54 protein-coding genes, 1 tRNA gene and 2 pseudogenes (1 of these 57 cut by a window edge) are annotated in these 56827 nt (G+C 67.6%); 27 read left to right on the plus strand and 30 right to left on the minus strand.

The genetic code is table 11. The features are described 5' to 3' along the window. The first annotated feature begins 259 nt into the window (after positions 1–259). Positions 260–682 carry a very short patch repair endonuclease gene (locus AB0I81_RS58070; RefSeq protein WP_360678119.1) on the plus strand — a complete coding sequence of 141 codons (423 nt, stop codon included), beginning with the start codon at positions 260–262 and terminating at the stop codon, positions 680–682. 13 nt (positions 683–695) lie between these two features. Here AB0I81_RS58070 and AB0I81_RS58075 read toward each other — a convergent pair whose 3' ends face one another. Then, positions 696–1592: an O-methyltransferase gene (locus AB0I81_RS58075; RefSeq protein WP_360677936.1), complete on the minus strand. Its 897-nt coding sequence runs from the start codon at positions 1590–1592 to the stop codon at positions 696–698. After that, complete coding sequence (locus AB0I81_RS58080; protein ID WP_360677938.1) at positions 1592–2974, minus strand: ATP-binding protein; 1383 nt, start codon at positions 2972–2974, stop codon at positions 1592–1594. Before AB0I81_RS58080 ends, AB0I81_RS58075 begins: the two co-directional genes overlap by 1 nt. A 168-nt stretch (positions 2975–3142) precedes the next feature. Here AB0I81_RS58080 and AB0I81_RS58085 point away from each other — a divergent pair, with 168 nt between their 5' ends. Together AB0I81_RS58085 and AB0I81_RS58090 are read left to right on the plus strand one after the other, a co-directional pair. After that, entirely contained in the window at positions 3143–4510 is a 1368-nt protein-coding gene (locus AB0I81_RS58085) for a DNA cytosine methyltransferase (RefSeq protein WP_360677940.1), read from the plus strand. A gap of 175 nt (positions 4511–4685) precedes the next feature. Beyond that, positions 4686–5249 (plus strand): NUDIX hydrolase, encoded by a 564-nt coding sequence (locus tag AB0I81_RS58090; RefSeq protein ID WP_360677942.1) that lies wholly within the window; start codon positions 4686–4688, stop codon positions 5247–5249. On the opposite strand, the gene AB0I81_RS58095 is transcribed toward AB0I81_RS58090, so the two are convergent. Further along, complete coding sequence (locus tag AB0I81_RS58095) at positions 5227–6444, minus strand: XRE family transcriptional regulator (protein WP_360677944.1); 1218 nt, start codon at positions 6442–6444, stop codon at positions 5227–5229. The two genes, AB0I81_RS58090 and AB0I81_RS58095, sit on opposite strands and share 23 nt — an antisense overlap. 121 nt (positions 6445–6565) lie before the next feature. Here AB0I81_RS58095 and AB0I81_RS58100 point away from each other — a divergent pair, with 121 nt between their 5' ends. From AB0I81_RS58100 to AB0I81_RS58155, 12 genes are all read left to right on the plus strand, one after another. Further along, complete coding sequence (locus AB0I81_RS58100) at positions 6566–6979, plus strand: hypothetical protein (protein WP_360677946.1); 414 nt, start codon at positions 6566–6568, stop codon at positions 6977–6979. Next, on the plus strand, positions 6976–7281 hold the full coding sequence (locus AB0I81_RS58105) for a hypothetical protein (protein ID WP_360677948.1): 306 nt from the start codon (positions 6976–6978) through the stop codon (positions 7279–7281). Before AB0I81_RS58100 ends, AB0I81_RS58105 begins: the two co-directional genes overlap by 4 nt. 38 nt (positions 7282–7319) lie before the next feature. Beyond that, positions 7320–7718 carry a hypothetical protein gene (locus tag AB0I81_RS58110; RefSeq protein ID WP_360677950.1) on the plus strand — a complete coding sequence of 133 codons (399 nt, stop codon included), beginning with the start codon at positions 7320–7322 and terminating at the stop codon, positions 7716–7718. Positions 7719–7822: 104 nt separating this feature from the next. Further along, complete coding sequence (locus AB0I81_RS58115; RefSeq protein ID WP_360677952.1) at positions 7823–8539, plus strand: GntR family transcriptional regulator; 717 nt, start codon at positions 7823–7825, stop codon at positions 8537–8539. A 122-nt stretch (positions 8540–8661) separates the two neighbouring features. Then, on the plus strand, positions 8662–9087 hold the full coding sequence (locus AB0I81_RS58120) for a plasmid replication, integration and excision activator (RefSeq protein ID WP_360677954.1): 426 nt from the start codon (positions 8662–8664) through the stop codon (positions 9085–9087). After that, entirely contained in the window at positions 9087–9353 is a 267-nt protein-coding gene (locus tag AB0I81_RS58125; protein ID WP_360677956.1) for a hypothetical protein, read from the plus strand. Before AB0I81_RS58120 ends, AB0I81_RS58125 begins: the two co-directional genes overlap by 1 nt. Next, positions 9350–9661, plus strand: a complete 312-nt coding sequence (locus tag AB0I81_RS58130) for a hypothetical protein (RefSeq protein ID WP_360677958.1) — start codon at positions 9350–9352, stop codon at positions 9659–9661. Before AB0I81_RS58125 ends, AB0I81_RS58130 begins: the two co-directional genes overlap by 4 nt. Positions 9662–9746: 85 nt before the next feature. Further along, on the plus strand, positions 9747–11165 hold the full coding sequence (locus AB0I81_RS58135; RefSeq protein ID WP_360677960.1) for an FtsK/SpoIIIE domain-containing protein: 1419 nt from the start codon (positions 9747–9749) through the stop codon (positions 11163–11165). Continuing rightward, on the plus strand, positions 11162–11311 hold the full coding sequence (locus AB0I81_RS58140) for a hypothetical protein (RefSeq protein WP_360677962.1): 150 nt from the start codon (positions 11162–11164) through the stop codon (positions 11309–11311). Before AB0I81_RS58135 ends, AB0I81_RS58140 begins: the two co-directional genes overlap by 4 nt. After that, positions 11308–12921, plus strand: coding sequence for a replication initiator (locus tag AB0I81_RS58145; RefSeq protein ID WP_360677964.1), 1614 nt, complete (start codon positions 11308–11310; stop codon positions 12919–12921). The genes AB0I81_RS58140 and AB0I81_RS58145 overlap by 4 nt, the downstream gene beginning before the upstream one ends. Continuing rightward, positions 12918–13109: a helix-turn-helix domain-containing protein gene (locus AB0I81_RS58150; RefSeq protein ID WP_360677966.1), complete on the plus strand. Its 192-nt coding sequence runs from the start codon at positions 12918–12920 to the stop codon at positions 13107–13109. Before AB0I81_RS58145 ends, AB0I81_RS58150 begins: the two co-directional genes overlap by 4 nt. After that, a complete protein-coding gene (locus AB0I81_RS58155; RefSeq protein WP_360677968.1) occupies positions 13106–14470 on the plus strand; it encodes a tyrosine-type recombinase/integrase in 1365 nt (454 codons plus the stop codon). The genes AB0I81_RS58150 and AB0I81_RS58155 overlap by 4 nt, the downstream gene beginning before the upstream one ends. 219 nt (positions 14471–14689) lie before the next feature. Here AB0I81_RS58155 and AB0I81_RS58160 read toward each other — a convergent pair. Further along, a tRNA-Tyr gene (locus AB0I81_RS58160) sits at positions 14690–14771 on the minus strand. Between the two features lie 894 nt (positions 14772–15665). Between AB0I81_RS58160 and AB0I81_RS58165 the strand changes: the two genes are divergently transcribed. From AB0I81_RS58165 to AB0I81_RS58175, 3 genes are all read left to right on the plus strand, one after another. After that, the gene (locus tag AB0I81_RS58165) at positions 15666–16070 is read left to right on the plus strand and encodes a hypothetical protein (RefSeq protein ID WP_360677969.1); all 405 of its coding nucleotides are present in this window, start codon (positions 15666–15668) and stop codon (positions 16068–16070) included. Positions 16071–16191: 121 nt separating this feature from the next. Next, complete coding sequence (locus tag AB0I81_RS58170; RefSeq protein ID WP_360677971.1) at positions 16192–16692, plus strand: YajQ family cyclic di-GMP-binding protein; 501 nt, start codon at positions 16192–16194, stop codon at positions 16690–16692. Between the two features lie 171 nt (positions 16693–16863). Beyond that, positions 16864–17340, plus strand: coding sequence for an NUDIX domain-containing protein (locus tag AB0I81_RS58175; protein WP_360677973.1), 477 nt, complete (start codon positions 16864–16866; stop codon positions 17338–17340). Between the two features lie 94 nt (positions 17341–17434). Here AB0I81_RS58175 and htpX read toward each other — a convergent pair whose 3' ends face one another. The 7 genes and pseudogenes from htpX to AB0I81_RS58210 form a co-directional block, all read right to left on the minus strand. Then, positions 17435–18286 carry a zinc metalloprotease HtpX gene (htpX, locus tag AB0I81_RS58180; protein WP_360677975.1) on the minus strand — a complete coding sequence of 284 codons (852 nt, stop codon included), beginning with the start codon at positions 18284–18286 and terminating at the stop codon, positions 17435–17437. A gap of 189 nt (positions 18287–18475) precedes the next feature. Next, positions 18476–20017 carry an NADH-quinone oxidoreductase subunit N gene (locus AB0I81_RS58185; RefSeq protein ID WP_360677977.1) on the minus strand — a complete coding sequence of 514 codons (1542 nt, stop codon included), beginning with the start codon at positions 20015–20017 and terminating at the stop codon, positions 18476–18478. Further along, positions 20014–21822: an NADH-quinone oxidoreductase subunit M gene (locus tag AB0I81_RS58190; protein WP_360677979.1), complete on the minus strand. Its 1809-nt coding sequence runs from the start codon at positions 21820–21822 to the stop codon at positions 20014–20016. Before AB0I81_RS58190 ends, AB0I81_RS58185 begins: the two co-directional genes overlap by 4 nt. 226 nt (positions 21823–22048) lie before the next feature. Next, positions 22049–24223 carry an NADH-quinone oxidoreductase subunit L gene (locus AB0I81_RS58195; RefSeq protein ID WP_360677981.1) on the minus strand — a complete coding sequence of 725 codons (2175 nt, stop codon included), beginning with the start codon at positions 24221–24223 and terminating at the stop codon, positions 22049–22051. Positions 24224–24459: 236 nt separating this feature from the next. Further along, a pseudogene (gene nuoK, locus AB0I81_RS58200) lies at positions 24460–24762 on the minus strand (NADH-quinone oxidoreductase subunit NuoK); the annotation flags it as partial. Then, complete coding sequence (locus tag AB0I81_RS58205; protein WP_360677983.1) at positions 24762–25757, minus strand: NADH-quinone oxidoreductase subunit J; 996 nt, start codon at positions 25755–25757, stop codon at positions 24762–24764. The pseudogene nuoK and the gene AB0I81_RS58205, both read right to left, overlap by 1 nt. Next, positions 25754–27442 (minus strand): 4Fe-4S binding protein, encoded by a 1689-nt coding sequence (locus AB0I81_RS58210; protein WP_360677985.1) that lies wholly within the window; start codon positions 27440–27442, stop codon positions 25754–25756. The genes AB0I81_RS58205 and AB0I81_RS58210 overlap by 4 nt, the downstream gene beginning before the upstream one ends. Before the next feature lie 152 nt (positions 27443–27594). Between AB0I81_RS58210 and AB0I81_RS58215 the strand changes: the two genes are divergently transcribed. Further along, a complete protein-coding gene (locus AB0I81_RS58215) occupies positions 27595–28809 on the plus strand; it encodes a protein kinase (protein ID WP_360677987.1) in 1215 nt (404 codons plus the stop codon). Between the two features lie 461 nt (positions 28810–29270). Further along, positions 29271–29792, plus strand: coding sequence for a hypothetical protein (locus AB0I81_RS58220; RefSeq protein WP_360677989.1), 522 nt, complete (start codon positions 29271–29273; stop codon positions 29790–29792). A 521-nt stretch (positions 29793–30313) separates the two neighbouring features. On the opposite strand, the gene AB0I81_RS58225 is transcribed toward AB0I81_RS58220, so the two are convergent. The 6 genes and pseudogenes from AB0I81_RS58225 to ndhC all read right to left on the minus strand — a co-directional run bounded on the left by AB0I81_RS58225 (position 30314) and on the right by ndhC (position 34733). Beyond that, complete coding sequence (locus tag AB0I81_RS58225; RefSeq protein ID WP_360677991.1) at positions 30314–31264, minus strand: hypothetical protein; 951 nt, start codon at positions 31262–31264, stop codon at positions 30314–30316. 64 nt (positions 31265–31328) lie between these two features. Beyond that, complete coding sequence (gene nuoH / locus AB0I81_RS58230) at positions 31329–32270, minus strand: NADH-quinone oxidoreductase subunit NuoH (RefSeq protein WP_360677992.1); 942 nt, start codon at positions 32268–32270, stop codon at positions 31329–31331. Beyond that, positions 32263–32850 (minus strand): NADH-quinone oxidoreductase subunit C, encoded by a 588-nt coding sequence (locus tag AB0I81_RS58235; RefSeq protein WP_360677994.1) that lies wholly within the window; start codon positions 32848–32850, stop codon positions 32263–32265. Before AB0I81_RS58235 ends, nuoH begins: the two co-directional genes overlap by 8 nt. 224 nt (positions 32851–33074) lie before the next feature. Further along, positions 33075–33509 (minus strand): annotated as a pseudogene (locus AB0I81_RS58240) (NADH-quinone oxidoreductase subunit B family protein); the annotation flags it as partial. Between the two features lie 102 nt (positions 33510–33611). Continuing rightward, positions 33612–33806, minus strand: coding sequence for a hypothetical protein (locus AB0I81_RS58245; protein WP_360677996.1), 195 nt, complete (start codon positions 33804–33806; stop codon positions 33612–33614). A 555-nt stretch (positions 33807–34361) separates the two neighbouring features. Next, positions 34362–34733: an NADH-quinone oxidoreductase subunit A gene (gene ndhC, locus AB0I81_RS58250; protein ID WP_360677998.1), complete on the minus strand. Its 372-nt coding sequence runs from the start codon at positions 34731–34733 to the stop codon at positions 34362–34364. A 109-nt stretch (positions 34734–34842) separates the two neighbouring features. Between ndhC and AB0I81_RS58255 the strand changes: the two genes are divergently transcribed. The 5 genes from AB0I81_RS58255 (at position 34843) to AB0I81_RS58275 (ending at position 40520) form a co-directional block, all read left to right on the plus strand. Further along, on the plus strand, positions 34843–36303 hold the full coding sequence (locus AB0I81_RS58255; protein WP_360678000.1) for a polysaccharide deacetylase family protein: 1461 nt from the start codon (positions 34843–34845) through the stop codon (positions 36301–36303). Positions 36304–36336: 33 nt separating this feature from the next. Then, a complete protein-coding gene (locus AB0I81_RS58260) occupies positions 36337–36426 on the plus strand; it encodes a putative leader peptide (protein ID WP_360678002.1) in 90 nt (29 codons plus the stop codon). Positions 36427–36551: 125 nt separating this feature from the next. After that, positions 36552–38396: a 2-oxoacid:acceptor oxidoreductase subunit alpha gene (locus tag AB0I81_RS58265; protein ID WP_360678004.1), complete on the plus strand. Its 1845-nt coding sequence runs from the start codon at positions 36552–36554 to the stop codon at positions 38394–38396. Next, a complete protein-coding gene (locus tag AB0I81_RS58270) occupies positions 38389–39435 on the plus strand; it encodes a 2-oxoacid:ferredoxin oxidoreductase subunit beta (RefSeq protein WP_360678006.1) in 1047 nt (348 codons plus the stop codon). Before AB0I81_RS58265 ends, AB0I81_RS58270 begins: the two co-directional genes overlap by 8 nt. 188 nt (positions 39436–39623) lie before the next feature. Then, on the plus strand, positions 39624–40520 hold the full coding sequence (locus AB0I81_RS58275) for an NAD-dependent epimerase/dehydratase family protein (protein ID WP_360678008.1): 897 nt from the start codon (positions 39624–39626) through the stop codon (positions 40518–40520). Here the strand turns inward: AB0I81_RS58275 and AB0I81_RS58280 are convergent. Genes AB0I81_RS58280 through AB0I81_RS58295 form a run of 4 tightly spaced genes read right to left on the minus strand, consistent with a single transcriptional unit; the run spans position 40510 to position 45999 of the window. Continuing rightward, on the minus strand, positions 40510–41793 hold the full coding sequence (locus AB0I81_RS58280) for a hypothetical protein (protein WP_360678010.1): 1284 nt from the start codon (positions 41791–41793) through the stop codon (positions 40510–40512). The genes AB0I81_RS58275 and AB0I81_RS58280 overlap by 11 nt on opposite strands. A 17-nt stretch (positions 41794–41810) precedes the next feature. Continuing rightward, entirely contained in the window at positions 41811–43094 is a 1284-nt protein-coding gene (locus AB0I81_RS58285; RefSeq protein ID WP_360678012.1) for a hypothetical protein, read from the minus strand. A 16-nt stretch (positions 43095–43110) separates the two neighbouring features. Continuing rightward, a complete protein-coding gene (locus AB0I81_RS58290) occupies positions 43111–45180 on the minus strand; it encodes a glycosyltransferase (RefSeq protein WP_360678014.1) in 2070 nt (689 codons plus the stop codon). Between the two features lie 24 nt (positions 45181–45204). Continuing rightward, positions 45205–45999 carry a WecB/TagA/CpsF family glycosyltransferase gene (locus AB0I81_RS58295; RefSeq protein ID WP_360678016.1) on the minus strand — a complete coding sequence of 265 codons (795 nt, stop codon included), beginning with the start codon at positions 45997–45999 and terminating at the stop codon, positions 45205–45207. A gap of 117 nt (positions 46000–46116) precedes the next feature. Here AB0I81_RS58295 and rfbC point away from each other — a divergent pair, with 117 nt between their 5' ends. After that, positions 46117–46662, plus strand: coding sequence for a dTDP-4-dehydrorhamnose 3,5-epimerase (rfbC, locus tag AB0I81_RS58300; protein ID WP_360678018.1), 546 nt, complete (start codon positions 46117–46119; stop codon positions 46660–46662). Here the strand turns inward: rfbC and AB0I81_RS58305 are convergent. Both AB0I81_RS58305 and AB0I81_RS58310 read right to left on the minus strand, forming a co-directional pair. After that, positions 46601–47953 carry an O-antigen ligase family protein gene (locus AB0I81_RS58305; RefSeq protein ID WP_360678020.1) on the minus strand — a complete coding sequence of 451 codons (1353 nt, stop codon included), beginning with the start codon at positions 47951–47953 and terminating at the stop codon, positions 46601–46603. The genes rfbC and AB0I81_RS58305 overlap by 62 nt on opposite strands. Beyond that, complete coding sequence (locus AB0I81_RS58310) at positions 47950–48663, minus strand: hypothetical protein (protein ID WP_360678022.1); 714 nt, start codon at positions 48661–48663, stop codon at positions 47950–47952. The genes AB0I81_RS58305 and AB0I81_RS58310 overlap by 4 nt, the downstream gene beginning before the upstream one ends. Positions 48664–48792: 129 nt before the next feature. Here AB0I81_RS58310 and AB0I81_RS58315 point away from each other — a divergent pair, with 129 nt between their 5' ends. Further along, positions 48793–49716: a DUF6492 family protein gene (locus AB0I81_RS58315; RefSeq protein ID WP_360678024.1), complete on the plus strand. Its 924-nt coding sequence runs from the start codon at positions 48793–48795 to the stop codon at positions 49714–49716. On the opposite strand, the gene AB0I81_RS58320 is transcribed toward AB0I81_RS58315, so the two are convergent. From AB0I81_RS58320 to AB0I81_RS58350, 7 genes are all read right to left on the minus strand, one after another. Beyond that, the gene (locus AB0I81_RS58320; RefSeq protein WP_360678026.1) at positions 49717–50478 is read right to left on the minus strand and encodes a hypothetical protein; all 762 of its coding nucleotides are present in this window, start codon (positions 50476–50478) and stop codon (positions 49717–49719) included. It abuts the gene before it with no gap. A gap of 231 nt (positions 50479–50709) precedes the next feature. Continuing rightward, positions 50710–51792, minus strand: a complete 1083-nt coding sequence (locus tag AB0I81_RS58325) for a hypothetical protein (RefSeq protein WP_360678028.1) — start codon at positions 51790–51792, stop codon at positions 50710–50712. An 8-nt stretch (positions 51793–51800) separates the two neighbouring features. Then, the gene (locus AB0I81_RS58330; RefSeq protein WP_360678030.1) at positions 51801–52676 is read right to left on the minus strand and encodes a glycosyltransferase family 2 protein; all 876 of its coding nucleotides are present in this window, start codon (positions 52674–52676) and stop codon (positions 51801–51803) included. Further along, complete coding sequence (locus tag AB0I81_RS58335; RefSeq protein WP_360678032.1) at positions 52663–54120, minus strand: oligosaccharide flippase family protein; 1458 nt, start codon at positions 54118–54120, stop codon at positions 52663–52665. Before AB0I81_RS58335 ends, AB0I81_RS58330 begins: the two co-directional genes overlap by 14 nt. Positions 54121–54127: 7 nt before the next feature. Then, entirely contained in the window at positions 54128–55081 is a 954-nt protein-coding gene (locus tag AB0I81_RS58340; protein ID WP_360678034.1) for a hypothetical protein, read from the minus strand. Further along, a complete protein-coding gene (locus AB0I81_RS58345; RefSeq protein WP_360678036.1) occupies positions 55081–56343 on the minus strand; it encodes a DUF4910 domain-containing protein in 1263 nt (420 codons plus the stop codon). The genes AB0I81_RS58340 and AB0I81_RS58345 overlap by 1 nt, the downstream gene beginning before the upstream one ends. Then, positions 56340–56827, minus strand: the final stretch of a protein-coding gene (locus AB0I81_RS58350; RefSeq protein WP_360678038.1) for an SDR family oxidoreductase. Its footprint extends 532 nt past the window's final position; only the last 488 of its 1020 coding nucleotides appear in the window; its start codon lies off the right edge, out of view — the gene reads right to left on this strand; it ends in the stop codon at positions 56340–56342. Before AB0I81_RS58350 ends, AB0I81_RS58345 begins: the two co-directional genes overlap by 4 nt.

Genomic DNA, 56827 nt, shown 5'->3' on the forward strand with positions numbered 1-56827 from the left:
CCGCCGCCGTCCGGGACCGGCCCCCAGGCCGCACGCCCGGACGGCGGGCGGGCGGAGGGCCGGGGGTACGGCGGCGCGCCGCGCCGCCGCTTGATCTCTATAGGACCAATTCGGCAACACACAGCACCCACGTAAGCCTCTCCTCGCATGAAACTGCGGGAGGATGCGTAAGCGCGCGTGTGGGTACGGCTTGCAGAACTACTGCGATGTGGTTGCGTATCACAGCATAGGCGAGTCGATGCGTAGGCTGTGAGTCATGATGGCGAAGGTACCGGAAGCATCTACTCCCCGGAGCAGAGCAAGCATGCGTGGAAATCGATCCAGAGATACGAAACCTGAGTTAGCGCTACGATCCGCCGTACATGCGCTCGGCCTGCGCTTCCGCGTGGCCGATAAGCCGCTTCCCAATCTCCGCCGAACCGCAGACATGGTATTCAAGAGCAGCCGCGTCGCGGTGTTTCTAGACGGTTGCTATTGGCATGGTTGCCCACAGCACTATGTGCCGTCTCGCACAAGCATCGACTACTGGGGAGCTAAGATTTCACGCAATAAAGAACGAGATGCGGAAACCAATCGGCTACTAACAGAGTCCGGATGGAGAGTGATTCGTGTATGGGAACACGAATCGCCTACCGATGCTGCGAGAAGGGTCTATAGCCTTCTCAAGGGCGTCTCCATCTGAGGCTCGCTGACATCTAAGGCGTTGCGCAATATCGGTATACCTGCATATAAGCCGAACGGTCCGCCTCAGACAGCCAGTCGGCCTTCAGTTCCTGTCCGGATGCGAGGGGAAGCTGCTCCTCTAAAGCTCGTCGCTCCTTGGCTGTCAACAACGGAACACGAACCTTCAGTGGAGCACCACGCTGCAACCTAACAAAATCGAGTTCTTCGAATCGGCATGTTTCAAACTTCTCCTGGTCCTCTCGACTGACAACGATTCCACCCAGAGTCTGCATTTTCGCATTGTCCGCATAGTAAATGTCGAGCACCTGAGCCCAACGGGCTGGCGTGGTTCGTTCACGAAGCCCGGCTGTTATCAGGTCGGACATTACGCGCCCTTGCACTTCGGCCAACCCCCAAACTGCGAGCGAATCATTCGATACGCCAGGCGGCACGCGATCCTCTCCGATCATACGTGCGAGATCCTCCAATCTATCTTGTAGTAGATTCAGGGGATGACAGTTCACCGTTACGAAAAGCGCGCTTCCACTCATGAGGCGACCGCAGAGCAGCCGAATGTCAGAAATAACCTCCTCGTTCAATCTGCTTACGTAGTCGAGCCAGACGATACTGGGACGGTCCCAGTCTAAGGACGGAAGCTGGTCACACGCTCGCCCCGGTAGCACAGTGATCGCCTTGAAAGGCGCATTGAAGCGGTACCGGTCTATCGAGCGATCTGATTCGATAGAGGTCATAGTAGTGATGCCTAGCCCTCTGTGTACCATCTCAAAGTCGATGAACTCGATCCCACCGAATCCGACGTACTGATAACTCTTCAACTGATTGAACGCAATCAGTCGCCGACATACGTCAACTACCATGTGGCGCTGAACAGCTTTCGACGGTCGAGCACTGTACGCAAACGCCGCCATCAGCCCTCATCCCCCACCTGATAGCGATAGAAGAAGTCGAAAGTCTTCCGCCCAACCTCAGCGACCGAGCTGGTTCCGAGAACCGCCGTAACTTGCTCGAAACGGTCGAGTTCTACTGAGTATTGAATTTTTCGCACAGCGGGCTTGGCGGCTGGTTTGGGAGGTTGAGGATAAGAAAGCTTGTCTGACGCTCTTATCTCCGCAAGTGGCGCTGCCGTTGCCTTGGATAGCGCGACGCTGATCGGCCGTTCGCCATCTGATTCAGACACCTGTCGCTCAGCCTTGATCTTGTTCAGCATAGTTACAACTTCTTGGCCAGCCTGAAGCATTTCGGAGAAAACGCGACGCCAGATTCTTGAATCCTGGTCTATTCCAGTCTTAGTGGTGTTCCATGGAAGCAATTCTGATGCAACAGCATCGAGAAAAACATAGCCCCGGAACTGCCTGTATTGAGGATGATAGACAGGTTGTCCGTTCCCCCACCCAGTCAAGCTGCTACGATCAGCCGCGATCAGCAGGCGGTTATTGCAGAACACATACCATCCCGCATCTCGTTCAGTACGGAACAGTTCCGCCTGGTCGTCGTCTACCGTTGCTGCTTCGCGCTCCGTGAGACGCACACCAGCATAGAGACGAACGTTTACTACCTCTTCTCCTTGCATAATGTGGAAGGAGCGGAAGATTGGTACAACTCCGTACCCAGTCATGAGCTGAGGGGTGAACGGAATGATAGGGTCGTCGTTCAAGGTAATGCGTAGACCTTGAGACATAGCCTCTCGATGGCGCAAGCGAAGCTGATACTTGAGACTGGCGAGCGTTTGCGAAGAGGAGAAATCCTCCGTCACGCTTTCGTGAAGCGGGCCCACAAGTATATCTGTACCCACTCCATCGCGACCTTCCGGATGATAATCCTCGTCAATCTCAGAAAGGGTAAAGGACCAATCTGATCCGGGTTCTCTTGCCCATTCATCCACGTTCACGTCTAGCACGAAGCGAGTACTCTGACCTCTGGAGTCGATTACGAATCCTTTGCCGAGCTTGAAAAGTGCCCGCTTCATGCCCACCCCGAACTCTCCGACCGAACCGGCGGTGCCTACGAATTCTTGGGGACGCCCGAAGCGAAAAGCATAATTTCGAGCTGTATCCAGGTCGATCCCTCCGCAATTGTCGGATATGCGGAACTCATGCTCGCTGACCTTGAGATCTACGTGCAGATCGTCGTAAGGGCCCTTGCCCCGCAGGCGTCGTGCACCATCGACGCTGTTGTCTACGAGGTCGAGGATGGCGGGCAGCAGTTCGATGTCCTTCACCAGCATGTTGATGAAGAAGCGCTTCTCCGGGTTGGCATGCACCCTGTAGCGCAGGTCCTGTACCTCGGACATCCAGACTCCTTGTCGTCAACCGCATGATCCCTAGACGCGCGAGGTTCGGCAAGGGTTGATCACTAAACCATCACGATCCAGATGCATGGCGCGTTCGCTGGCATACATAGCCGATGATGTGCGATCGTCACTCTGTAGTCGAGACGCTGGAGGGACGGGGTGTCGAGGGTGAGCCCGACGAAGTTCACGCGCCGGCGACTGGTAGCTATTGACCTCTTCGCTGGCGTCGGCGGGTTGTCCTTGGGGTTTGAGCAGGCCGGCTTTGACGTACTGGCCGCTCTAGAGTATGACCCGATTCATGCAACAACGCACCATTTCAACTTTCCCCTCACCGAGGTTCTGTGCCGAGATGCCCGCCAGGTGGGCGCCCATGATCTTCTGGAGGCAGCGCGTCGTGGATGGCGGCGGCATCATCCTACGGGCCCTGCTTGGGACGGAGTAGTTGACGCGGTGATTGGAGGACCATCCTGCCAAGGCTTCTCCGTCGGAGGCAGGCGTCAGCTTGACGACGAGAGAAACCAATTGCTGCTTGAGTTCGTACGTTTGGTTGTCGAGATAAGACCCCAAGTTTTCTGTCTCGAAAATGTTCCAGGCCTGCTAGAACCGCGGCACGACGAAGTCAGAGAGCAAGCCCTCGCCTCCCTCGCTGAGGCTGGCTATTGCATAACAGGTTCAGATGGACCCTTAAATGCTGCAGATTTCGGCGTTCCTCAAAATCGCAGGCGACTGCTGGTGGTTGGCTCTCTTGTCTCACCGATCACCATATCTAGAGCGAGTAAGCTAGCGACCGTAACAGTCGAACAGGCCTTCGACGGCCTTCCCGATCCATCGCGATACGAGGGACTATGGGTGGGCGACAGCGTTGAACTATCTACTTCAGACATAGCTTCTCTAGACGCAGCAACTTCGAACTACGCTCGCTACATGTCAGGTGTCGAGCGAGATCCTTTGGATCGCGCCCGTCCACGCCAGTGGAACAGGCTTCGGCTTACCAACTCGTTGCTGACGAGACATAGCACCACGTCTATAGAGCGTTTCGACGCGACTCCTCAAGGAAAAGAGGAGCCAGTCAGTAGGTGTTATCGGCTCGATCCTTGTAAGCAAGCTAGGACGCTTAGAGCGGGAACTGGCAGAGAGCGAGGCGCCTTCACTTCGCCTCGACCTGTGCACCCTTATTTCCCGCGCGCTATCACTGTACGTGAAGCCGCACGACTCCACTCGTTCCCCGACTGGTTCCGTTTCAATGTGACCAATTGGCATGGCCACCGCCAGATAGGCAATTCGGTGCCGCCTCTACTAGCGCGGGGAGTGGGCATAGAGATCGCGCGAAGTCTTGGATCGATTCCGTCGCGCGGCCGCGTTGCTCTCCCATTCGGAAAAGAAACCCTGCTACGAATGTCACCGCAAGAGGCACTAATAGCGGTCGCAGGAAACCCCAATGAGGCCCCCCCTCCACGGAAACGTAAACCGCGCGTACGGGCCAGCACGTCTTCGACATCCCGTGCGGCCGTGATTCACCCGGTATCGGTGATTTAGGCGGTTGTGGTCCTGTTGCACAGGATGTGCAGCCGTTGCCAACAGAGTGGCCCATACGAGCAAGGTCCGGAAACCAAGTTGACAGGCTCTCCAGTTCCTCGTCCGCGCCCCATCTCCCCTGGCTTCCGATCAGAAGCCCATGTACTGGATATCAGCCAGGCGGTAGTTTCGCAGTGTGGGCGAAGACACTGAACTTACCCGGTGGGTTGTGCACGGGGAGCGGCTGGTCTATGACAACCGGTGGATCCGGTTGGGGCTGGCTGATGTGGAGATCCCAGGCGGGGAACGGTTCGAGCATCACGTGGTGCATCTTGATCGGGCCGCGATCGCCGTCGTGCTGGATGAGCAGAATCGTGTCTTGCTGATGTGGCGTCACCGGTTTGTGTTCGATCGGTGGGGGTGGGAGCTTCCCGGTGGGTTGATCGAGGCGGGTGAAGATCCGATGGTCACGGCTCTGCGGGAGGTGGAGGAGGAGACCGGATATCGGCTGGCGGGCCTTGAGCGTCTGGTCTCGTATCAGCCGATGGCGGGGATGGTCGACTCCGAGCACATCTTGTTCGTGGCCTATGGGGCCGAGCTGGTGGGCAAGCCTGAGGGTGAGGTGGAGGCCGACCGGCTCGAATGGGTCCCCATGAGCGAGATCCCGGACATGATTGCCCGCGGGGACATCTGGACCTCCGGGACGTTGATCGGGTTGCTTCAGGCTCAGGTGTGGCTCAACGGCCGAGGACGTGGTTGACCGCTCTCGCCAGTTCGTCGATGCGGCGACGCTGCCGGCGGCTGCCGGTCATGGTGGCCAGATGCTGAGCGCGTTGGATGTGGGGTTGGGCGGCTTCGGGGTCCCCGAGGGCCAGGAGGGCGTGGCCGAGGTCGCAGCGGACGCCGGATTCGGCTCTGTTGTAGGTGCCATCCATGCCGGCGAGGGCTGAGCGTAGGTCTTCGGCGGTGTCGGGGTCGCCGAAGCGGACGAGGCAGTTGCCGCGCCAGCGGGCGATGTGGTGGGCGTTGATGGACAGGTAGGGCATGTCCGGGTCTCCGTCCCCTTCGGGCATTAGGGCGGTGGCCTGGTGAAGAGCTGCGCGGCAGGTGGTCTCGTCGCCGAGGATGGCGGCGGCTTCTGCTTCGGCGGCTGAGAGCCAGGTGCGGAGTCGGGCCGGTACGTGGGCGTGGTGCTGCTGGTGGACGTGCTGGAGGAGTTCGGTGGCTTCGGCGGGGCGGCCGAGTTCCATGAGGACGTATGCCTGCTCACCGGAGACATAAGCGAGGAGGGCCGGGTCGTCCGCCTCGTACCCGGCGGCCTTGGCGCGCTCGTAGTGGGTCCAGGCGTCGTTGAGTGCCAGGGTGTTGATGGCCTGCCAGCCGGCCAGTGATGCGGTCTCGGCGAGCAGGTGCGCCAATTGGGCGCGGATGGCGGGGCGGATGGCGTGGCGGTGGGCGCGCTGGATCTGGGCTATCTGGGCGTGCATCTTATCGGCGATGGCGGGGCCTCCGAGGCGGCGGTCCAGCAGGCGCAGGTTGTTGGTGTCGGTGCGGAGGATCATGACCGTGGTGGGGTCTACTGCTGAGGCGGCGTCGAGACGGGCGATGAGGTCGGTGGTTTGTTCCTGGTGTTCGTCGTTGTGGTCGCCGGTGGGTGAGGCGGTGTCGAGCGGGGCCAGGCCGAGGAGCATGCGGGCGTGGTCGGGCAGGCGTAGGCCGGAGGCGATGCGCTCGATGACGGCGAGTTCTTTGATCGTTCCGTTGCCGTGCAGGATGGCGTTGACGCGGGGCTGGCCGAGGCCGGTGGCGGTGCCGATGCGGACCTGGCTGGCGCCGTATTTTGCTGCGATGCCGAAAAGTCCGGCGATGTCGCGCTTTCTGAGAAGTTCCCGGGTCTGTTCCTTTTCCCAGACGGCGACGGGTAGGTCAATGGGGTCGAACGCGCCATTCTGCATTGCTGACCTCCGGCTTTTCGCGCCCGGATGATTCATTCCCTTGCGCGGCGGAGCCTATATCCCATGGTCGTATATCAGCGTGGGATAGGTCTGAAAAGTATGGGCATTCATGCTGTCCGGCATGACAACGCCAATCAGATGCACAGAGTGCGACGGGCGGGGCTGGAAGATCGTCACTCGGCGCGGCCATGTAGCGGCCACCGGGTTGGGTCTGGCGGCATCCGCTCAGGAGGATTGCCTGCACTGTCCGGGGCCGGCCGAGACGCCACAGGAGCGGTTCGAGTGGGAGGTCCGCATCCCCTCCAAGCAGGGTGATGCCCTGGGGCCATGCGGATCGGCAGCGTTCCAGGCCACGGCGATGGACGAGCTGCGCAAGGCGATGCGGGGGATACCGGGTGATGTCTCTGTTCGGGGCAGTATCGTGCACAAGGTCTTTGACTTCGGCGCGGGTCCTGACGCTTTGTCAAGCCGTCATATCTTCCGGGCATACCTCGATCCGGCGGGTTCTGTCCTTTTTGAGCGGACCGCCAAATGATCGCCCGGATGCTGATCGGCAGTGATCCCTGTCGATCGGCCGAACTCCTTCAACAGCAATTGCGTCACGACGGAATCGACGCCGAGGTTCATGATGGTTATGGGCTGGCTCTGGTTTCGGTCTGGGTGGGTCTGGTCGTCTGGTGCGATGGTGGGCGGTTCTGGTGGCGTACCGGATGGAATGCCGATCGACACCGGGTCATTTATGCGTGGCATCCGGCGGATGATCCTTTTCGGGCGGCTCACCGGATCGCGATGCGTTACGCCGAACTCCGCTCCCGGCAGAGCGTGCAGCCGTCATGAGCCGGGCGGAGTCGCGTGTCGGCTGGAGGGCGACGATCGTGGACACGTTCCATAGTCATGCGCTCACGCAGGCTCATCGCTTGGCACTGATCGGGCGTGAGGGTGTGGTGGTGGCAGAGCTGAGCAATGGCACGACGGCCTTGGTCCGGCTCGACGGTGAAGTCTGGGATCTGCCGGGCGGCCTCCGGCGCTGGCCGCTGCGATGGGATGACCTCGACTTGAAGGAGCCGATCAAGGTGCGTGCTCCCTTGGCGTATGTGATCGGGTGGACGAAGAGGGGGCGGTCCATCACGCTGCACGCTGTGGTGCCGGGCGCCAAGGTGGCGATGTGCACATCGCCGGCCAGGCCGCTACCGGTGTGCGGCTGGTCGGTGCCCTTCTCTGCGACTGTGTCCAGAGCGTGCCCCTCGTGCGTAGCCATGGTGAAGGGCTCTTGAGCCGGTTACATCCTGCTGTCCTTTGGATGAGGGCGACTGACAGGCGATGCCTCAACCGATAGTGTGCTTATGCGCACGAGTGGAAGAGCGAATGGGCGGTTGAGATGGGCATGGATTTCGCTCCACCCAAATACGCGCAGGTCATGCGGACGATCCAGGAGCGGATCGAATCGGGCGAGTACGCCCCGGGTGACATGCTGCCCTCTGAGACCCAGCTCGTGCGCGAACTCGGCGTCGGCCGTACCACTGTCGTGCGCGCCCTTCAGACCCTGGCCATGCAAGGGTGGATCGAACGTGAGCATGGGCGCGGGTCGTTCGTCAAAGGCCGCCCTCAGAGCGCGGCCGAGATCGTCCATCCCAGCTTGAGCGCGACCGAGCTGGGCGAGAGTGCCGATGCGGTCTTGGAGGCGGGGCGCGTTCCGGCTCCTCGCCATGTCGCGCGGCTGCTGGGTGTCGCCGAGGGAACTCCGTTGATCTCGCGGAAGAGAGTGGCGCGGCAAGCCGAGGTCGTCTCGGGGGTAGAGACCATTTGGGTGCCGCTGGAACACGCCATCGGCACCGATCTGGACAAGCCCGAACCGCTGCGGCGGGGCATCCGCCAGCATCTTCAGTCGGTCAAGCATCTGCGCTTCGACCACATCACCGAGCGCGTCAGCGCGCGCAAGCCCACCAAGGATGAGGCCGAGTTGCTTGGGTCGTCGAACCCGGTGCTCGGCGTGCTGGCCACTGTGCATGATGCGGCCGGCCTGGTGCTAATGGTGGTGAGCCTGGCGCTGCCTGGAAGTCTGCATGAGCTCGAAGATGTCTTCAAGGTGAGCTAACTCTTACCCGCCACTTACGGCTCAACCACTTGTGCGGACGAGTTGCCGTCACTTACTCTCAACTCATGCGGACAAGTGGACGAGCGATTGAAGAGCTCTCCTCCGCTATCGAGAGGAACAGCATGGCCATTCAGGGACCCATCCCCGTCACCTACACCATGGTCTTCCCGCACGGCTGCTACGTCGTCGGCGAGGTCGAGCCCGTCAAGGACTTCGATGCCTCGTCCAACGGCCGGTTCGTGCAGGCGCGCGACAAGCAGACCGGAGAACTGGTCTGGCAGGTCGCGGTCTTGGACGGTGACCCGACCCTCAAGCCCGCCCAGAAGACGGTGGCGGTCAAGATCCTCGCGCCGGTCCAGCCGGTGCCCCCGCAACCCATGCCGGGGCTGCCGTTCACGCCGGTCGAATTCAACGCCATCACGGTCACGCCCTACGTCAACGCCACCGGCCGCCTCGCGTACTCGATCAAGGTCCGCGAGATGCACGCACCCCGCCAGACCACCCAGCCCGCCACGAGCAAGGCTTCGGCCGCAAAGGACGCCGCCTGATGACCCGACGCCGTACCCCGCGCAACAGCGTGATCCGACTGACCACCGGAAACGCCGCCCGCACCATGAACCACCCGTTCGCCCGCCGTGAGCCCGTCCTGGCGCTCGACTTCGGCGCCACCTCCGTCCTGGTCACCACCAACGGACCCGTGACGGCAGACGACCTGGAGTTCGCCCGCCAGCTCGCCCACGCGGCCCATCGCTTCGCCCGCTCCCTGGAGCGCAGCTTCTACGGCCTGCCCGATGGTCAGGGGATGGCGGCGTGAGCGAACACCGGCCCTACACCTACGTCACCCTGTCCCTGCGACCGGAGTCCACGCCGTACGTCGGCATCTCCTTCCACACGCCTGACCTCAAGATCCGCGCCGGTCTCCTGCTCACCAGCCCGCGCCCGTACCTGGAGCTCTACTCCGCTGAGGCGAGCGTGCACGTCTCCACCACCGGAGCCGGGCCGATCACCGACGCAGACCTCACTACGGCACACGAGATCTTCAACGCCGCCGCTCGCTACCTCGCTGATTGCGAGCACCTGCACGCCGAACAGTCGGCCGAGGACGCCGGCGACACGGTCTGACACGAAGCGGGGCCGCTGGAAGCGGCAACTTCCGGCGGCCCCTCGGTTCTCCCCTGACTTCCGCATCACGAGAGGTACCCAGCTTATGTTCAAGCGGCTGCCTGGCGACGAGGCGCGCAACCTCGTCTCCACCACGCCCGATACGGCCGTCGTCTTCCGCCCGGCCGTACTCAAGACCCCCGCCCTCGTCACCTTCCTCATCTACGGCTGGCGCTTCCTGTCCGCCCTCGTCCGCACCACCTGGCGGCATCCGGTCGCCGTCGCCATCCCGGTCGCCCTGGGCGGCATCTGGTACTGGTTCGGCTGGCCTGCTGCGGCGTCCACGCTCAGCTTCGTCGTGCTGTCGCTGCTCGGCTGGGCTTGCACGGACGGCGATCTGTTCGCCCGTCTCGTCGGCTTCCGGCTGCTGGCCTGGTGGCGACTGATGGCGGTCTACCGGCGTCACTGGAACGGCGTCATGGACGTCTCCGGCCTGGCCAAGCGCGTCAACGGCCGCGTCTACATGCCGCGCCTGCTGCGCGTCACCTGCGACGGCTGGGCCGACCGCATCACCGTCCGGATGCTCGCCGGGCAGGCGGTCAAGGACTGGTCCGACCGCATCGACAACCTCACCCAAGGCTTCGGCGCCACCTCCTGCCGGGTCGCGCTCGTCAAGGGTGGCCGGCTGTTGCTGACCTTCCCGCGCAGTGACCCGCTGGCCGCCCCGATGCCTGCGCTGCCCATCCCGGAGGAACCATCGGTCGGACCGGTCGAGATCGGCAAGCAGGAGGACGGCCGACCGCTGCGGCTCAAAGTGCACGGCACCCATGTCCTGATCGCGGGCGCGACCGGGGCCGGCAAGGGCTCCTTCCTGTGGGACACCGTCCGCGGGCTGCTCCCGGCGATGCGGGTGGGCCTGGCCGAAGTCTGGGCCCTCGACCCCAAGCTGATGGAGCTGTCCTTCGGCCGGGAGCTGTTCCAAGGCCGCTACGCCGCCGACCCGGCCGACTGCGCCGACCTGCTCGACGAGGCCGTCTCCGTCATGCAGAAGCGCGCCGCCCGCTTCGCCGGACTCCAGCGCTCCCACGAACCGACCATCGCCGACCCGTTCGTCCTGGTGCTCGTCGACGAGGTCGCGTTCCTGACCGCCTACCAACCCGACCGGCAACTGCGGCAGCGCATCTCCGCCGCCCTGGCCACCCTCGCCACTCAAGGCCGCTCCGTTGGCGTCGGCGTCATGGCCGCCCTTCAGGACCCGCGCAAGGAGGTCATGAACATCCGCAACCTGTTCCCCGACAAGATCGCCCTCCGGCTGGATGAGTCCGAGCAGGTGGACATGGTCCTCGGCGACGGCGCACGCGACCGGGGCGCCCTCGCCGACCACATCTCCCCCGTCCCGGAGCTCGGGGCTGGGGTCGCGTACATGCGGCTGGAGGCATCTCCCGAACCGATCCGGGTCCGCGCCGCCTACGTCTCCGATGCCGACATCCGCGCCATGGTCGCCTACTACAGGCAGGCCGCATGACTCACCTGCTTGATGGCCTGCGCTGCGCCATCTGCCGCACCCTGAACGTTCTCTGGCTCGACCCGGTCCGCGCCCTGGTCGCGTGCCACCAGTGCGGCCAAAGCGCGCTGACCCTCACCGTCCCCAACGAAGGGAGGTCCCTGTGACCCATGCGCACGACCGCGCCCTGCCCCGCGCCGTCCGTCAGGCCATGCCGATGGCCCGCGACGTGCTCGAAGAGGTCGCCAAGCTCCACGGGGTCTGTATCCGGCCCATCCCGCTCAAGCGGCTCGACATCGTCACCGGTAAGTCTGAGATCATCGACGTCCCGTGTGGGGCCACCCTCGACGGCAAGTGCCCGCCGTGTGCCAAGCGCACCAAGCAGCTCCGCAAGGCCCAGTGCCGTGAGGGCTGGCACCTCGACGCCGAACCGGCCATCACGCCCGATGAGGCGAATGAGGAACAGCGCTGGCTGGTGGAGTTCCGCGCCGACTACCAGGCTCAGCGTGACGCCGCTGAAAAGGCCGGCGACGACACCACCGACCTGGACGCGATCATCACCGGCCTGGACGAGGAGATCAACGCCGCAGGTATGCGCGGCAACGTGCTCGGCCGTACCGCCGTAAAGCGCTCCCGCTCGACCAAGCGGCGGCAGGACGCACCCGACCTGCCCAAGCGCACGATGACCCCCACCACCCTGGGACGCACCTTCCAAGGCACGGACGGCAGAACCTACCGGCCGTCGCTGTTCGTCACACTCACCCTGCCCAGCTACGGCAGGGTTCGCGACGGCTTCCCCATCGATGCGCAGACCTACAACTACCGGCGGGCCGCGCGGGACGCGCTGCACTTCTCCAAGCTCGTTGATCGCTTCGTACAGAACCTGCGCCGCGTCGCGGGCTATGACGTGCAGTACTTCGCCTCCGTGGAGCCTCAGAAGCGCCTCGCGCCGCACCTGCACATGGCCATTCGTGGAACGCTCCCACGAGCGGAGATCAAGCAGATCGCCGCCGCCACCTACCACCAGGTCTGGTGGCCACAGGCTGACGAAGTCGTCTTCGACGGCACCCACATGCCCCTCTGGCAGGACAGCATCGGCTACCTCAACCCGGCTACCAGCGAAGTCCTGCCCACCTGGACTGAAGCCCTCGACGCGCTCGACGAGGACGCCGACCCCCTCCACGTCATCCGCTTCGGCGAACAGGTCGATGCCCAAGGCGTGCTCGCCGGCACCCCGGACGCCGACCAATGCATCCGCTACCTGTCCAAGTACCTCACCAAATCCCTCGGCGACGCCCTCAACGGCGGCCAGGCCCAGCAACAGCACGCCGCCCGCATGCTCGATGCCCTGCGCTACGAACCCTGCTCACCCACCTGCCCGAACTGGCTCCGCTACGGCATCCAGCCCAAGGACGCCAAACCCGGCATGCTCCCCGGTCGCTGCCGTGGCAAGGCCCACAAGCCCGAACACCTCGGCTACGCCGGACGCCGCGTCCTGGTTTCTCGCAAGTGGAGCAACAAGACCCTCGCCGAGCACAAGCAGGACCGCCGCACCTGGGTCCTGGAAGCCCTCGGCCAGGCCGACGAGCCCACCGACCCACACCGCTACATCTGGCGGCCCATATCGGCCGGAGACGCCAACGTGCCACCGCTCGCCGTCCGGCTCCTCCGCTCCGTCCACGAACGTCAACGCTGGCGCGCCCACCTCAGAGAGCTGGAAGCCAGAGCAGCCGGACAGGACTTTTCGGCAACAGAGGCCATGGGGAGTGCCGCGTGACCAAGCACGACGAGCTACTGACCGTCCGCCAAGTCCTCAACGAGCTCGGCGGAGTCTCCCGCCGCACCTTCTACCGCTGGCGCGAGATCGGCAAGGCACCCGACGGCATCCGCCTGCCCAACGGCGAACTACGCATCTACCGCAGCGATCTCAACGCCTGGCTCGAATCTCTCCGGAGCGCCGCATGACGACCTCCTACGACGTGAAATTCTTCGAGATCGCCCGGAACAAGTCCAGCAAAACCCCGTCGTACGTGGTCCGCTGGTCAGTCGCCCGCAAGCGCTCCTCAAAGACTTACCGGACCAAGGCCCTGGCCGACAGCTTCCTGTCCGACCTACGGCAGGCGGCCAAGCGCGGTGAAGCGTTCGACGTGGAGTCCGGGCTACCCGCCTCGATGCTCAAGGCCAAGGACGCCAAGAGCATCCTGGAGTTCGCGCAGGCGTTCATAGAGATGAAGTGGCCGCACGCGGCGGCCAAGAGCCGAGACAGCATCTCCGACGCCCTCGCCACGGTCTTGCCCGCGCTCACCAAGGATCGCGCAGGTCGCCCCGACCCCCGTGAGCTTCGTACCGTCCTGCGTAAGGTTCTCCTGCTGCCAGAGGACAAGCGCGCGGACGTCCCACAGCAGCACGCCGCTGCGGCAGCCTGGCTGAAGGCGGCTTCGCTCGACCTGGCGAGCCTGGAGGAGGCCAAGACAGCGCGACTCGCCCTGCACGCCCTGACGCTGTGCCTCGACGGCAAGGCGGCGGCCTCCACGACCATCGCCCGCAAGCGCGCCGTCTTCCACGCGCTTCTGGAGTACGCGGTGGAGCTGAACGAACTTTCGGCAAATCCGCTGCACAAGGTCAAATGGAAGCCGCCGAAGACGACCGAGACGGTAGACGCACGCGTCGTGGTGAACCCTCGCCAGGCCCAGGAGTTGCTGACCGCGGTGACCTACGTTGGACGGCGCGGCAGGGGCCGGCGGCTCATGGCTCTCTTCGCCTGTATGTACTACGCCGCCCTGCGCCCGGCCGAAGCGGTGGGTCTCCGCCTTCAGGACTGCCACCTGCCCACGTCGGGATGGGGACGGCTCACGATCGACGTGTCCCGGCCAGAGGTCAACACCCAGTGGACCGACAATGGGGACGCGCACGAAGTACGCGGCCTCAAGCATCGGGGCAGACAAGACGTCCGCCCGGTGCCCATCCCTCCCGAACTCGTCACGATCCTCCGCGAGCACATCGCCGAGTACGGGACTGCCAAGGATGGTCGCATCTTCTGCAGCGAACGGGGCGGTGTCGTCGCTTCCACTGCCTACACGGAGGTCTGGCAAGACGCCCGCCTCCTGGCCTTTACGCCCGCGCAGGTCGCCTCACCGCTCGCCAAGCGCCCATACGATCTCCGGCACGCGGCCGTCTCGCTCTGGCTCAATGCAGGCGTCTCAGCCCCTGACGTGGCCGAACGAGCGGGCCACGGCGTCGATGTCCTCTTGCGGGTCTACGCCAAGTGCATCGACGGCCAAAAGGAGATCGCCAACCAGCGGATTGGCGATGCCCTCGCCGCATGACCACCTACCGACCGCATCCAGAGCCCCGGCCCACACCGGGGCTCTTCTTCTTGGCCGCATACTGGCCGGGCTGGCGTCCGACCTGGGGAAACGCGCTCAAGATCATTGCACGTATATTGGTGGACCTGCGACAACGGGCCGCTCTTGGCGGCTTCCGGCTGCACACCCCTGAAACGCAGAAGAGGCCCCGTAGGGCCTCTGAACTGCGCTTACTGCGTGTGGCAGGTGCAAGGTTCGAACTTGCGTAGGCTGAGCCGACGGTTTTACAGACCGCTCCCTTTGGCCACTCGGGCAACCTGCCTTGTCTTCCGCTTGCGGCGGCGACAGAAAGAAGAATAGCGGACTTCGGAGGTGCACGTGACACCGGTTTGTCCCGAGGACAGTGTGTGTTGCCCCGGCTGTGACACCACCGCGGTTGTCTCATCTTCCGTACTGCCTGCTTGGGGCTGGTCTCGTCCTGGGGCCCGTGGCGTCGTCTGAGTTGATCGTCAGCGCTGTTGGCGCGGGCACAGGTTGGCAGGGACCAGTGGGTGGGTGGTCTTCCTGATGGGTGGGGTTGGCTCGTTCGTCCTCGGGTCTGTGGGTGGGTTCGGGCCTGGATCGGTCCGCCGCGTCTCTGCGGCCTGCTCCCGCTGGTGAGTGTGTTACTCCGGTGGTGAAGGGCATGTGGCAGTCGCACCTATCAGGCCTTGCTGCGGTTGTAGGGCGGTCAGGGGTGGCTGGCCTGTACGTCGTGTCGGCGCGCTGGTCAGAACGGCTCGAAGGGGGACTGACGGCGTTCGTACCGCTTCGGTCCGTGCTGCTGCCCCTGCGTTCTCGTTCGACTTCCGCCGTGGCCTTGTTTGGCTGGCGCTGTGTTCTCGTTTGGACCCGCCGACGGCGGCGGTGTGGGGACATTGGCGTGAGTGAGGGGCGGGGTTAGTTGAGTGGGGCTCAGGTTTGGGGGTGGGGGGTTGAGGGAGCGGGTGGGGAGCAATGTACCGCCGGGATTGGTTTCCTCTCCCGGGCAAGATGGGATCAGCTCGGGCGCATCCGTCCTTTCCCCGGGGAGGGCAGGGGTGTGGGGTGAAGGGAAACCACACCGGGGCTTGGATTCGGGCGTCGGGTGTGATCAGAGCCTGCGAATATAGGCGCGCAGCCGGGAGATCTGGCAAGTGTGCCGGGTCTTCCCCACCTACCGCACAAGGCAGGGTACGTGGACGTAGAGACGGAGCTCCTCAACCTCAAGCGGCGCCTATGGGCGCTCGAGGCGAGCACATCCATCAACGAGCAGAACGGCGAGCGGGGTACGGCGGCGGTTGCCGGCGGGACTGTGGTCGCCGAGCTTCATCGCGAGGTGTCCGATGATCTGAAAGCGCTCAACGTGGAGGTCGCCGGTCTGCGATGGCAGACCAAGGAGTATTGCGACCGCGGCCACTCTCAGCTGCTGGAACGGCTCGACGACCTTCGCATCGGCCTTCACCACCTGGATCTGAAACTCGATCAGCTGCTCGTGAAGGACGCTGTTGAGGGAGGAGCGCCGGCCGCCCTTGGCTTTGAGGCGGAGCCTGCCGGAACGCCCCGTAAGGCGGTGAACGGGGCCAAGCGTCGTAAGGCGTGATCTTTCGCGTACAGGGCGAGCGAGGGGTCCAGGTCCTGCACGGCGGGCCGATGCTGGCTAGGCTCGTTCGCTGGGTCCGCGTGTTCAGGGGTACGGATCCGAATTCGCCGCAGCTGAAAGGATGGGTGCATTGGCCGATTCATCTTTCGACATCGTTAGCAAGATCGACCGCCAGGAGGTCGACAACGCCGTCAACCAGACGGTGAAGGAGCTCGGGCACCGCTTCGACTTCAAGGGCACCGGTGCCGCCATCGCTTGGTCCGGGCAGAACAACATCGAGATCAAGGCGAACAGCGAGGAGCGGGCCAGTGCCGCGCTCGACGTGTTCAAGGAGAAAGTGGTCAAGCGGGGCCTCTCGCTGAAGGTCCTCGATGCGGAAGAGCCCAAGCTCTCGGGCAAGGAGTACCGCATGCTGGTCAGCCTGAAGGAGGGCATCGACCAGGAGCACGCCAAGAAGATCTCCAAGCTGATCCGTGATGAGGGTCCGAAGGGGATCAAGGCGCAGATTCAGGGCGAAGAGCTCCGGGTCAGCTCCAAGAAGAAGGACGACCTCCAGGACGTCATCTCCTTGCTGAAGGGCAAGGACCTGGACATCGCCCTGCAATTCGTGAACTACCGCTAGCCAGGGGCATGTTGTACGGCTCTGAGCTGGCACGACGATCGCGGAGAGCGGCTCCGGGGCACCTGGCCGAATGCGCCGTCCAATGACGCGTCTTCCCTTGTGTCCCGGGCCGCTCCGTGTACGGCTTCGGTGGGGGTATGACCTTGTAGGTGTGCCTCGACCTTATGCTCGGTGGATGTGACGAAGATCCCACTGCGCCGGTTCACGGCACGTGTGCTGCCCATCGACGAACAAGGCCGAGTTCTCCTGCTGCATGGCTTCGATCCGGCTCAGCCGGAACGGCGGTTCTGGTTCACGATTGGGGGCGCCCGGGAGGACGGCGAGACGTTGCGCGACGCCGCGGCGCGGGAGTTGTTCGAGGAAGTCGGGATCCGGGCGGCGGCGGAGGCGCTCACGGGGCCGCATGCCGAAGGGCTGATCGAGTTCGAGTGGGGCGAGTACCGTTTCGTCCAGGATCAGGCGTTGTTCGCGATCCGGGTGAGCGATGTGGTGGTGTCGTTCGATCACATGGAGCAGGCCGAGAAGGACACGACCACCGCGTATCGGTGGTGGAGCGCGGAGGAACTCGACAGCGCCGAGGAAGATGTCCATCCTGAGGATCTGGCGGCGATTCTGCGGAAGATCCTTGCCGCTCCGGACGCTACTTAGCTGTTTTGCAGGAGGCTGGGTACGTACGCGCGTCTTGTTCCTGTGGGCCACTCACGGGGCCGGGTCGATGTTCGTCTCCCCGGCCCCCAGGAACCTAGCGGCGGTAGCCGGCCATGCGTTCGAGGCGGGCGACTCGCTCCGAGGTGGGCGGGTGGGTGGAGAACAGTCGGCCGAAGCCGGAGCCGCTGAACGGGTTGGCGATCATCATGTGCGAGGCCGAGGTGAGGCGGCTGTTCTCGGGGAGCGGAAGCCTGCGGGCGCCCATCTCGATCTTGCGGAGGGCCGAGGCCAGCGCGAGCGGGTCGCCCGTGAGCCTGGCGCCCGACTCGTCGGCCTGGAACTCCCGCGTACGGGAGATCGCCATCTGCACCATCATGGCCGCCACCGGGCCGAGCACCATCATCAGCAGCGCGCCCACGAACCCCGGGCCCTCGTCGTCGTCCGAGCCGCCGAAGAACACCGCCACGTAGCTGAGCCAGGTGATCATCGTGGCGAACGCGCCGGCGACGGAGGAGATGAGGATGTCCCGGTTGTAGACGTGGGACAACTCGTGTCCGATCACGCCTCGCAGCTCTGCCTCGTCGAGCAGCTTCGTCAGGCCGTACGTCACGCAAACCGCGGCTTTGCGGGGGCTTCTGCCCGTCGCGAAGGCGTTCGGCTGCACCGTCGGCGAGATGTACAGGCGGGGCATCGGCTGGCGGGCCTCGGTGGAGAGCTCGCGGACGATCCGGTAGAGGGTGGGCTGTTCGACCTCGCTGACGGGCCTTGCCCGCATGGCCGAGAGCGCGATGCGGTCGGAGAAGAAATAAGCGACGCCGTTGCTCGCCAGGGCGAGTATGAACGCGATCCGCGCTCCGGTGCCGCCGCCCAACCACGCGCCCACCGCGATGATCAGCGCTGACAGCCCACCGAGCAGAATGGCGGTGCGCAGACCGTTGTGGTGCAAGGTTCCCCCCTTCGTGGTCTGGGTTCACCACGTCCAACGACGAAGACCCGGTCCTTCGTTCCCCGCCGTGCTCAGCTGAGGGCGGAGCGCGACTTACCGTGCGGTATTGACCACACTGTTGGTGTCGTACTGGCCGCACTGTTCGTGTGGGGCCGACATACCGTGTCGTCCCGGGCTCGTGGTGTGTGATCAGCCGGACGCCGACAGGGAGGTCATGTCGAGGACGAGTTGCGGGGCTGCCGAGAACAGTACGGCCGCCGCCAGGGCCAGGCCCATCGCGAGCCATGCCGTCGCCGGCGGCCGGTGCGAGGGCAGGGCGGCCGCGTCGGCGGCAGGGGTGAAGAGGCGGGCCGTCCAGACGGCGTAGTAGTACAGGCCGATCACCGTGTTGACGGCCATGACCACGGCCAGCCAGCCGGCTCCGCCCTCGACGATCTCACGGAAGACGAAGACCTTGGCGAACAGCCCGGCCAGGCCCGGCGGCAGGCCCGCCAGGCAGATCAGGCAGAACGCCAGCGTGATGCCCGCCGCCGGGCGGCGCAGCGCCAGGCCCCGGTAGTCGTCGAGTTCGTTGCGGGCGGCGGCCCTGGACACGAGCATGACGACGGTGAACGCGCCGAGGTTCATGGCGGCGTAGATGACCAGGTAGGCCATGGACGTGCCGAGCGCCGCCGAGGACCGCGGCGCCGCCGCCACCGCCAGCGGTGCCAGGATGTAGCCGGACTGCGCGACCGAGGACCAGGCCAGCAGGCGTACGGCGGAGCGCTGGCGCATGGCCAGCAGGTTGCCCACGGTCATGGTCAGGGCCGACACGATCGCCACGATCGGCGTCCAGGTGGCGGCCTGTCCGGACAGGCCGATGGCCAGTACGAGCATCAGCCCGGCGAATCCGGCCGCCTTGGAGATGACCGACAGCAGGGCGGCCACCGGGATGGGGGCTCCCTGGTAGACGTCGGCCGCCCACGAATGGAACGGCACTGCGGCGATCTTGAAGGCGAAACCCGCCACCACCAGGACCACGCCCACGGTCACGACGGCGGGCAGGTCCTGCCCCGGCAGCACCCCCGGCGCCGCCGCCTGACCGCCGAAGACGGCCGCCAGGCGCGACAGGTAGACCGAGCCCGCGATGCCGTACAGGAGGGACACGCCGAACAGCATGATCGCCGTCGAGACCACCGACACCACGAACAGCTTCACCGCAGCCTCGGACGCGCGACCGTCGTAGCGTCTCATCGCGGTGAGGGCGAAGACCGGGAGCGAGACCAGTTCGAGGGCGACCACCAGCATGATGAGGTCTCGGGAGGCGGGCAGGGACACCGCGCCGACGAGGGTGCACAGGAGCAGGAAGTGCCACTCGCCCACCGGGATGGCGCCGTCGGCCAGCTCGGTCATCGACATCAGGACGACGACTGCGGCGGCCACCAGCACCAGGCCGGCGAACACCAGCGTGAACCCGTCCACGACGAACGAGCACAGCGCCGCCGACTGGGCTGGGCCGCCGGCGAGGTTGGCGGGGACGCAGAATGTCGTCTGTGTTCCCGCGCCGGACCTGATCGCCTGCGCGATCACGAAGCCCAGGGAGAGCAGGATGCCGGCCAGCGTGAACAGTCCCAGGCCTGTCTTCGTACGCGGGCGGGATGGCAGGAACGCGTCGAGCATCAGCACCAGGCCCGCCGCCAGGGCGAGCACCAGAGGGGGTGCGATGACGAAGTAGTCGATCTGCTGGATCATGAGAGGGCTCCCAGCAGGGTTTGCACGGGCGGTGTGGTCAGCGACAGCAGGAGGCCGGGCCACAGGCCGAAGAGCAGGATGAGGATGACTATCGGGGTCCAGGCCAGCAGTTCGTGACTTCTGACGTCATCCACAGGCGTGTCGGGGGTCGGGCCTTCGTGGGTTGCGCCGGCTTGGTCAGTGTCGCTTGGGTCGTGGGTTGACCCGGTTTGGTCGGTGTTGCTCGGGTCGAAAAGTGCCTCGGCTTTGTCGGTGGTGGGGTCGAGGGTGGCCGTGGCGGAGCGTTGTGCGGACGAGCCGAGGGGGACGACGGGACGTTCGTCGGGGGTTTCGCGGATCAGGCGGTCGTCCAGCGTCACGGTGCCGTCATCGGACGGGCCTGCGTCGGGCGGGCTCACCCCGGCGGCGTGGAGTGCCTCCACTCGCGGTCCCGCGATCGCCTGTGGACGGCCGTGGGTGACGCGGGACAACATGACCAGGAAGTAGGCGGCCGTCAGGACCGCGCCCAGTCCCCCGATCACCATGTATGTGAGGAAGAGCCCGCGCGGCAGTCCGTTCGCCGGTTGGAACGCCCCGAACAGCGCCAGCATCTCCCCCCAGAAGCCGGCCAGCCCCGGCAGCCCCAGCGAGGCGATCGACGCGAACGTGAGCATCGAGCCCAGCCGCGGCATCGTCGCCAGCATGCCGCCGCCCAGCGCCGGCATCTCCGAGGTGTGATAGCGCTCCTTGACCGCTCCGGCCAGGAAGAACAGCAGCCCGGTGATCAGGCCGTGGGCGACGTTGGCGAAGAGGGCGCCGTTGATGCCGACGGGAGTCAGCGTGGCGAAGCCGAGCAGGACGAAGCCCATGTGGCCGACCGAGGAGTAGGCGATCATGCGTTTCAGATCGCGCTGGGCCAGGCAGGCGAGGGCGCCGTACACGATGCCGACCACGGCGAAGGCCCCCAGCCATGGCGCCACCGCCGTCGCGCCCTCGGGGAGGATAGGGATGGCGATCCTGGCGAAGCCGTACGTGCCCATCTTCAGCAGTACGCCGGCCAGCAGCACCGAGCCGGTGGTGGGAGCTTCCGTGTGGGCGTCGGGCAGCCAGGTGTGCAGCGGCCACATGGGCGTCTTCACCGCCAGACCGATACCGATCGCCACGAAGGCGAGGATCTGTACGAATCTGGTCATACCTGCGCCGTGGGAGGCGCTCAGCGCCACGATGTCGAGCGTGCCGGTCTGGGCCCACACCAGCAGCAGGCCGAGCAGCATGACGACCGAGCCGAGCAGCGTGTACAGGATGAACTTGATCGACGCCGCCCTGCGCCCGGCGCCTCCCCAGATGCCGATCAGGAAGTACATCGGGATCAGCACGATCTCGAAGAACACGAAGAAGAGCAGCAGGTCGAGGGCGAGGAACGTACCGATCATGCCTACTTCGAGCACGAGCAGCGTGAACACCAGCGCCCTGGGCCTGGCGCTCATGAACTCGCCGCTCGCCCGGGCTCTGCCCCAGCTCAGGTAGACGAAGCAGAGGAAGGTCAGCAGCGTCGTCAGGACGATCAGTGGCAGCGAGATGCCGTCGACGCCGAGGTGGAAGCGCAGCCCGAGCCCGGGGATCCACGGCAGGTCGGCCTCGAACTGCATCCGGGCCGGCGCGCCGTAGTCGAACATCGCCAGGAGGAGCAGGCTGAGCGCCAGCGTGACGCCCGACAAGATCAGTCCGTACGTGCGGAGTGCGGCGGTCAGCGGGTGCGGCGCCAGGAGGAGCAGGAGGGCGCCGAGCAGCGGTACGGCGAGGAGCGCCACCGGGATCCAGCCCATCAGACGATCACCGCCCCTCTTGTACGTGGCCGCGTCGCCCTGATGTCGTGCCGCCCGGCTCGGACTGCAACCGCGTCGCCCCGGTGTCGTGCCGCCCGACTCGGCCTTTTAGCCGCGTCACCGTGCCGCGCCACGAGACCACTACCGCTAAGGTCACCAGCCGCGCCGCGTTGACCAGTCACGTGAACACCACCGCCCCGGTCCCCAACCGCGTCGACGTGATCAGTCACGTGAACATCACCGCCCCCACCGCGATCAACAGGACGCCGGCCAGCAGGCCGCTCACGTAGAGCTGGACGTTGCCGTTCTGGGCCAATCGCAGCAATCCGGACAGACCGCGCGCCGACCTGCCCGAGCCGCGTACCGCGCCGTCCACGACCACGTCGTCCGTCCTGACGATGAGCCTGGCCAGGGCCAGCGCCGGGCGTACGAAGCACGCCGCGTAAAGGGCGTCCACGTAGAACGCCCGCTCGCACGGCACCCGAAGCGGGCCCAGCAGGCGGGCCGGGTCGGCGATGGGGTCGATGCGCCAGAACGCGTACACCGCTCCGGCCCCGAGCGCCGCGAGCACGACACTGAGGGCCGCCACGCCGAGGTCCAGGTGCGGCGGGACGGCGAAGCCCAGGAGCAGGGCGGGGAAGGCGAGGAGCATGAGAGGGCCGAGCATCGTGCGCGGGGCCTCCCTGACGTCCACGACATGGGCGGTGCCGGGCGCCGGTTCGGGGAGGGCGACGGCCCTGACCTGGCCGAAGAAGGTACGCAGCCAGGCCCTGGTGGCGTACGCGCCGGTCACGGCCACGGTCGCCAGGGCGCAGCCGTACAGGAAGAGGGCGGCCGCGTCCGTCAGACTGCCGGTCGCCAGCGCTTCGTCCATGGCCAGCAGGACCCCGTCCTTGCTGAAGAAGCCGCTGGCCGGGGGGATGCCCATCAGGGCGGCGAAACCTATGGTCATCGTCACGAACGTGACCGGCAGTTCCCGGCGCAGGCCGCCCATCTGCGTCATCAGGTTGGAGCCGACGTGGTGGATCATCGCGCCCGCGCAGAGGAACAGCAGGGCCTTGAACGCGCCATGGGTCAGCAGGTGGAAGATGGCCGCGGTGTCGGAGCCCGCGGCGAGGGCGCCGGCCATGTACGCGAGCTGGCTGACCGTGGAGTAGGCGAGAACACGTTTCAGGTCGTCCTGGGCGAGTGCGGCCAGGGCGGCGCCGAGCATGCCCAGCGCGGCGATGACGGCCAGCACGTCGAGCGTGGGGCGGGCGGCGAGGAACGCCGGGAACAGCCTGGCCACGATGAAGATGCCGGCGGCGACCATGGTGGCGGCGTGGATCAGGGCGCTGATCGGCGTGGGACCGGCCATGGCGTCCGGGAGCCAGGTGTGCAGCGGCACCTGGGCGCTCTTGCCCGCCACCCCGGCCAGCAGCAGCATCGTGGCCGTCACCAGCGTGGCTGGGGACATGTCGGGAACCTTCGCCAGCACTTCGGTGATTCGGAAGGTGCCCGCCGCCGCGCCCAGGACGAAGATGCCGAAGAGGAAGCCGACATCGCCCAGGCGGGTGACCAGGAAGGCTTTGATCGCGGCGCGTGAATTGCCTCGGTCTTCCCACCAATGGCCGATGAGGAGGTACGAGCACAGGCCCATGATTTCCCAGCCCACGTAGAGGACCAGGAGGTCGCCGGCGTACACGACCAGGAGCATGGCGCTGGTGAACAGGCTGATGAAGGCGCTGTAGGAGGGGTAGCGGGGGTCGTCCTTGAGGTAGCCGACCGAGTAGACCTGTACGGCCAGGGCCACCAGGGTCACCAGGACGCCCAGGACGCTCGACAGGGCGTCTGCCTGGAGGGTGAGCGAGATCGGGATGCCGCCGGTGACGATCGTGCCGTAGGTCTGGCCTGTGGGAGGTGGCAGGGCGGTTGAGGTGCCGGTGCCGGTGCCGGTGCCGGCTCCGGTGAAATAGGCCAGGCCCGGGTCCCAGGCCAGCCAGAGGGCCAGGATCGCCGAGGCGGTGGTGGGGATGATCGCGAACCAGGCGGCTCGGGTGTTGGCTCGTTGGCCTGCCGGTTGGTGGGGTGTATTGCCGACCAGTGTGTGTTGATGGGGCCTAGAGCTTGTGGCCGGTGTGTGTTGATGGGACCCAGAGGTGGTGGCCGGTGCCTGTCGGTGGGACCCGGAGGTGGTGGCCGGTGCCTGTCGGTGGGACCCGGAGGTGGTGGCCGGTGCCTGTCGGTGGGACCCGGAGGTGGTGGCCGGTGTCTGTCGGTGAGGTGCGGAGCCGGCGGTTGGCGACTGTTGGTGGGGCGCGTTGTCGGCCGGTGGTCGCCTATGGGGCAGACGGGGCAGGAGGATGCCCGCGAAGGCTGCGGCGAAGGGCAGGAGCACGGCCAGTAGCGGGAAGAGCGTCATAGCGTGCCGCCTCCTCGCTTGACGGGCTGTTCGTCCCCGCGACCGTCTTCGGGCTCCGGCGGGCTGGGCCGGTGCTCGTTGGCGCGGGTGGGTCCATGCGGCGGATCGCCTGTCATAGCGGTTGTGGGGGGATCGGCGGGGTCTGGCTGGGTGCGTACGGGTGGCGGTTGCGTGGCCTGGTGAACGTTGGGCGGAGGAGCTGGGGCCGCCTGCGTTTCGAGGGGTGGGTCGGTCGGCTCGGACAGGTCGCGGAGGTGGTCGATGTCGACGGTCCGGCGGTTTCTGTAGAGCGCCAGCACGATCGCCAGGCCCAGGCCCACCTCGGCGGCCGCTATGACGATGACGAAGAGGGTGAGCACCTGGCCGCTGTGCAGACGGTCGCCCAGCCATACGTCGAACGCGACCAGGTTGAGGTTGACGGCGTTGAGCATCAGTTCTACCGACATCAGCACGAGGATCGTGTTGCGGCGGGCGAGCACGCCGTAGACGCCGATGGAGAACAGGAGCGCGGAGACGACCGCCGGGTAGACGATGTGCACTAATGACCCCCGGTTCGGTCGGGTGGCGGGCCGTCCACGGTCCGGTCGGGTGAAGCGGTGCTCGGTTGCTCGGGTCGTTCCTCTTGCTGCTCGGGTCGTTCCTCTGGCCGCTCGGATGGTTTCCGCGGCTGCTCAGATGGTTCCTGCACCGACTCGGATGGTCCTTGCGGCAGTCCGGAGGGGCTGTGTACCGACTCAGGTGATCCCTGCGGCAGCGCGGAAGGGCCGTGCACCGACTCGGACGGTCCTTGCGGCAGTCCGGAGGGGCTGTGTACCGACTCAGGTGATCCCTGCGGCAGCGCGGAAGGGCCGTGCACCGACTCGGATGATCCCTGCGGCAGCCCCGAGGGGTTGTGCGGCTGCTCGGGTGGTTTCTGCAGCGGCCCTGAGGGGTTGTGCGGTGGCTTGGGTGGTTTCTGTGGTGGCTCTGGGGAGGTGGTGCGTTTTGGCTGTTCTGGGGAGCCGCCGGGGATGTCTGTGCGGGACAGGACGATGGCGCCGATGAGTGCGGCCAGCAGCAGTACGGACAGCGCTTCGAACGGGAGCACCCACGTGGCGAACACGCTGGCGCCTATCTCTTTCGCGGCTCCCGGGCCGGGAGTGAGCGGAGCGTAGGCCGTACGGAAGCCGTCGATCACCACCGTGACCAGGACCGCCGCCGTTGCCACCGCCACCAGGGCGGAGACGAGTCTGTTGCCGCTGTCCAGGTCTGCCGAGCGGCCTATCGGGGCTCGGGTGAGCATGATGCCGAACAACATCAGCACGACCACGGCGCCCACATAGATGAGGACCTGGACCCAGGCCACGAACTCGGCGGTCAGCACCAGGTAGCCGCCCGCGAGCGCGCCGAAGCAGACCACCAGCCACAGGGCGGCGTGGACGAGTTGTTTGGTCGTGACGACGAGCAGCGCTGATCCAACCGCTACCGCGCCCAGCAGCAAGAAGACGATCTCTTGCCCCGTGGGTGACAGGTAGGAGGGCACCGCCTCGGTCACGACTCCTCCTCAGGCTCCTTTGGATCGTCAGGGCCGAGCCGCCCCGGCGGTCGGATGGATCGTGGATCGGCCATCCTGCGCCTGCGCGGGCTCGCGGCAGAAGTCTGCTCCTCGGAATCGGGTCGCGTTTGCGGTTCGCCCGAGGCTGTGGACAACTTGTCGGAGGGTGGCTGTCCTGTGGATGAAGCGTGCCCCTGATCTTCCCTTTCGGGGTGGGATGGGGGTTGGTTCTGAGGTTCGGGGTGGTCCTGGCGCAAGGGGTCGGGCTGAGCCTCTTCCCGGGGCTGGCCCTCTGCCCGTGGCTGGCCCTCTGCCCGTGGCTGACCCTTCTCCCGGGTCTGACCCTCTTCCTGGAGTTGGCCCTCTTCCTGGGGCTGACTCGCTTGCCTGGACTGACTCTCTTCTTGAGGTCGGTGCTCTTCCCGGAGGCGACTCTCCTCGTGGGACCGACTCTCTTCTTGGGGTTCGTCCGCTTCCTGCGGGGAGGGCCCCTTCGAGGTGGAGGCGGCGCTTGCGCTTGCGGACTCACTGCCGGTTGCCGGCTCCGTGGAGCGGGAGCCTTCTGGACCTGGCTCCGCGAGGCGGGAGTCTTCTGGGCCTGGCTCTGTGGAGTGGGAGGCATCCGGTTCCGGAGAGGTGGGGCCTTCTGATTCTGGAGACGTGGGGCCCTCTGGTTCTGAAGGTGTAAGGCCTTCAGGTTCCGGAGGCGTGGGGCGGGAGTCCTCTGGTTGCCGGGGTGGGGTGGGAGCGTCGGTTGCGGAAGTGGGCGGGAGGGCGCCAGGGGGGCGGATTCCGCGTACGTTCGTCATCGGGCGGCGCGTACGGCCTCCCGGGGTCCGTGACGGCGGTGTCTCTCCGCCGGACTCGGATGTCGGTGCGGTCGAGGGCGCGGGCGGCACCTCGGGCGTGATCGAGGCCTCGGGCGCGGCCTGTGCCTCGGGCGCGGCATGCGCGGGCCCTGACTCGCGCGCGGTTGGCGGCTCTGACGTGGTCGATGGCCCTGGCTTGGGCGGTACCCCGGACCTGGCCGGTGGTCCGGAAGTGGTTGGTGACCCGGGCGTGGTTGGTGCGGGGGTCGGTGTTTCGGCTGCGGGTGAAGGAGGGGTGGCGGCTTCGGGGGTCGCTTGGGTGGAGGCGCGAGGGCGTTGGGCAGCCTGTGTACGGGCGGCGCGGCCGGAGGCGGCTGGGCGGCGGGGGGCGGCGGTCAGTTCCTTGGGGGGTTCGGCGCTCACCTCGTGGGAGGGGGGCGGAGGAACCGTTGGGGTCCAGGCGGCCAGCTTGTCCTTTTCGTGCAGGAGGTTGCGGATGTCGCCTTCCGCGTACTCGAACTCCGGGGACCAGAAGAGCGCGTCGAAGGGGCAGACCTCGATGCAGATGCCGCAGTACATGCACAGGGCGAAGTCGATGGCGAAGCGGTCGAGGACGTTGCGCTGGCGGGGGCGGCCTCCCTCAGGGGCCGGGATCGTCTCCTTGTGGGAGTCGATGTAAATACACCAGTCGGGGCACTCTCGGGCACAGAGCATGCAAGAGGTGCAGTTCTCCTCAACTAGGGCGATAACTCCGCGGCTGCGGGGCGGCAGGTCCGGCTTGACCTCGGGATATTGCTGCGTAACAGACTTGCGCAGCATGTGGCGAAGGGTGATGGACAGCCCCTTTGCCAGTCCGACTCCCGGTATCCGCGCCATGGTTCAACATCATGACGCACTTGGCCGCGCAGGTGAATGAGCCAGAGCGTTGTCCCCAGTTTTTCCACAGCTGTCCACAGGTAGACGGGAGGTTATCCACAACCTGTGTGCATGCCCGATATGAACCACGGCAGGGCGATAGTCTCTCGGCCATGCAGTACAGCCATACCGTCCGCCCCAGTGGCCTGAGGTGGACGGCCGCCGTCGCGTGGGCCCTGCTGCCCCTGTTCACGTGCGGTCTGGCGACCCCGGTCACCATCGGGATCGCCGCATTCTGGCTGCGCAACATCTGGCATGGCGTCGCCGCGGCGGCGTACCTCGTCGGCATCGGCTCGTTCCTGATCGCGGTCGTGGCGTACTCCGACTACGAATCCTTTCCCGAACCGTTGTCCGCGATCGTCACGCTGGGGCTCCTGTTCAGCTGGATCGGCGGGCTCATCCACTCGGCGATCCTGGTGCCGTTCATGGCGCGTGCGCGGCTCACCGGGCCCGCCTACCCTCCGGCCGGCCTGCATCAGCGGACCACCACCCCCAGCCACCAGCAGCGGCCGAGACGCCCGGAGCGGCCCGCCGCGCCCGGCCATCAGCGGCAACCAGGGCAGCCGGAGTGGATCGGGCACTACAAGGTGCTCCGGCCGCTCGGGCGTGGCGGGCAGGGGGCGGTCTACCTCGCCGTGGCGCCCAACGGCGTGCGGGTCGCCGTCAAGGTGCTGCACGATCTGGTCGATGAGGTGGCCAGGGCCCGGTTCGGGCGGGAGGTGGAGGCGGCGCGGCGGGTGGCGACGTTTTCCACAGCTCGCGTGCTCGACGTGAACATCTCCGGGCAGCACGCGTACATTGTCAGCGAGTACGTGGCGGGGCCTTCGCTGGAGCAACTCGTCAAGAAGCACGGCCCGCGTGACGAGGACGGGCTGACGCGGCTGGCGTTGTCCACGGCCGGGGCTCTGGCGGCCATCCACAAGGCGGGGGTCGTGCATCGCGACTTCAAGCCGAGCAACGTGCTGATCGGGCACGACGGGCCGCGAGTGATCGACTTCGGGATCGCACGCGCGCTCGACCAGATGACGATGACGTCGGGGAAGATGGTCGGGACGCCGCCGTACATGTCGCCCGAGCAGTTGACCGGGGAGACTGTGGGGCCGCCTTCCGATGTGTTCAGCTGGGCTGTGACGATCACGTTCGCGGCCACGGGACGGCCCGCGTTCGGGGAGGACACGGTGCCCGCGGTGTTCAACCGGGTGCTCACCGTCCATCCGGACTTGACACCGCTGCCGCCTGCGCTGCGGGGGGTTGTGGGGGCTTGTCTGAGCAAACGACCCGAGGAACGGCCCTCGGCTTCGGACGTGATGTTGGCGATCGTCCGCTGAGCTGCAGAACAACACCATCGACGTGCACGGGTCAGCGCAGCGGAAGCAAGACCCAAGCCTTACCTGCTTACTGATCCTTGACCGCATCAGCCGGTGGTGGTCAGAGGATGTGCGCCACCTGAACCGCATCAGCCGGTGGTGTTGGAGGAGGTGCGCCATCTGACCGGGAGTTCGGGCGCGCCACCAGAGCTGGTCTAGGTACGCCACCCGACCAGGAGTTCAGGGGGCACCATCAGAGCGTGTTTAAGGCACGCCACCCGACCGGAAGCTCAGGCGCGCTACCTGAGCGGGTTAAGGTACGCCACCTGGCTGGCAGATCAGGTAGGCCGCCTGGCGGGGAGTTCGGGTGCGGCACCTGATCTGCTGGCGGATCGGTTATCCGTTTCGGGCCTCGCTTTCTTGAGCGGTCGGCTGGATACTGGCCCGATATCGGAGCAGGCAGGTCAGCGAAGGGGAAACCGGTGCGTCACGCCATCGATACCGCGCTGTTGTCCCTTATCGGCTACGTCAATAAGGCGGTATTCACGGTCTCGGGGGGCCGTGTGCGGGTTTATCGCTTCCATGGCAGGCCGGTGGTGCTTCTTGACGTCACCGGGCCGACTGCGCCCGTCGGTGAGATCGTGATGGTGAGTTATCTGCCGGACGGCGATGATTACGTCGTCGTGGAGGCGGAGGGCGAGAATAGAATCGCGGCCGCGCTGCGTACGGCAACTGCCGCGACGCTCTTTGACGAGCAGACGCCACCCGGTCAGCAGATACCGGTCGACATCTCCATGCTGACCGACGCCACCGAACGCACTGCTCTGCTTGGCCGGCTTCTCAAGGGGGCTTCCCTCTCGCTACGGCACGAAGTGAGGAAGCGCCGCGAAGGTCCCATCGCCCGGCTGACGCCGCACTCCAAGCCCACGCCCCGCGACTCGGTCGCACGTGTCGAATTTCCTGAAGACGTTCACCCGCCAGCCCCTCCGACACCCACAGGTTGATCACCGCTGAATGCCGGAGATTAACGTCCGCCCCTCGTATGTGAACGGGTAGTCGAGCGCACCGTGCGGGCTACAGGGGCGGCGTTGGAGGCCCTGCTGGCGGGGCGGGCAGCGGCGTGCGCGTGGGTGCTTTGGGCGAGGATTTGCTGGCGATGCATTGGTGCTTTAGCCCGATGGGCGCCGGGGCCGAGGGCTGGGGGCTGGGGGCTGGGGGCTGGGGACCGATGGGTGCCGGGGTACCGGGTGCTTGGGCCCGATGGGCGCTGGGGTGCCGGAACGCTGGGGTGCCGGAAGCCGGGATGCCGGGATGCCGGGGCGCCGGGGTGAAGGGGCGCCCGGGTGGAGGGGTGGAGGGTGCTTGGGCCGATGGCGCTGGGGCCCTGGGGCACCGGGGCTGGGCCCTGGGGTGCCGGGGTGCTGAGGGCTGGGGCCCGATGGGTGCTGGGGGTGCCGAGGCGCTGAAGCCCGGTGGGTGCTGGGGAGTTGGGGGCGTGGTGCTGGTGTTTTTGCGGGTTGGGAGGTCAGGGGGTGGCTTCCTTGGCGTTTCTGGTTAGGTCCAGGTATTCCTCGTGGGACACCTTGTGTATGGCCAGTGGGAGGTCGTGGCGTTTTGCGAAGCGGTTCATGTCCTCTGGAGGCCAGCGGCCTGGGAGGTGGTGGACGGCCCGGCCTTTGATGTCGAGGATGAGTAGTCCGGTCAAGCCTTCGTAGCGGTAGAGGAGCAGGCTGAATGCTTGGCCGTGGAGGTCGCCTCGGCGAATCTCGGCTGTTACCTTGCCGGCTTGGGTTATCTGGAGTTTGTCGTAAGGGCCCATGCTGAGGTACGGGCCACCGCCGTGTGCGCTCACGATGGTGCCTCGTTTGATGCGCCGGCGGTGGGTTCTTGCCAGGAGGGGGCGGAGGAAGAGTAGTGCGGGGCTGAAGAGAACCAAGAGCCATTTGGCTTCGAGGATGTCGAGAAGTATTCGGCCAACCACGGATATGCCTCGCCAGGCGGCCCACAATCCTACGGAGATGAGATAGGTCATCAGGGCCGCGCCCGCGATCGCCAGGCAAATGGCGGCCGGCTTGTGCCACTTGGCTGGTGGGGAGGGTGAGAGGCCGCGTATGCGCTGCCAGGATGGGGCGCGGGAGGCGAGTACCGCTCGTACCCTTTTGGAGGACTCCATGCGGGCGTCCGTCAGGGGGATTCCGGCCTCGTGGGCGAATTCCTGCAGGTCGGCGGGCTGCCATTCGCCGGGGAGATCGAGCAGGACCAGGCCGTCGGCGTCCAGCGCGGCCAGACCCCGCACGGAGTCGGAGGGTTCTTCTCGCAGATGGCGGTAGTGATAGAGGCTTGCCGGGGTCAGAGTTGTCGGAGTGTCAGCTGGAGAGTTTCCGGTGACGGTCAGCGTTCGGCCGTCACAGGTCAGGATTGTTGCCGGGCATTCACTGGCCTCTGTCGCGCCCGCGTATGGTCGTAATTGGCTCACTCGTCATTCCCCCCGGAATGTTGCTTGTTCAGAAGGACGAATAAGGCGAGCTTAAAGTTTCGGGTCAGGTGAGGACCTTGACCACTCCGGTGAGGGCCAGTTGTACGAGGGCCAGGGGGACGAGGACCGCCCAGGCGAGCTTCTGGAGCTGGTCCTCGCGAAGCCGGGGATAGGTGACGCGCAGCCAGATCACCACAAAGGCCAGCAGAAAGACCTTCAGCAGGGTCCACAGCCAGCCGTACAGGAACGGCCCCTGCCAGCCGCCCAGGAACAGCACGGTGGTCAGGAAGGACAGGACGACGATTCCGGCGTACTCCGAAAGCATGAAGAGCGCGAAGCGCATGCCGGTGTACTCGGTCATCGGGCCCATGATGATCTCGGACTCGGCGATCGGCATGTCGAACGGGGGACGGCGCAGCTCGGCCAGCCCGGCCAGGAAGAACACGACGCCGCCGATCGCCTGCCACGGCAGCCACCACCACTGCCACGCCTCGACGATCCCGGGAAGTGACAGCGTGCCCGCCGCCATCGCCACCGACGAGGCGGCCAGGACAAGCGGCAGCTCGTACGACATGAGCTGGGCGGCAGAACGCATGCCGCCGAGCACCGAATATTTGTTGGCCGAGGCCCACCCCGCCATGATCGAGCCCAGGACGCCGATGCCCATGACGGCGAGGACGAAGAAGAGGCCGACGTCGAGGTCCACGGCCACGAGGTCGCGGTCGAGCGGGATGACGATCAGGACGACCAGGTAGGGCACCAGCGCGACACCCGGGGCGATCATGAAGATGCGGCGGTCGGCCGCGGCCGGGATGACGTCCTCCTTCTGCGCGAACTTCACCCCGTCGGCGATGAGCTGCGCCCAGCCGTGGAAACCGCCCGCGTACATGGGGCCGAGGCGGGACTGCATGTGGGCCATCACCTTGTGCTCGGTCTGCCCGATGATCAGGGGCAGGACCAGGAACACGATGAGGATGGCGGCGAAGCTCAGCACCACTTCAAGCATCGGGTGGCCCCCAGTCGGCTGGAACTCCTGGCGGAAGCGTCTTGCGGCGGCTCGGAGCGCCGTGACCGGACTCTCCCGGCTCCTTCGCGCCGGGCCACGGCTTGGCCACGCGGGCGGCCAGGATGAAATCCTTGCGCAGCGGATGGCCTTCAAAACCGTCGGGCAGGAGCAGGGGGACGAGGTTGGGGTGGTCGTCGAAGATCACACCGAACATCTCGTACGTCTCGCGCTCGTGCCAGTTCGCGCCCCGGTAGACGCCTATGGCGGTGGGCAGGTGCGGGCTTTCCCTTGGTACGCGGGTGCGCAGGAGCAGGCGCCGGCCCGCTGTCCTGTTGTAGACGTGGGCCACGACGGCGAAGGCGTCCGGTGGGTCGTCTACGCCGGTCAGCCAGTCGAAGAAGGTGTAGCCGAGGTGGTCCCTCACGTGGGTGAGCAGGTCGATCCAGTCGGTGGGGGCGACGTCGAGCGTGGTGTCGCCGTACGACTCCGTGATCTGGATTCGGTCGTCGCCGAAGTGCTCCGGGAGGTTGTCGAGCCCGCCTCGTCCGTCGTGCCCGTCTTGTCCGTCGTGCCCGCTCACGCTTCCTGCCCCGGCTTCTGGTCGGGGTCGGGGCCGGGGTTGAGATCGGGGGTGGCGGATGAAGGGGGTGCCTGGTTCGGGGGTGGGGACGGATGGGGGTCCGCGTTCGAGGGCGATGACGGTGAAGGGGCCGCGTTGGGGGGTGGGGATGGCTGGGGGTCTGCGTTTGGCTGCGGTTGTGGCTGTGTGAGGTCGGCGGTGGCCGTGTGGGGGCGGGACCAGACGTAGCGGTCGCTCAGCTTTTCGGCGGCGATCTTCTCCTGGAGCTGGGTGATGCCGTACAGGAGGGCTTCCGGTCTGGGTGGGCAGCCGGGGACGTAGACGTCCACCGGGATGATCTGGTCCACGCCGTTGGTGACGCAGTAGGAGTCCCAGTACGGGCCGCCGGAGTTGGAGCAGGCGCCGAACGAGATCACGTACTTGGGGTCGGGCATCTGCTCGTAGAGGCGCTTTACGGCGGGGGCCATCTTGTCGGTGACCGTGCCTGAGACGATCATGAGGTCGGCCTGTCTTGGGCCGTTCGCGAACGGGATCACGCCGAAGCGGATGAAGTCGTGTCTGCTCGTTGAGGCCGCGATGAACTCGATGGCGCAGCAGGCCAGCCCGAAGTTGAACACCCACAGGGAGTAGCGGCGGCCCCAGTTGAGGATGAACCGCATGGGCTTGGGCGCCAACCGCGAGATCGGGCCCACGGTGGGCATCGGGAGATCCGTTGCTGCCATACGGCCATTCTTGCGCGGATCACCAGTCAGGCAAAGGAATCACTGTGCGGGGTGGTCGGGCGAGGCGTGTGTGGGGTGCTCGGGGTGCTGAAGGTGCGCGGCTTTCCGGAGGTGGAGGAGGTGGGTGCGGGTGGTGCGGGTGGTGCGGGTGGTGCGGGTGGTGCGGGTGGTGCGGGTGGTGCGGGTGGTGCGGGTGGTGCGGGTGGTGCGGGTGGTGCGGGCGGGTGGTGTCAACGGTGCAGGTGGTGCAGCTGAGTCAGATGGTGCAGGTGAGACAGGGTGGTGGACGGTGGAGATGGGGGCCCGAGGGCGAAGGCGCGCAGGTGCGGGGTGTGCGTGGTGTGGGAGTGCACGCGGTGCGCGTGGGTGGGCTGCGCGGGGCGTGCGGTGCGCGGGGCGTGGGGGCGCAGCGCGCGGGACGGCGGACGTGGGCGCGGGGGCCCGGGTGCAGGATGTACGCGGGGTGTGGGGCGTGGGGTGCGCGAACGTGACGTGCGCGGCGCGTAGGCCCGTGGGGTGCGGGATGCGCGCGGCGCTTGGGGCGTGGGGTGCGCGGGACGTGGGCGCGCGTGCGGGTGCGGGATGTGTGGGGTGTGGGCGTTGGGGAGCGCGGGTCGGCGGTGGGAGGGGGCGACGGCGGGGCGGTGGAGAGGGTGGTGTGGCTTGGGTGTGCCTGGTCAGGCAGGTCCTGTGCACCTGCCGGTCAGAAAGGCCGGGCGGGAGGGGCGGGCCGGTGGAGGGTCTGTGGGGTTGGGTTGGGTTGAGGGGGGAGGGGTTTCTGCGTGCGGATTAGGTCCAGGTGAGGACTCGTTTGCGCCAGGCGTACAGGATGCCCAGGGCGATGAAGCCCAAAAACACGAACATTTCCATCAGGGTCGTCATCCCGTAGCCGGTTGTGTCGAAGACGGTGGCCCAGGGGAACAGGAAGACGGCGTCTACGGCGAAGACCACGTACAGGTACGTGAAGACGTAGTAGCGCACCTGGGACTGTGCCCAGCCGTCGCCCACCGGGTCGACCCCGCACTCGTACGTGGTCAGCTTCTCCGGGGTGGGGCGGGATGGGCGGAGGAGGCGGTTGATGGACAGGGCGCCGGCCACGATGGCGACGCCGATGGCGAGTAGTGCGGCGACGAGCGCGTAGGACCCGAAGTAGCCGTCCATAGGGAGATCGTAACCCGGAGCGGGCCGGTTACCCAGTGCGGTCAAAGGCTCAGGACCTATCCCACAAAATCGGGGTAAAAGGTAAGATCAGACCCATACCCTGACATCCATGCACAAGTCGCGATTCTTCACCGGAATCGCTCTGCTGGCAGTATCGGCCTCCGGATGCGGTCTGGCCACCACCTCTCCCGAGGTGATCCCGGCAGAGCCGACGCTGATCGACTTCGTCGACCCGGCGACCGTCGTCGGCCTGTCCACCAGGACGCTGACCGAAGGCGACCCCACCGGCAGCCGGTACGTGCACATCAACTACCCGGAGTTCTCCGGCGCCCCCGCGCTCAACCAGGCCCTGCGCACCGCGGCGGAAGACCAGCTCAAGGACTTCCGCGCCCGCACCCCCGGCAACGACCTGTCGGCCCCCCGCCCCGAGCTGAACGTCGAATGGCAACTCGCCGCCGCCTCCCCCAAGGCCGTCGCGGTACGCCTGCGCACCGGCGAGTTCCTGAAGGAGACCTGGGGCAACTCCACGCGCACGTACTGGTTCGACCCGCGCGAGGACAAGGCCGTGGACTCGACGGGCCTGCTGAGAGGCAAGGCGGCGCTCGGCCGGCTGGCGGTGCTGGTGAAGGAGCGGCTGGCGGAACGCGGCTCCGGGATGAAGGACGCCAAGGGCGACGCGTTCGACTCGATGGCCTTCAACAGGAACGGCGACCTCGTCGTCGAGTTCGACGACTGCCAGATCGGGCCGTGCTCGCTCGGCCGGCTGGCCGTGGCGGTGCCGCGGGCGCAGGCCGGGTCGCTGCTGTCGGACCTCGGGCGGCGGGCGCAGCAGGCCACCCGGGAGGCGGCGCCCAGCGAGAGGAGCGGCGAGATGCCGAGCTTCACCCCCACGCACAGCCCGGACGCGGTCAGCAACCGGGCCGGCAGCGTGAACTGCGCGAAGACCAAGTGCGTGGCCCTGACGTTCGACGACGGGCCGGGGCGGTACACGGGCGACCTGCTGAACCTGCTGGCCAAGGAGCGGGCGCGGGCCACGTTCTTCACCGTGGGCAGCAACGCGGTCACCCAGCCCGCGCTGCTGCGCCGGATGAGCGCGGAGGGCCACCTGGTCGGCAACCACACCTGGGCTCATAGGGACCTGTCAAAACAGGCCAGCAGCAAAATCACCGATTCGCTCGGCAGGACCAGGGACGCGGTTTCGGCGATCATCGGGCAGACGCCGACGCTGGTCCGGCCGCCGTACGGAGCGGTGAGCCAGCGACTGCGCAACGTCACCCGCGAGATGGGATTGTCGCTGGTCACCCATGATGTGGACACGAAGGACCAGTTCGGGGGCAAGTCGGGCGACATAGCGGACCGGGCTGTGCGTCAGGCGCATCCAGGTGCGATCATTCTTATGCACGACATTCATCGGGAAACCGTGGATGCGGTTCCGGACATCCTCAAAAGGTTGCGCGGGAAGGGTTACAGCTTCGTGACCGTTCCTGAGTTGTACGGCCCTGCGGGGATGCAGGCCGGACGCCTGTACCGGTCAGGGAACGAGCTGCCGCGTAAGCAGCCCCTGACGTAGCGCACGTGTTGGGGGGACGTATAGTTGGCGCTCGTGATACGAACCGTCCTGTTCGCCCGCCTGCATGTAGACCTCTGCAGGCTCGCGTCCGGACTGTGTCGTCGTTCTCCCACCTCACCCTGATCGACTCCGACCGCGTTTACCCGCTTTGCGCGGCATGCAAACGCGTGACCTTCCGAGGATCTAGCATGGACACAGAGAACGCGCCCGAAGCAACCGCGCATAGGCGCGTCGAGGAGGACTGAGCTGTGACGAAGCAGGTCCAGCAACTCGACCGCGTGATCATCAGGTTCGCCGGAGACTCCGGCGACGGTATGCAGCTCACCGGTGACCGCTTCACCGCCGGCACGGCGGAGTTCGGCAACGACCTGTCGACACTCCCCAACTTCCCGGCCGAGATCCGCGCGCCCGCAGGCACGCTGCCCGGTGTGTCGAGCTTCCAGCTCCACTTCGCCGATCACGACATCCTCACGCCGGGCGACGCGCCGAACGTGCTGGTGGCCATGAACCCCGCCGCGCTCAAGGCCAACCTGGGCGACCTGCCCAGGGGCGCGGACATCATCGCCAACACCGACGAGTTCACCAAGCGAAACCTGCAGAAGGTCGGCTACTCGGCCAACCCGCTGGAGGACGAGTCGCTGAGCGAGTGGCGCGTGCACGCGGTGCCGCTGACCTCGCTGACGGTCAAGGCCCTGGAGAACTTCGAGCTGTCCAAGAAGGACGCCGAGCGCTCGAAGAACATGTTCGCCCTCGGCCTGCTGAGCTGGCTCTACCACCGGCCGACCGAGCAGACCATCAGGTTCCTTGAGCAGAAGTTCGCCAAGAAGCCCGAACTCGCCAAGGCCAACATCGCCGCGTTCCAGGCGGGCTGGAACTACGGTGAGACGACCGAGTCGTTCTCGGTCTCCTACGAGGTCAAGCCCGCGCAGCTGGCACCGGGCGTCTATCGCAACATCTCCGGTAACCAGGCGCTGGCCTACGGATTGATCGCCGCCAGTGTGCAGTCGAAACTGCCGTTGTTCCTGGGGTCGTACCCGATCACCCCGGCCAGCGACATCCTGCACGAGTTGTCCAAGCACAAGCGGTTCGGGATCCGTACCTTCCAGGCGGAGGACGAGATCGCGGGCGTCGGAGCGGCGCTGGGGGCCGCGTTCGGCGGGGCGCTGGGCGTGACCACGACCAGTGGTCCCGGCGTGGCGCTGAAGGCCGAGACGGTCGGCCTCGCGGTCACCACCGAACTGCCCTTGATCATCGTGGACGTGCAGCGCGCCGGGCCCAGCACCGGCATGCCGACCAAGACCGAGCAGACGGACCTGCTGATGGCCATGTTCGGCCGCAACGGCGAGTCGCCGCTGCCGATCGTGGCGCCGATGTCGCCGAGTGACTGCTTCGACGCCGCGGTGGAGGCGGCCAGGATCGCGGTCAAGTACCGCACGCCGGTCATGTTGCTCTCGGACGGCTACCTGGCCAACGGCTCCGAGCCGTGGCGCCTGCCCGAAATTTCCGACTTGCCCGACATTTCGCAGGAATTTACGAGCGAGCCGAACGGCGTGGACGGTGAGTTCCTGCCCTACAAGCGGGACACCGAGACTCTCGCCCGCCCGTGGGCCATCCCCGGCACCGCCGGGCTCGAACACCGCATCGGCGGCATCGAGAAGGCCGACGGCACCGGCAACATCTCCTACGACCCGAACAACCACGACCTGATGGTCCGCACCAGGGCCGCCAAGATCGCCGGAGTCGACGTTCCCGACCTTGAGGTGGACGACCCCGACGGCGACGCGAGGGTGCTGGTGATCGGCTGGGGCTCGACGTACGGGCCGATCGCCGCGGCCGTACGGCGCATCAGGCGCAACGGCGGCAAGGTCGCACAGACGCACCTGCGTCACCTCAACCCGCTGCCCGCCAACACCGGCGAGGTGCTCAAGCGCTACGACAAGGTGCTGCTGCCCGAGATCAACCTCGGCCAGCTCGCCCTGCTGCTGCGCGCCAGGTTCCTCGTCGACGTGATCAGCTACAACCGCGTGCGCGGGCTCCCGTTCAAGGCGGAAGAGCTGGCCGGAGTCATCCAGGATGTGATCGACAGTGACTGAGCTTGTCAACGGGAAGGGCCTGTCGCTCGTTCCCAAGACGGACGTCAAGCAGGGCCTGAAGGACTTCAAGTCCGACCAGGAGGTGCGCTGGTGCCCGGGTTGCGGTGACTACGCGATCCTGGCCGCGGTGCAGAGCTTCCTGCCCGAGCTGGGCCTCAAGCGCGAGAACATCGTGTTCGTCTCCGGCATCGGCTGCTCCTCGCGCTTCCCGTACTACCTCAACACCTACGGCTTCCACTCCATCCACGGCCGCGCGCCGGCGATCGCGACCGGGCTGGCGGCCAGCAGGCCCGACCTGAGCGTGTGGGTGATCACCGGTGACGGCGACGCGCTGTCCATCGGCGGCAACCACCTGATCCACGCGCTGCGCCGCAACGTCAACCTGAACATCCTGCTGTTCAACAACAGGATCTACGGTCTGACGAAGGGCCAGTACTCGCCCACCTCCGAGGTTGGCAAGATCACCAAGTCGACCCCGATGGGCTCGCTGGACAAGCCGTTCAACCCGATCTCGCTGGCCATCGGCGCCGAGGCGTCGTTCGTGGCCAGGACCCTCGACTCCGACCGCAAGCACCTGCAGTCGGTGCTGCGCACGGCCACCGCGCACCGCGGCACGTCGCTGGTGGAGATCTACCAGAACTGCAACATCTTCAACGACAACGCCTTCGAGCAGCTCAAGGACCCCGAGGTCCGCGACGACATCACGCTGCGCCTGGAGCACGGGCAGCCGATCGTCAGCTCCTCCAAGGCCGTCGTGCGGGCCGCGAACGGCGGCATCGAGGTGGTGCCCCGCGAGGGCGTGAGCGAGGAGCAGATCCTCGTGCACGACGCGCACAACCCCGACCCGTCGGTGGCGTTCGCGCTGTCCAGGCTGGACGAGCCGGCCTTCGAGCACGTGCCGGTCGGCATCTTCCGTCAGGTGGAGCGTCCGGCGTACGACGTGTTGATGGCCGAGCAGCTTGAGGAGTCGGTGGCCCAGAAGGGTCCCGGCGATCTGAGCGAGTTGCTGCTGGGTGGCGACACCTGGCGGATCGGCTGATCTTCCGGCAAGAGAACGCCGTCGCCCCCTCGGGGCGGCGGCGTTTCGTTGTAACGGCCCCGGCCGGCACGAACAAGTCCCGCCGTAACGCCCCCGGCCGGCACGAACAAGTCCCGCCGTAACGCCCCCCGGCCGGCACGAACAAGTCCCGTTGTAACGGCCCCCGGTCGGCACGGGATAACACGTTCGTGACGTGGAAGGACAAACGGGTCCTGGTGACGGGGGCCTCGGGCTTCATCGGCGGGCACCTCGCCACCCGCCTGGCCGCGCTGGAGGCCGACGTCCACGCGGTCAGCAGGGGGATCGGCACGCAGGCGTTCCGCTGGCACCAGGTGGACCTGCGCGACCAGAAGGCCACCGCCGGGCTGCTGCGCGCGGTCTCCCCCGACGTCGTCTTCCACCTGGCCAGCGAGGTCAACGGCGCCAGGGACCCGGAGATGGTGCCGGTCACGCTGGCGGGCAACCTGCAGACCACGGTCAACCTGCTGACGGCCGCCGTGCGTCACGAGTGCCGGGTGGTGCTGGCCGGCTCGATCGAGGAGCCCCGCCCCGGCAACGGGCACGCCGCCGCGCCGTCGCCGTACGCGATGGCCAAGCACGCCGCGTCGGGCTACGCCGACCTGTACCGGCGGTTGTGGGATCTGCCCTGCACGGTCCTGCGCCCTTCCATGGTGTACGGGCCCGCGCAACGCGACACGAGCAAGCTGGTGCCGTACGTGACGCTGGCCCTGCTGCGGGGCGAGGAGCCGCGCCTGACCAGCGGCGCCAAGGTGGCCGACTGGGTGTACGTGGACGACGTGGTGTCGGCCTTCGTGGCCGCGGCCGAGAGCGACCGGGCCATCGGGCAGTCCTTCGACGTGGGCACCGGGATCAGGACCTCGGTGCGCGAACTGGTCAAGTTGCTCTACGAGCTCGCGGGCAACCCGGCGGAGCCGCCCTTCGGCGCGGTGGCCGACCGCGCGCTGGACATCACGCAGGCGGCCGACACCGGCCCGGCCCTCGACCTGATCGGCTGGCGTCCCACCGTCGATCTGACCGACGGCCTACGCCGGACGCTCGAATGGTATGCCGGCCTCACGGCGTGATCTTGTAGATGTGGTAGGAGTCCAGCCGCTCGAACGTGTCGGAGACGGCGCCGTCCCGGATGGGGACGGTGCGGTTCTCGAAGAGCACCTCCGCGCTGGTGGCCGAGGCCAGGGCGTCGGGCAGCCGCAGCGCGTACGAGCCGGGTGCGGCCTCCTCCCCCACGGTGGCGAACACGTAGTAGGAGCCGTCGTGCTCCTTGAGCATGGTGTCGAGCCTGGACTCGAAGGTGTGGGCGAAGGACTGGGTGTTGAGCACCGGCGCGAGCGAGGCGATGCGCCGGTTCAGCTCGGTGACGGCCGCCCGGATGTCCTTGTTGCACGGCTCGCGCAACACGTGCTGGCTGATGCAGGGCCCGCCGAAGCTGTGGTTGAAGTAGACGATGCCGCGCGCCTCGTGGATGAGGGCGTTCATGACGGCCCCGCCGAGCTGGTCGGGGGTGATCGCCTGGCGGCCGTTCTGGCCGGGCCAGCCGACCTCGATGAAGGCGTAGACCGGCTGCAGGCGGCCGTCCATGGCGTCGAGTTCCCGGCTCCGGTCAACGGTCCTGCCGTAGTTGGCCGCCCGGGGGCAGCGGTCGCGGGGCAGCCCGAGGAAGTGTTCCGCCTCGGCGCAGATGTTGGCGTCGGTGTACCAGTAGATGTCGGTGGACATGGCGTCGGTGTAGCTGTTGACGAACTTGCGCGCCTGCTCGTCCGTCTCCCACATGGCGATGCCCTTGCCGAAGTTGGCGTAGTGCAGCCGGCCGTCGTTCTTGGGCAGTTTGTCCTTGAGGGTGCGCATCGCCGTGTAGCCGCAAGGCGGCTTGTCGGGGATGCAGGGCTTGCCCTCGCCGGCGAACTTGCCGCTCCAGACGCCGTCGCCGGGCCCGGCGAACATGTCGGCCTCGTCGGTGATCAGGTAGCCGACCGTCTCCTTGCCCATGCCGGGCAGGGGCTTGCCGGTGATGGCGTGCATGCCGTGCTTGCGTACCAGCTCCATGTTGCTGTTGCCGGTCAGCTCTATGTAGGTGTTGAGCCCCGCCTCCTTGTCCAGCCGGATGTCGCGCTCCTCAAGGACGGACTCGAACCAGACCCCGATCGGGAAGAACGCCGGGTCCGTCCAGCCCGCCGCCGCGGGCGCGCCGTAGCCGGCGTAGTACTTCGGGCCGCCCTCCCAGGGGACCCGCGGCAGGTCGAGGCGCTCGGCGCTGGCCCCCACCTGCGCGACGACCCAGCCCACGCCGACCAGCAGCACCAGCGGGATCAGCAGGGTCCACTTCGATACCTTCCGCAAGGCCATTTCTCTCCCAGTTACGGGGTGATCCGATAGACGTGGTACGTGTGCTCGGTGGCGAAGGTCGCGGTGAAGCGGCCCTCCCGGTCGACCTCGATGGGCCGGCCGGTCAGGAAGTCCTCGATCTTGCCGTCCGCCGACAGGTTCGCCGGGACCGTGAGCTGGTGGTCGCCGGTCGGCGTGCCGCGCCCGGGCATGGCGAACAGGTAGTAGGAGCCGTCGTGCCTCTTGAGCATGGTGTCCAGCTCGGGGGCGAAGTCGTAGGCGTAGGACTGGGTGTTGAGCACGGGTGCGAGCCGCGCGATCCGCGCGCCGAGCTCGGTCACGGCCTTGCCGATCGGCGCGCCGCAGGAACTGCGCAGCAGGTTGTCGCTCTTGCAACGCGGTCCTGGGCTGTGGGCGTCGTAGACGATGCCGCGCGCGCCGTGGATCAGTGAGCTCATCGCCGCGCCGCCCACCTGGCCCGGGGTCAGGCCGGCGAGGGAGATGACCGCGAAGACGGGCTTTCTGCGGCCGTCGAGGGCGTCCAGGTCGCGCAGCCGGTCCACGACCGCGCCGTAGTTGGCCGCGAGGCGGCACTGGGCCGGGGGGAGTTGCCGCCAGCGGGCGGCCTCCGTGCAGACGTTCTTGTCGGCGTACCAGGAGACGTCCACGCCGATCAGGTCGGCGTAGTCGTTGACGAACTTGCCGCCCTGCGGGTCGGTGGCCTGGTGGGCGACGCCCTTGCCGAAGGTGGCGTAGACCGGCCGGGAGCCGCCGGGTAACTTGTCGGCGAGCGTGCGCAGCACGGTGTGGCCGCAGTACGACAGCTTGGGCCTGCACGGCTCGGAGCCGGTCTCGCCGGTCCAGTCGGCCTGCCCGATGCCCGCCCACTCGTCGGCCTTGCCCGCGAGCGTCGTGCCCACGGTCTCGGCGCCCGCGCCGGTCGGGCGTTCGGTGCTCAGTGCGCTCATCCCGGCCTTGCGCAGCAGAGCGGGACGGCTGTCGCCGGTCAGTTCGAGGTAGGTGTTGATGCCCATGGCCCGGTCGGTGGCGACGTGCTCGTCCTTGCGGACCGCGGCGAACCACAGGCCGACGGGGAAGAACGAGGGGCGGGTCCAGCCCGCCTCGACCGCCCGGGGCCAGGCGGCGTAGGCGGCCGGGCCGCCTTCCCAGGGCACGGGCCGCAACGACATGCTCGCGGCCGTCATCGTGTCCGGCGCGGACGCGCCGGGGTTGCCCTGCAACCAGGCCCAGCCCCCGATCGCCACGGCGGCGGCCGTCCCGACCGTCGCCGCCTTGGCCAGCGTGACGAGCCTCATGTGCTGATCTGTTCCCTCATGTGCTGGTCCGTTCGGCCAGCGCCGCCAGTGCGGCGGCCCGGCCCGCCCAGGAGGCCTCCGCCAGCGACGCCCGCAGCGCCGCCGGCGGTTGCGGCGGGCCGTCGGCCAGGCTCGCCCTGATCGCCGCGATGAACTCCTCGGCGGTGGCCGCCGCCCTGACCCGCCCGGCGTAGTGGGCCAGCTCGTCGAACTCGGTGCTGACCACCGGCAGGCCGAGCGCGAGGAACTCCTTGAGCTTGATCGGGTTCGCGTGCTTGATCCAGTCGTTGCCCAGCCAGGGCATGATCGCGACGTCGAAGCCGGAGCCGTAGGCGGGGATCACCGAGTACGGGCGGAAGCCGAGCCAGTGCACGTTGGGATGCTTGGTGAGCCGCCCCATGTCGCCGTTGGCGTCACCGATCAGGACGAGCGAGGTCTCGGGCAGTTCCACGGCGACCCGTTCGAGCAGCTCGAAGTCGACCACGAAGTCGTCCAGCGCGCCGAAGAAGCCGATCCGGGGCCCGGGGATGGCCAGCAGGTCGTCCGGCTGCCGCTCGGCCGGGACGGGGGTGAAGTGCTCCAGGTCCACGCCGTGGTCGAGGAAGTGGCCGCGCGTACCGGTGAGCGGCTCCTCCTCGCGCATCAGGGCGCGGCTGGCGTAGACGACCTGGTCGGCACGTTCCAGCAGGCGGCGTTCGAGTGCCTCGATCGTGGCCCTGTCCGACTCGGGGAAGGCCGAGTGGCGGTCGGAGCGGTTGAAGATCAGGGCGCGGCGCTTCATCGGGCGTACCGCGTCCCAGGCCGTCGGGATGGTGACCATGATCACCGGGCTGCGTAGTCCCAGCAGCGCGCAGACCACCCGTACCTGCGTCCTGACCAGCCAGGCGTTCAGCGCCCGGCCCTGAGGGGTGCCGTACAGGGGGACGGGGAGCGGGGACATCACCCATAACCGGGGTCCCACCTTGCGGACGAACTTGGCCACGCTGCGTAACTTCCTGACGAACCGCCGGATGACGAACGTGGACTTGCCGGGCGTCGGCATGCGCATGCCGATGCTGTTGACGATCAGCACCTTGCGGGTGTCCGCCAGGTGGCGCATGAGCTGGAAGTCCGAGTGCGCCCTGTTGTGGTACCACCAGTCCTGGGCGGAGAAGCACACGTAGTCCGGCGGGGCGCCGGGGAGGGTGGGCCACTTCGACATGGTGAACAGCGCGCGCAGGGCCCGCCGGTGGCGGGTGCCCGCCACCCTGCCGCGACTCACCGCGCGCAGCGCCTCGTTCAGCGCCACCGCGAGCCGCATGAGCAGGGCGCGGGCCCGGCCGTGCCGCTCGCGGTGCAGCCGGACGCGGTTGAGCGCGGCCAGCGTCCACAGTGGGGCGGAGTTGGCCTGGTCGCCGCCCAGGTGCACCGCTTGCGCGCGCGGCTCGTAGGCGATGGTGAAGCCGTGGTCGCGGATGCGCAACATGTACTCGGTCTCTTCCGAGTACAGGAAGTAGCGCTCGTCGAGCAGCCCCGCGGTCTCCAGGCACTCACGCGAGATGAGCCAGGCCGCGCCGGTGGCCCAGTCCGGGCTGCCGGGAACGGAGTAGGCGCGGGGGTCGACGACCAGTTCGCCGAGGGGCGCGTACATGCCCGCTCTGTTTCCGCCGATCAGGGCCTCGCCCACGGCGCGCAGCACGGTGGGGCGGCGGCGCAGCGAGAGTTGGAGCGTGCCGTCCTCGTGGGTCAGCCGGGGCACCGCGATGCCGACGCCCGTCTCGGCCAGCCGCTCGCGCAGCAGCCGTACCGAGTCGGGGTGGAGCCTGATGTCGGCGTTCAGCACGAGGACGTCGCAGCCGGAGGCGGCGGTGATGCCCGCGTTCACGCCGGCCGCGAACCCGCCGTTGCGGCCCGTACGGACCAGTTCGACGCCGGGACCGGCGGCCAGCACCTTGTCCACAGTGTCGTCGCCCGAGTCGTTGTCCACCACGATGGTCCTCGTGGGCCCCGCGTCGCGCAGCGCCGGTCCGAGGCTGGTCAGACACTCCTCGATGATCTCGCCGCTGTTGTAGGTGACGATAACGACGGCAAGCGTGCGGACGCTCATCGGCGGCAGCCAATCTGTGGGGAGTCAGGGACGACGGTCGGCGGTCAGGCGCCGCCAGGCGGCGCCGGCCAGCAGAGCGAAGGCGAAGGGCAGGTCGTCGCGCAGGTAGCGGCGCACCAGGCGGCGGGGCTCCAGCGCGAGCCTGAAGATCCATTCGCCGCCCGCCCGTTGCAGGGCGCGCGGGGCCCGTTTGAAGTGCCCGGCCGCCATGGGGATGCCGGCGCCGCAGCCCAGGTACCAGGCGTCCGGCAGCTCGGGACGGAGCACGGCGATGACCCGTTCCTGCTTGGGGAAACCGAGTCCCACCAGGACCAGGCCGGGCTTGGACTCGCGGACCAGGGCCACCGCCTTGTCCAGTTCGCCGGGGTCGCGCTCGAAGCCGAAGGGCGGCGCGTACGCGCCCGCCACCCGAAGGCCCGGATAGCGTGCGGCCAGCACCTCGCCGGCCTTCTGCGGCACTCCCGGCTCGCCGCCGAGCAGGAAGACCGAGCGGCCTTCGCGCGCGGCGCGCTCGGCGAGGGTGAAGACCAGGGAGGCGCCGGTGACGCGGTCCCGCAGGCGCAGTCCCGCGATCCTGGCGGCCCAGACGACCGGCATGCCGTCCGCCACCACCAGTTCGGATCCGGCCACCAGCGCGGTGAGCTCGGGATCGCGGGTGGCGGCCCGGACGATGTCCACGTTGGCGGTCACGATCGCGCCGCCCGTACCGTCCCGCCAGGCACGTGTGACGTGCTCGGCGACCTCGGGCTCGGTCAGCGCCATGACCTCGATCGCGCCCACGCGCGCGCACGGCGCGGGTATGTCTGGGGAGCGGTCCACCGGAATGTCCTCACCCCTTCTAGGGCATGACGTGCTTTGCCCCCGCGCCGTCAGTCCTTCCTTTTTGTCATCGGAGCAGAGCTTTATCCGTTACATCACAACAGTCAGGATTGCCCCATGAGAGTGGAGCGCGGCCCGCTGGCCGGAACCCTGCTGTTCATCCCCACCCCCCACCGCGACGAGCGTGGCCTGTTCACCAGGACGTTCGACGCCGCGATCGCGAGGGAGCACGGGCTGGACCCGGCCGCCTTCGTCCAGGACAGCCAGTCCCGCACGGCCACCGGCGTGATCAGGGCCATGCACGGCCGATCGGGGCGCGGCGAGGCCAAGCTCGTCAGGTGCGCCCGCGGCGCGGTGTTCGACGTGCTGGTCGACGCCCGGCCGGCCTCGCCGACGTTCGGCGAGCAGATGACGGTCACGCTCGACGACGAAACCTTCGCCCACCTGTACGTGCCCCCCGGCCTGCTGCACGGCTACCAGGCGCTCAGCGAGGCCGACGTCTGCTACCGGATCGACAGGGAGCACGACCCGGCCGAGGACATCTCGGTGCGTTACGACGACCCCGACCTGGCCATCGCCTGGCCGCTGCCGGTCACCACGATCAGCGCCCGGGACCTGGCGGCGGGCTCGTGGAAGGAGGCACAGCGGCTACTGCAGCCCTAGCGTCGCGGTGCACCGTGCGCAGCAGCGCGCCGGCCAGCCCGATCAGCAGGAACGCCAGCGAGTTCGCGGTGCTGAAGGAGTTCAGGTCGAAGGTGGCGCAGCCGAGCAGCGGCACGGCCAGCGCCGCCGCCAGCGTCAATCCAAGGTCCTTGGTACGCGCGTCCGTGCTGATCCGCCTGGCCCGCAGCGCCGCGAACATGCCGATGAGGAAGAGCCCGACGAACCCGAGCAGCCCGAAGATCCCGCCCTGCACGGCGGTGAGCAGATACTGGTTGTCGAAGACGGGATGGTGCGGCGGGAACCAGGTGCCGTTGCCCCGCCCGAACCAGGGATGCTGGGCGAACTCGGCCAGCGCGGAGCTGTAATCGTTGGTCCGCCAGCGCAGGCTCTCATCGTTGTCCAGGTTGCTGAACAGCCCGAAGATCGCGCCGAGCAGCCCGGGGACGAACAGCCGCAACAACACCAGGAAACCGATCAGCCCCGCGCCCGCCCGCAGCCGCCTGGCCTTGTTCCAGCCCGCGAGCAGGATCATCCCGGAGGCCACCAGGCCGAGCACCGTCGAGCGCGAGGCCGAGAACGCCATCCCGCAGGCGACCAGCGCGCACAGGATCCACCAGCGCAGCGCGGGCGTGCGACGCTCCCAGGCGTCGAACGCGTAGTGCAGGGCCAGCGGCAGGATCATCGCCGACACCACGCCGAACTCGATGGGATGCGTGGCCGTCGAGGCCACCCGGTTGACCCCGTTGCGCTGCAGGATCGTCTCCTCCATCGACCGCAGGCGGGCGCCGGGCACCTGGAGGTACTGGGTGAGGTCGAACGACAGCAGGAACTGCAGCCCGCCGATCACGCCCATGATGGCGCCGGCCACGACGAGAGTCTTCAGCACCAGGTCCAGGCGGTCGCGGCCGGACACCCCGTCCACGGCGAGCAACGCCATGCCGACGACCCCGACCGTGATGACCAGGACGTGGTCCGACAGGGCCAGCTCGTGGGCCGGCAGGTAACCGGCGGTCGTGTAGGCGTAGGTGACCAGGTAGGTGATCACGTAGAAGTAGATGCCGTACCGGACCAGGTTCGGGCCCTTGGCGGCGCCGAGCGTGCTGGTCAGGTGGGCGCAGCACCACCAGACGGCGGCCACCAGGCCGACGGCCTCGGCGTAGGTCAGGTCGAAGGGGAGCCCGCCGATCACCTGGCGGGCCGGCACCAGGATGAGGACCGCGACGAAGATGGCGCACAGGGTGGCGCCGTCCGCGCTGCGAACCTCCTGTGACGGCCGCAGGAGCACGGTCATCGTTGCAGCACCGCTTCCTCGCTCGGGGTGGCCGCCTCGCTGAGCGGCGGCTGCTCCTTACGGCGGCGCAGCCCGAGCATGATGCTCTCGGCGGCGTAGGAGGCGGCCAGGGCCGCCATGACGCCCAGCGCGAACACGACCGCCGCGGTGCGGGTCTTCCCGCCACGCTCGGCGAACGGCTCGGTGGGCGCGATCATCTCGGTCAGGTTGATGAAGGTCTCCGGCGGCGAGCCCAGCCGTTCCTGCCGGCGTTTCAGCTCGATCTTGGCGCGCTCGGCGACCCGCTGCACGATCTTCTTGGCCTCCTGCGGCGACAGGCTCGTGCCCTCGATGACCACGAACGGCGCGTTGATCAGCAGTTCGGGGTTGGGGTGGCCGTTGTGGACCCGGTAGGTGGTGGTGGACTCCGCGTGCACGCCCAGCTGTCCGGCCACCTCGGGGCCGTTGAGCACCTGCACCATGATCGAGGCCGTCATGTTCAGGCCGCCGTCGAAGTTCAGCAGCGGGTTGACCAGCGGGTTCGGCACGGTGGGCTGGGGCATCCGGTAGGAGCCGCTGGTCGGCACCGTGAGCACCATGAGCGTGGTCGAGCTGTACTGCGTGGGGATCGTGGCGTACATGCCGTAGGCGGCGATGAACGTCAGCAGCAGCGCCGACAGTGCCACGTACCAGCGGCGGAACAGGACGGAGATCGCCTTCCAGAAGTCCACACAGCCCCCCAGGCACGTCTCACCCCTATTCAGGCAATCGGCGCCAAGGTGGGAGGTGTTACCCGAAATCTGTAACGTGCCAAAGTCCGGCGTCGATGAAAGGTGGGCCGACAGAGCCATCCGCGAAAGGTGAGCCGTGGAAGAGTGCTGCGTGCCGGGCGGCCGGCGATGAAGACGCTGGCCGTCGTGACCCCCAGCTACGGTCCTGACGCCGAACACTTCGGTGACCTGCACCGCTCGGTGCTCGAATTCACCTCCTCTGACACGGTGCACCACGTGGTCGTGCCGCGTCCCGACCGGAGGTTGTTCGCGCCGTACGCCGGGCCGCGCTGCCGGGTCTGGACGGTCGAGGAGCTGCTGCCCAGGCGTTACGTCAAGGTGCCCGGCAGAGGTCTGTGGATCAACGTGCGCCGGCCGTGGCCGCCGGTGCGCGGCTGGGTGATGCAGCAGATCATCAAGATCGCCGCCACCGCGGCCATGGACACCGACGTGGTGCTGGTGGCCGACTCCGACGTGGTGCTCGTCCGGCCGGTCACCGCCGCGCGGGCGCTGATCGACGGCCGGATGTTGCTGCACCGCCTGGAGGGCGGCGTGCACGCGCAGATGCCCCGGCACGTGTTGTGGCACCAGGTGGCCCGCGACCTGCTCAAACTCCCGCCGCCGCCGCAGCCGCCGCTGCCCGACTACATGAGCCCGCTGACCTTCTGGCAGCCCGCCACCGTACACAAGCTGCAGGACAGGCTCAGGGAGACCACCGGGCGGCACTGGATCGAGGCGTTCGGCGCGCGGCTGCACATCTCGGAGTTCATGTTGTACGGCGTCTTCGTGGACGAGGTGCTGAGCGCCACGGACGGCCGGCCGCCCTCCGACACCTCGGTCTGCCACAAGACCCCCGACGAGTCGCCGATGGACCTGCACACCGCGCTGGAGTTCGCCGGAAAGCTGGGACGGGAGGCGGTCGGGATGATGATCTCCTCCAAGTCGGGCACGCCGCCCGAGGTACGGCAGGCGGCCATCCGGCACGGGATCGAGGTGGCCGCCCAGACCTCCTGATCACTCGTCTTCGCGCCGGTCCTCGGACGGGATCGCGGGCCAGGAGTCGTTCGTGACGCGGACCAGCTCCTCGGCCTCCGGCTCTGCGCCGGTCCTGACCAGCGGGGTGCCCGCGGGGATCTGGCCGTTGAGCGATCCCCCCTCCACGGGCGGGTGTGCGGGCTCTTCCTGACCGTCCGGCGACGGGCGGCCGGGGCGGCGGCGGAAGAGACCGCGCACCAGCACCGCGTACGCCCCGGCGAAGCCGAGGAGCAGCGTGGCGACCAGCGCCCCCATCGCGTACTGGATCTTCGCACCGCCGTCGTACTTGGGCGGCAGCACCACCACCGTACTGAGGGCGATGAGCGTGTTCTGCGGCGCGCCGAGCGTGGCCTGGTAGGCGGTCAGCCGCTCGCGCAGGCGCAGATGCGCCCGCTCCAGCACCTGCTTGGCGGTGTCCGGCGAGTCGCTCTCGACCGCGACGTGCAGGAACGGTCCGAGCGTCACGACACCGAGCAGATCGGAGTTGGAGCGCCCGTCGTCGATCACGATCGTGGTCGGGCCGCCCTCCTCGATGCCCAGCCTCCGCAACTCCTCCTTGCCGTTGAGCGCGACGACCAGGATGCCGGCCACGGTGCGCAGCCCGTTGTTGTACTGCAGCAGCGGATTGGTCTCGCCGACCGGCCTGGCCGGGTCCATCGACAGGGTGCCGCCGCTCGGCGGCGGGGTCAGGATCAGCGACGATTCGGTCTTGTAGCTCGCCGGGCCGATCAGGAAACCCACCAGTGCGAGGACGAGGCCGAGAGCGAGGATCGGAAGTGCGACGGTCCTCCGGCGGAGGAGGCCCAGCAAATCGTTCCAAAAAACCATTATCCCGACCAACCCCCCGTTAGTACGGGCTCATCGCGGCCTGCTGCGATACAGCAGGATTATCGTGCAGAGAAGGCCAAATGTTACGAATCACTCCGCTCAGGAACGTTCCATAGCGCTCCCGGACAAGGAACACTCGCCTGTCTACTGTTGTTCGCCGTCCGGTTCATCCGGCTTGGCCACCGGGAAGGTTTGAGTGTCGGTCTCATCCGGCTCCTCGTGCTTGACCACAGGGAAGGTCTGAGTGTCCGTCTCATCCGGCCTGGAGGCCGGGTCGGGGGCGGGGTCGCGAGGGAGCTCCGAGAGGGCGCCGAGTCGCGACCTGGAGCCGTTGCCCACGGCCTCTTTCGCTTCCTGCGGCGGACGCACGGGCCCGAACCCGAACCTGACGAGCGTGCCCGCCATGGGATCGGGATCGGCGTCGAAGACGGGCTCCGGCTCGGCCGCGCTCTCCGCTGCCACCGCCACCGCCACCGGCTCCGGCTGCGGCTGCGGCTGCGGCTCCGGTTCGTCATCGGGCCGGCTGGCCGGACGCAGCCGTGGTATCGCGTAGGCCACCGCGAACCCGCCCACCAAGCCGAGCACCCCGCCGCCCGCCGCCGCCGTCAGCTTGTCCTCCACGACGGCCTGGGGCTCGGCGGCGGGCCGTACGTCGAGCATGCCCATGTGGGTGATGGGCGGCGCGCCCAGCGACGTCTGCCAGTTCTTCAGCTCCGTCCGCACCCGGCTCTGCGCCTTGGCCAGCACGTCCCGCACCGCGCCCTTGGACGTGCCCTCCACCTCAATGTGGATGAACGGCCCCGTGCCACCGACGCTCAGCAGGTCGGGGTCGGTACGCCCGTCGTTGATGAGCAGCTTGGTCGGCCCGCCCTCGGCCGCACCCAGTTCGGCGGCCACCCGCTCGTTGTTCGTGGCCAGGATCAGGATGCCCGCCGTGGTCCGCAGCGCGTCGCTGAACTGCAGCAGCGGGTTGGTCAGGCCGGGCTCCGGCGCCGGCCCCTTCTCCAGCGTCCCGCCGGTGGCGGAGATGGTGAGCACCATGGACGCCGTGGCGAGGTAACGCGTGGGGACCAGGAGATATCCCGCGAGGGCGAGCACGATCGCCGCCAGGACGATCGGAGGTCCGACGAGCTTGTTCCTGGCCAGACCGAGGAAAGTCTTCCAGAAGCGCACTGTGGTCCGCCCGTCAGCGTTGTACCGGCACAAATAGGAAATCGTGCTGTTCATCAGACTCGTTACACGAGACGCAGCATGGACCAGAGTTTCCTGCCGCGGTGCGCCACCGTACGGCGCTGCCTGCGTGCGTACATGCGCACCAGGGCCGCCCGCGCCCGGCGGCGCTGGACAGGGGCCAGCTCCGCGTCGCCCACCCAGCGCAACAACTCGCGCAGTTGCAGGGTGTTGGACAGGTGGGACTGCCAGGTCGGCACGTCGAGCCTGCGCGCCACGTTCGCGATGCGCTCGACGCGCGTGTTGCGGTGCGCCAGCACCTCGGGCACGTGCCCCCACGGCCCGGCCAGCGCCAGCTTGGCCGCGAAGGTCTCGTCCTCGCGCAACATGTTCCTGCGCGGGATCTCGGTCGCGGGGGCGCGCCGCAGCAGCCCGTAGAGCGGGTCCATCAGCAGCGGGCTCTCGTTGAGCAGCCGCAGCCACTCGCGGAACCGGACCATCGCCTGGTCCGAGCCCAGCCCCGTGCCGTCGTAGGCGGCGGTCCTGGTCACCCCGTCAGGGCCGGTGTAGGCGACCTGCGTGGTGACCAGGATGAGCCGCTCGTCGGCCGCGAAGGCCGCCAGGGCGCGCGAGAGGCAGGCCGGTTCCAGCCGGTCGTCGTCGCCGATCCAGCGTACGAACGCGCCGTGGGAGATGCGGGCGGCGTGCATGAAGTTGTTCAGCAGGCCCACGTTGCGCGGGTGCCGGTGGTAGACGATCCTGCGGTCGCCCGCCGCCAGGTCCCTGCACAACTCCTCGGTGGCGTCGGTGGAGGCGTTGTCGGAGATGACGAGTTCGAGGTGCTCATGGTCCTGCGCGAGCACCGACCTGACCACGGGTTCCAGCCGCCCGGCGCCGTTGCGTACGGGCAGGGCGATCGAGACCAGCTCAGGATCGGACATGGGCTCTCCCTCGTCGTATCAGCCGGCCCAGCACCGCGGGCGGCGTGGCCAGCAGCGCGAACACGAGCAGTCCAGAACCGCCCACGAGGAGGAGTTCGAGCAGCGCGGCCGCCTCGAACACGCCGGTGAGCAGCACCATGTACAGGCCGGTGACCAGCGTCGCCAGCGCGGGCCGCACGAGCCCGGGCAGGACCGGCCGCAGCCGTACGCCCTGCCGGCGCAGCAGCAGCACGCCCAGCGGCAGCGCGACGAGCACGGCCACGGCGGCGTGCCCCATGGCCGCGCCGTTGATGCCGCCGAGCTGAGCCCCCGCGATCAGCGCGGGCAGCAGCGCGACCGCCCAGCCGAGGTTGAGCCAGACCGTGCTCTTGGTCGCGCCGGTCGAGATGAGGATGTCCGTGACCAGGTAGGACGTGATCATGCGGACGACCATGAGCACCGCCAGCCAGCGCAGCACGCCCGCCGCCGGGTCCCATCGGGCCTCGTACAGGAAGGTGATGAGCGGATGCGCGAGTGTGGCCATGACCAGCGCCACCGGCATCACGAAGGTCACCAGCAGCGGCACGGTCCTGCGTACGCCCTCCGACAACGAGTCGTCGTCCTCGGCCAGCCGCGAGAAGCCGGGCAGGGAGACGTAGCGCAGCGCCGTCCCGATCATCCCGGGCACCCAGCTGGAGACGTTGAAGGCCAGCAGGTAGTAGCCGAGCTGCTGCTCGCCGAGTATCGCGCCCACGACGACGAAGCTGGAGTTCATCAGCGCGGCCTCCAGCCCGAAGCCGACCGCGGACGGCAGGCCGAAGCGCAGCAGCCGGGCGGCGATCGCCCGGTCGAAGCCGACCTCGAAGGGCATCCTGGCCAGGAAGAGGATGATGAGTCCCGTGGCGACGGAACCGCTGAGCTGGCCCCATGCGAAGCTGTAGGCGCCCGCGCCGCCCGCGGCCAGCGCGACGGCCAGGGTGGCGTTGACGGCGAAGCCCGCCAGGTTGGCGATCGCCAGCCTCTCCTGGGCGAACTCGCGCATCAGGGCGGCGCTGCGCACCGCGGTCACGGCCTCGACCAGGATGACGGCCGTGAGCAGCCGCACCACCCCGGTCGCCTGCTCGCTGCCCGCCAGGGCGGAGAAGTAGGGCGCGCCGGCCCAGAAGAGCCCGTACAGGCCGGTGGCGAAGAGGAACGCGAGCACCGTGGCGGTGGGCGCGATCTCCTCGATCCTGCCCCGCCACTGGATGACGGCGGCCATGATGCCCGCGTCCTTGACGACCATGACGAACTGCGTCGCGGCCAGGGCGACCGCGTAGATGCCGAAGTCCTCGGTCGCCAGCAGCCGCGCGAGCACCAGGCTCATGACGAAGGAGGCCGCCTTGGTCACGGTGTTCCCGAGCAGGCTCCAGCGCAGCCCGCTGCCGGCCTTGCGGCCGATGGATTCGACCCTGTCGTCAGTCACGGCCGGTTCAGACCCGTTCCAGCCAGATCTCCCGCCAGAAAGGCACGAACTCGCGCGGGCAGTTGAGGCTGTGCACCCCCACGCAGACGACCTCCTCCAGCACGATGCACGGCGTCTTCATGGTCAGCAGCTCGCCGGTCTTCTCATCCAGGCAGCGCTCGACCCTGGCCTGCACCCGCGCCGTCTTCCCGCAGTAGCGCGCCATCTCCTGCTCGAAGCCCATGCCGCGGTTGAGCATGTCGCCGTTGAGCGTCTGGAGGATCTCCTCCTTGGACTTGACCCGCACCAGCTCGCCCGGCTGCAGGTCGAGGGTCTGGGCGGGGGTCTTCCCGGTCAGGCGGCCCTTGAGGAATCCCCACGGCAGGCCGTCCTTGAGCCACAACCGCCGCGGCAACACGCGCCTGGCCAGGTGCTGAGCCCGGTTGAAGGTTCCGATGGCGATGCCCTGCAGGGTCCTGCCCACGCCCACGTTGCCCGAGCGCACGTCGGTGACGTACTGGTCGACCTTCTTGAACGGCAGGCACGTCGGCGCGGCCCGCAGCAGCTCGGTGGCCTGGCAGGAGAAGCGCTCCCCGCCGTCCTCGGCGGCCGGCTTGCGGGTGTTGATCTCCAGGAGCGGCAGCAGCCGCGAGTCCTGCGGGGACGTCGTGGGCTCGTCCGTCACGGGTTTGATCCAGGCTTCCTTCCAGTACATGGAGCAGGCGGTCTGGCAACCGCCGTGCGCGGAGCCGTCGCAGCGGGCGGCGGCCAGGTGCACGGCGCGCTCCATCCTGCGCAGGCCCGTGCGGGTCTGGGTGTCGCACAACTTGTGCGCCACCTTGTGCACGGTCAGGCGCTTACCGCAGTACAGGAGCATCTCCGGCATGAACGGCAGCCCGTCGAGCTCGCCCCGCTCGTCCAGCGTGGCCAGGATCTCGGCCTCGCCCCGCACTTCCACAAGGTCCCCGACCTTGAAGTTCATCACGCAGTCTCCTTGACCAGTCCGGCCGCCAGCAGTGCCGTGGCCGCCTCCCGCAGCGCGGCGAACGGCAGATCCGAGCGCTGGGCGATGTCGAGCAGGCTGTGCTCCCCGTCGGACAGGTTGAGCACCCATAACATCGCCATTTGCGCCTGTTTCGTGTCACTGCGCCCGCCGAGCGATCCGTAGAGTCCGCGCCTGCCCAGCTGCGGCTCCCCGTACGGGCTGAGATTGAGATAGGTACGCTCCCCGTCCAGCACACCGGCGACCTGCCGGAGCACCTCCAGCGTGTCGGCCAGGGCGGACGGGGAGACGAACTCCGGGTTGTCCCCCGAGGTGTGATATTCCGGATATCCGGCGTACGGGGTCCTGGTCAGGCTGCCGAACGGCAGGTTGAACCCCGGCGAGCAGAACTGCCGCTCGTCATACCCGTAGGGCGAGAAGGGCAGCACGTGGTGCGGCCGGTCCCCGAGCACGTGCGTGACCGCCCGGTCGATCACCGCCTCGCCCCGCCGGCTGCGCTTGTACGTGAGCCGCCCGGGATCGCCCGCGCAGGCGAGAGTGAGCCCGTGCTTGACCCGCCCGACCCGCTCCCGGTTGCGCGCCAGCCAGGTGATCGCCCCGATCGTGCCGGGCGCGAACAGGAACCGGTAGGTGTGCCGCGGCTGATCCAGGCTCTTGGCCAGCGCCACGGCCACCGCGATCCCGGCCAGGTTGTCGTTGGCCAGCGACGGATGGCAGACGTGGCAGGAGATCATCACCTCGTCCTCGCTGGTCCCCGGCACGACGTGCTCGGCGTAGGTCAGGTGCCCGTCGGCCAGCGTCGAGTCGATCACCACCTCGTACGGCCCGTCGCCCATCCCGTCGAGCGTGTCCTGGCTGAGGCAGAACCCCCAGGTCTCGGCGTAGTACGAGGTCCGGTACGGCACCAGCTCCGGCTGCTCCGGCAGCGTGTGCAGATGGGGACGCAGCTCCGCGAGGCTCATGGTCGCCGACACCGGCACGCTGTAACCCACCACGTGCAGGTTCGAGCGCCGGAAGTCCACCACCCGCCGCCCGGAGGGATCCTTGATGTAGGCGTCGCGGACGTTCCACTCCCTGGGCACCGTCCAGTCGAGCACCTCGGTCCCGGTCGGCACCTCGTGCACCTGTAAGTCCAGGTGCTCGCCGACGATGTCCAGCGTCGCGCGCACGCCGTCCCCGGTGATCGAGCGGCACAGCGGGTAGAGCCGCTCGACCAGGGCGTGCATCTCGGGCCCTGTCACGTGCGCAGATCCTCACTCACCGTTCCGGCCTCCTGACGACCGGCCAGCCAGGCCAGCCTGGTGAACCGCCGCCGGAAGTCCGCGTCGGTCAGGCCGTGGCTCCGGTAGGCCGCGGCCAGCTCGACCGCGCCGGCCTTCACCGTCCACCTGGCCTGGAACCCGGGCAGCGCCGCGCGGATCCGCTCGAAGGAGACCCGGTAGGAGCGCGGGTCCGCGCCGGTCTCGCCGGTGACCACCAGCTCCGAGCCCGGCACCGCCTCCACGACGTGCTCGGCGATCTCGGAGACCCGCAGGTTGTTCTGCTCGCCGCCCACGTTGAACGCCTTGGCGTGCACGGCCTCGCGCGGCGCGGTCAGCGTGGCCAGGAAGGCGTCGGCGATGTCCGCCGCGTGCACCAGCGGCCGCCACGGGGTGCCGTCGGAGAGCACCTTGACCTGGCCGGTCAGGTGGGCGTGCCCGACGAGGTTGTTGAGCACGATGTCGG

Origin of the sequence: Nonomuraea sp. NPDC050404, from assembly GCF_040655495.1 — a bacterium.
Taxonomy (GTDB): Bacteria; Actinomycetota; Actinomycetes; order Streptosporangiales; family Streptosporangiaceae; genus Nonomuraea.

Bases quoted from the DNA above. Each gene is read 5' to 3' on its own strand.
- AB0I81_RS58100 (WP_360677946.1), top strand. From the start codon at position 6,566: ATGACAACGCCAATCAGATGCACAGAGTGCGACGGGCGGGGCTGGAAG.
- rfbC (WP_360678018.1), top strand. From the start codon at position 46,117: ATGAGAGTGGAGCGCGGCCCGCTGGCCGGAACCCTGCTGTTCATCCCC.
- AB0I81_RS58195 (WP_360677981.1), bottom strand. From the start codon at position 24,223: ATGACGCTCTTCCCGCTACTGGCCGTGCTCCTGCCCTTCGCCGCAGCC.
- AB0I81_RS58115 (WP_360677952.1), top strand. From the start codon at position 7,823: ATGGGCATGGATTTCGCTCCACCCAAATACGCGCAGGTCATGCGGACG.
- AB0I81_RS58070 (WP_360678119.1), top strand. From the start codon at position 260: ATGGCGAAGGTACCGGAAGCATCTACTCCCCGGAGCAGAGCAAGCATG.
- AB0I81_RS58325 (WP_360678028.1), bottom strand. From the start codon at position 51,792: ATGAACAGCACGATTTCCTATTTGTGCCGGTACAACGCTGACGGGCGG.
- AB0I81_RS58135 (WP_360677960.1), top strand. From the start codon at position 9,747: ATGTTCAAGCGGCTGCCTGGCGACGAGGCGCGCAACCTCGTCTCCACC.
- AB0I81_RS58190 (WP_360677979.1), bottom strand. From the start codon at position 21,822: ATGGGCTGGATCCCGGTGGCGCTCCTCGCCGTACCGCTGCTCGGCGCC.
- AB0I81_RS58095 (WP_360677944.1), bottom strand. From the start codon at position 6,444: ATGCAGAATGGCGCGTTCGACCCCATTGACCTACCCGTCGCCGTCTGG.
- AB0I81_RS58305 (WP_360678020.1), bottom strand. From the start codon at position 47,953: ATGACCGTGCTCCTGCGGCCGTCACAGGAGGTTCGCAGCGCGGACGGC.
- AB0I81_RS58125 (WP_360677956.1), top strand. From the start codon at position 9,087: ATGACCCGACGCCGTACCCCGCGCAACAGCGTGATCCGACTGACCACC.
- AB0I81_RS58255 (WP_360678000.1), top strand. From the start codon at position 34,843: ATGCACAAGTCGCGATTCTTCACCGGAATCGCTCTGCTGGCAGTATCG.
- AB0I81_RS58330 (WP_360678030.1), bottom strand. From the start codon at position 52,676: ATGTCCGATCCTGAGCTGGTCTCGATCGCCCTGCCCGTACGCAACGGC.
- AB0I81_RS58155 (WP_360677968.1), top strand. From the start codon at position 13,106: ATGACGACCTCCTACGACGTGAAATTCTTCGAGATCGCCCGGAACAAG.
- AB0I81_RS58215 (WP_360677987.1), top strand. From the start codon at position 27,595: ATGCAGTACAGCCATACCGTCCGCCCCAGTGGCCTGAGGTGGACGGCC.
- AB0I81_RS58210 (WP_360677985.1), bottom strand. From the start codon at position 27,442: ATGGCGCGGATACCGGGAGTCGGACTGGCAAAGGGGCTGTCCATCACC.
- AB0I81_RS58140 (WP_360677962.1), top strand. From the start codon at position 11,162: ATGACTCACCTGCTTGATGGCCTGCGCTGCGCCATCTGCCGCACCCTG.
- AB0I81_RS58185 (WP_360677977.1), bottom strand. From the start codon at position 20,017: ATGATCCAGCAGATCGACTACTTCGTCATCGCACCCCCTCTGGTGCTC.
- nuoH (WP_360677992.1), bottom strand. From the start codon at position 32,270: ATGCTTGAAGTGGTGCTGAGCTTCGCCGCCATCCTCATCGTGTTCCTG.
- AB0I81_RS58105 (WP_360677948.1), top strand. From the start codon at position 6,976: ATGATCGCCCGGATGCTGATCGGCAGTGATCCCTGTCGATCGGCCGAA.
- AB0I81_RS58080 (WP_360677938.1), bottom strand. From the start codon at position 2,974: ATGTCCGAGGTACAGGACCTGCGCTACAGGGTGCATGCCAACCCGGAG.
- AB0I81_RS58290 (WP_360678014.1), bottom strand. From the start codon at position 45,180: ATGAGCGTCCGCACGCTTGCCGTCGTTATCGTCACCTACAACAGCGGC.
- ndhC (WP_360677998.1), bottom strand. From the start codon at position 34,733: ATGGACGGCTACTTCGGGTCCTACGCGCTCGTCGCCGCACTACTCGCC.
- AB0I81_RS58120 (WP_360677954.1), top strand. From the start codon at position 8,662: ATGGCCATTCAGGGACCCATCCCCGTCACCTACACCATGGTCTTCCCG.
- AB0I81_RS58285 (WP_360678012.1), bottom strand. From the start codon at position 43,094: ATGAGGCTCGTCACGCTGGCCAAGGCGGCGACGGTCGGGACGGCCGCC.
- AB0I81_RS58340 (WP_360678034.1), bottom strand. From the start codon at position 55,081: ATGAACTTCAAGGTCGGGGACCTTGTGGAAGTGCGGGGCGAGGCCGAG.
- AB0I81_RS58075 (WP_360677936.1), bottom strand. From the start codon at position 1,592: ATGGCGGCGTTTGCGTACAGTGCTCGACCGTCGAAAGCTGTTCAGCGC.
- AB0I81_RS58170 (WP_360677971.1), top strand. From the start codon at position 16,192: ATGGGTGCATTGGCCGATTCATCTTTCGACATCGTTAGCAAGATCGAC.